Source organism: Streptomyces griseiscabiei (assembly GCF_020010925.1).
Taxonomy (GTDB): Bacteria; Actinomycetota; Actinomycetes; order Streptomycetales; family Streptomycetaceae; genus Streptomyces; species Streptomyces griseiscabiei.
On record NZ_JAGJBZ010000001.1, the window covers coordinates 2,348,991 to 2,406,661 of the forward strand.

Consider the following 57,671-nt stretch of genomic DNA (forward strand, 5'->3'; position numbering starts at 1 on the left):
GCGGACGCGGACTGCTGACCGCGTACATGGTCAACCACTACGGCGCGGGCTGGGCCATCGACAACGCGCCCACGCTCCCCGAGGCGGAGGCCGCCGCGCTCAAGCTGTTCCGGGGGCTGAGCAAGGTCGCGCTCACCCGGAACGTGCTGCTGCCGGTCGGCGGCGACTACGCCCCGCCGTGCCGCTGGGTGATGGGCATCCACCGGGACTGGAACGAGCGGTACGTCTGGCCCCGGTTCATCAGCGGTGTCCCCCGGGACTTCTTCGCCGCCGTACGGGCCGAGCTGGAGCGGGAGGGGCGCACGGCGTCCCCGCAGACCCGGGACATGAACCCGGTGTACACCGGCAAGGACGTCTCCTACATCGACACCAAGCAGGCCCAGCGGTACGGGGAGGCACTGCTCGCCGACGCCGAGGCCTGGGCGACCCTGGCCTCGCTCACCACCGGGCAGCCCTATCCGGACGCGGCCCTCGACAAGGCCTGGCGGCAGCTGATCTACGGCGCCCACCACGACGCCATCACCGGCTCCGAGTCGGACCAGGTGTACATCGACCTGCTCACCGGCTGGCGGGAGTTGCACGACCTGGCAGGGGCCGTGCACGCCGACGCCACCCAGGCGCTCGCCGACCGGGTCGTCCCGCTGCCGGGCGACGGCGCCGACCTGGTCGTCTTCAACTCCGCGACCTGGCAGCGCGAGGACGTGCTCACCGTCGCCGACCCCGGCCGGGTCCCGCTGGACCACACCGGGCTGCCGCTGCCGGCCGTGTCCGAGGACGGCGAACTGACGGTCGTCGTGCCCGAGGTGCCCGGCATGGGCCTCAAGGCGCTCTCGCTGGCCGAGGGTTCGGTGCCCGGCTGGACGGCCGGCGAGGGGACGACGATCCGCAACGAGTTCTACGAGGTGACCGTCGACCCCGCGCGAGGAGGCGGCGTCCGTGGTCTGCGGGCCCTCACCGGGCCCGAGGGCGGCCGGGAGCTGCTGCGCGCCGGGGACATCGGCAACGAACTGGTGGTGCAGGAGGAGTACCCGAGGCACCCGCGCTTCGGCGAAGGGCCCTGGCACCTCACGCCGACCGGTGTCACCGCCGCGCGCAGCCGTGATGTCGCGGCCGACATCGATGTCGAGCACTCGCCCGCCGGTTCCCGTATCACCGTCCGCGGCGATCTGGGCCTGTTCCGCTACACCCAGCGGCTCACGCTCTGGACGGGCGTCGACCGGCTGGACGTGACGACGACGATCGACGGGTACGACGGCGCCGACCGGCTGATCCGGGTGCGCTGGCCCTCGGACGTGCGCGGCGGGCTGCCGGTGCACGAGGTCGCGGACGCGGTGATCGGGCGCGGCTTCGGGTTCGTCGAGGTGGACAGCGAGCGCTTCCCGTGGACGCTGGACAACCCGGCCAACACCTGGTTCGGGCTCGGCTCCACGGCCCGGGTCGCCGTCCACGACGGCACCGGGACGCTGCTCGGCCACCGCTCGATCGGTGTCGCCGAGCTGATCTTCAGCGACTGGGACACCGCCGGGGAGCTGGGCACCCCGCTCGCGGCGGCCCTGGTGCGCACGGGCGTCACGGCCACCTCGACGATCGCGGGCGGTCCCCGCTACGGCGATCTGGAGGTCGACTCCAATCTGCCGGACATCCGGATCGCGGTCGGCGGCCCGGAGCGCAACTCCCTGGTCGCCGAGGCCCTCGGCTGGGACCCGGCGGCCGCCCGCGAACTGCGCCGCCGGCTCGCCGAGGACGGTCTCGCGGCGGTGTGGGTGGCGCCGCGTGCCTCGCTGCGCGAGGAGTGGGTGCCCGGCGCCGATCTGCGCGACCTGGAGCGGCTGCCGCTGCTCGTGGTGGCGGGGGCCCGCCCCGAGGACGACGCGAAGGCCGTGGACACGCTGATCGCCGACCTGGACGACGCGACCGTACGGGCCACCGCGGCCGGGGGCGGCGAGGCGCTGCCGCCGGGGGACGCCTGGGACGGGCGGGGCTTCGCGATCCTCAACCGGGGCACGCCGGGCTGTGTCGTGACCTCCTTTGGCGACCTGTACATGTCGTTGATGCGGTCCTGCACCGGCTGGCCCTCCGGTGTCTGGGTCGACCCGCCCCGGCGCACCGCCCCCGACGGCTCCGGCTTCCAGCTGCAGCGCTGGTCGCACACCTTCGCGTACGCGGTCGTCGCGGGCGAGGGCGACTGGCGCGACCTGGGGTGGCCGCGCGCCGGGCACGCGTTCAACCATCCGCTGACGGGGCGGCTCCGGGAGCCCGACCATCCGCTCACGGCGCGGCTGCGGGAGCCCGCCGGGACACCGGCCGGGCTGCCGAGGACCGTGACGCTGCTGGGCCTCGAACCCGAGGGCCGGGTGCTGCTGGACGCGCTGAAGCCGGCCGGGTCGCCGCTGGCCAGAGGTGGCACGGCGGCGGCGGATCCGGCGCGCGGAGTCGTCGTCCGGGCGCACGAGGTGGACGGACGGCCGGTACGGGCGCGGGTGACGGGCCCCTCGGCGTGGGCAAAGGGCGGTCGGGCGGACGTCCTGGAGCGGCCCGGTGAGGCGCTGACGCCCGGCGCGGACGGGGCGCTGGAGCTGGAGCTGACGGGGTTCGAGGTGGCCACCGTGCTGGCCTCGCCGGTGACCGCCGCCTCACCGGTCGTGCGCACCGGAGGGCTCGCCGCCGACACCCCGGCGCCGGGCGCCTGCCCCGGAGACCCCACGGCTCCGGGGGACATCACGGACCCCGGTGTCGCCGCGCACGAACCCGCCCAGCCCGTGCACACCCGGTACTGGCTCCACAACTCCGGTCCGGCGCCCCGGGGGAACATGCCCCTGGCCGTGTATCTCTCGCCGACCGCGCTGACCGCCGACGGCCCGGTCAGCGCGACGGTCCGGGTCTCCTCCGAGCTGACCGACGCGCCCGTGTCGGGCACGGTGGCCCTGGAGGTGCCGCCCGGCTGGCGCGCCGAGCCCGCCGAACTGCCGTACGCGCTCGGCCCCGCCGGCTTCTCGCTCGGCGAGGTCACGGTGACGCCACCGCCGGACCCGGTGCCCGGCCGCTACGCGCTGGCCGCGCGGCTGACGTACGGCGGGCAGACGTTCGAGGACGTGGTCGCCCTCGACGTGCCCGGCGAGGCGGCGGAGGGCGGGCCCGACGGGCGGACCGGGCCGAGCCTCGTGACGGAACTGGGTGTCGACCGGGTCGAGGTGTGCCGGGGCGAACGGGTCCGGGTGCCGGTACGTGTGCGGAACACGACGCGGGGGCCGGTGACCGGGCAGCTCTGGGCGCTGTCGTCCTGGGGGACCTGGGCGGGCGTCGGGCCCGGTCTCCAGGGGTTCGCGCTGGCCGCCGGGGAGAGCGCGGAGTGCTCGGTCGAGGTGGACGGCTCGGCGGTGCCGCCGGGGTCGTACTGGCTGATGGCGAAGGCCGGCTGGCACGGCTGTGTGGCGTACACGGAGGCGGTCGTCCTGGAGGTGAGGCCATGAGCGAGGCCCCGGAGACCGGGTACGCGCACCCGGCCCACGACAGCCACGGGGTGCCGCACGACGACCACGGATTGCCGCACGACCACGGCGCGCCGCACCCGCACGCGCCCCCCACCGGTCCCGCCGACCCCGCCGCGCTCGTCGGCGGTGAACCCGTGCCCCGTGGGCGGGTGGACGCCGTGCTGGACGCCGTGCCGGCCCGGGACCGGGAGGCGCGGCCCGAGGGGCAGGCGCGGGCCGAGCGGCAGCGGCGGCGGTGGGCGACCCAGGTGGTGGTCGCCGACGAGCTGGCGCGACGGGCCTGCGCCGCGCGCGGGCTGGCGCCACAGGCCGGGGCGGCGCCGGCGCGGGCGCTCGCGGTGTCCGGGACGGAGGTCGCCGACCTGGGCAGCATCATCGCCGTGGCGCTCGCCCACTCTCCCGCCGCGCGCACTCTGCTGGCGGCGCTGGAGGCCGAGCAGCGGGTGCCGGAGAAGGCCGTACGCGGCTACTACGACCGCAATCCGGACCGCTTCCTCACCCCGGAGGCGCTGCGGCGCGGCGTCGACCCCTACGGCGGGGCGGCGCCGGGTGACTTCGTGCCGTACGACGAGGCCCACGAGGACGTCGTGCGGGAGCTGCGGCGGGCGATGGGCCGGCAGGCCTTCTTCGACTGGCTGGACCGGGCCCGTGCCGACGTGGAGTACACACCGGGGCACGAGCACCCGGGCGACCCCTCGCACCCCGACCACGAGCACCGGCACTGAGTGTCCGGCAAACCTCTCGGAACCGAAAAGCAACGCGGCCAGGCATTGACCTCCGATGAATTCTGGTCCACCTTTTCATCAATCGAAGTCCAAGTTGGTGATTTGAACCAGCGACTCGATCCAGCAGCTGACTGATCGCAGGAGGCGACATGCGCGCGAGACGACTGACCGGATGTGTGGTGGGCGTCATCGCCCTCACCCTGACCGCCGCGGGCTGCGGCCTGTCGGGCGGGGGCTCCGACAGCGGGGACGCCACCGCCGGCGGCTGCGAGGTCGACAAGGGCAACGTCGGCTCCGGGAAGCTCACCGGCGACGTCAACGGCACGATCACCTTCCAGACGACCAACCTGAAGAAGGACTTCGGGAACTACTTCAACGGCGTCATCAAGGCCTTCGAGAAGGCCCACCCGGACACCACCGTGAAGTGGGTCGACGACCCGGGCGACGCCACCTTCACCCAGCGCCTGGTCGCGGACGCGCAGGGCTGCACGCTGCCGGACGTGGTGAACATCAACGTCAACACGGCGATCGCGCTCACCAAGAACGGCTACCTCCTCGACCTGGACAAGAAAGCCCCGGACGCGGGCGGGCCGTTCGTGCCGAACCTGTGGAAGTCGAGCATGTACGCGGACGCGTCCGGCGCCAAGGTGCACAGCGTCCTGCCCTGGTACTCGGGCGGCATCGTGCAGACCTTCAACACCGAGCTGATGGAGAAGGCGGGTCTCGATCCGGCCAGACCTCCGACGACCGTGCTCGGTCTGTTCGAGGACGCGCAGAAGATCGCCGAGGTCTCGGACGGCAAGTACTACGCCTTCCTCGCCAACCCGCAGCTGCGCATCCCCGCCGACTGGCAGCAGATGGGCATCGAGGTGCTCTCCTCCGACGGCAAGAAGTTCACCTTCGCCGACGACCCGAAGACCGCGCGGTGGGTCGAGGCCATGACCAAGCTCTACAAGGCCGGCGGCATGCCGAGGGACTCGCTCTCCTCCACCCAGGACCCGGCCAACGTCTACGGCCAGGGCAAGCTGGTCTACGGCCCGACCAACCCCAACTTCCTGCGCTTCATCCAGCAGAACAACCCCAGCGTCTACAAGGAGACCGGCGTCGCCCGCTTCATGCTGGACGACCTCGGCCACACCGTCGGCGCCCCGCAGTACATCGGTGTCGCGTCCACCAGCAAGAACGCGGCGACCGCGCTGTCGTTCGCGCGGTTCCTGACCGACGCGAAGAACCAGCTGGAGTGGGCGAAGGACCCGAACGTCGTCATCTTCCCCTCCACCACGGCCTCCCTGGACGACCCGTTCTTCCAGTCGGTCAAGGGCGACGACCCGTTCGCCGAGGCCCGCAAGATCGTCGCGAGCGACCGCAAGACCTCGACCGCCGACGAGATCGCCCTCACGCCCGGCGAGCTGAACGCCATCACGGCCCAGATACAGCTGGCCATGCAGGGCAAGAAGAGCGCCCAGGACGCGCTGGACGAGGCCCAGAAGAAGGCCGACGCGCTGATCGAGCAGGGCAGCTGAGTATGACCACCCTCTCTCCCCCCACCAAGGGATCGGGGGTCGCGGTCTCCTCCCGCGACCCCCGCCCCGGGGAACCGGGCGGCGGGCGCCGCCTGCTGCGGGCCCTCAAGCCGGGCCCCAGCGCCGACGCGGGTGGCGCCGCGCTGTACCGCCGCTGGTGGCTGCCGTGGCTGTGGATGTCGCCGGCGATCATCGGTATCAGCGTCTTCGGCCTGTACCCGTTCCTGAACACGCTCCTGTTGTCCTTCACCGACGCCAAACCGCTCGGCGGCGCCGCCTCGTTCGTGGGCCTGGACAACTACACCCGGATGCTGGGCGACTCCGACTTCTGGCTCGCCACCCGCAACAGCGTGCTGTACGCGGTGATCGTGGTCCCGCTGATGGTGCTGCTGCCGCTGATGCTGGCCGTGCTGGTGGAGAAGAACCTGCCGGGCATCGGCTTCTTCCGCTCCGCCTTCTACACCCCGGTCCTCGCCTCCAGCGTGGTCGTGGGGCTCAGCTGGCAGTGGCTGCTCAGCGATCAGGGACTGGTCAACACCTGGCTGGAGAAGGCCCACATCATCCGGTCGGCGATCCCGTTCCTCTCCGACTCCTGGCTGATCCTGCTGTGCGCGATGGGGCTCACCCTGTGGAAGGGCCTCGGCTGGTACATGATCTTCTATCTGGCCGCGCTGGGGAACGTGCCCAAGGAACTGCACGAGGCCGCCGCCGTGGACGGCGCGGGCGCGATCCGCCGCTTCTGGCACGTCACCATGCCGGGTGTGCGCACCTCGATGATGCTGGTCGGCACCCTCACCGGCATCGGCTCGCTGCGGGTGTTCACCGAGATCTACATGCTCGGCGGCGCGACCGGCGGCCCCGGCGGCGCCGACCGCACGCTCCCCTTCTACATCCGGGACATCGCCCTCGACCCCCTCACCGGCAACGCCGGTTACGGCTCCGCGGTCAGCGTCGCCCTCTTCGTACTCACCCTGGGCCTCACGCTGCTCGCACAGCGACTGACGAAGGAGGACGAGTCATGACCGCGGCCGTGACGTCCCCGGGCACCGTGGAGAAGCGGCGGCGGCTGATGCCGCGCTGGCGGGACTACGGCCGGCCGCGCGAACTGATCGTCCGCTACCTGCTGTTGCTGTTCGTGCTCGGGATCACCGTCGGCCCGCTGCTGTGGCAGCTGCTGTCGTCGCTGAAGGGCGTCGGCGAGGACGTGTTCGGCTCGAACGCCTCGCTCTTCCCGCGCGATCCGACGCTGCGCGCCTACCGCGAGGTGTTCGCCCAGGTCCCGGTGTGGTCGTACATCCGCAACAGCATGGTGGTCGTCGCCCTGTCGGTCACCAGTCAGCTCGTCTTCTCCACGCTCGCCGGCTACATGCTCTCCAAGCCCGGCTGGAAGGGGAAGAAGCTGGTGTGGGTGCTGCTGATGGCGTCCATGATGTTCCCCTTCGAATCGATCATGGTCTCGCTGTTCCTCAGCGTCCGTGACCTCGGTCTGGTCGACAACCTGGCCGGGGTCTGGCTGCCCGGCTTCGTCGCCGCCATCAACATCCTCATCATGCGGGCCGCGTTCCTCGCCGTGCCGCGCGAGATCGAGGACGCGGCGATGCTGGACGGGGCGGGCGAGTGGAAGCGGTTCCGGTATCTGTATCTGCCGTCCGCGTGGGGTGCCATCCTCGTCGTCACCATCAACACCTTCATCAGCGCCTGGGACGACTTCCTCTGGCCCCTGATCGTGCTGCGCACCGAGGACCACTTCACCCTGACGCTGGGCCTCGCCCGCCTCCAGTCCTCCTCCTTCGGCTACGACCAGCGGATGGTGATGGCGGGCTCGGTGATCTCCGTGATCCCGGTACTGGTGCTGTTCGTGATCACTCAGCGGTGGTTCTACAAGGGCGTCTCGTCCGGAGCCGTCAAGCTCTGAGGTCAGCCGTCATCCCCTCAGGTCCAGCCGTCATGCCCTGAGGTCCCGTACGACGGGTACGGCGTCGAGCGCCTCCCGCGCCGACTCGGCGACACGGAGCTCGACGGCGCCGACGCCGGGGGGCACCTCGAAGGACAGGGAGACCATACGGCGTTCACCGGGCGCCAGGCCGACACCCTCGAACGCGCACAGTTCGAGGGTGCGCGGCCATACCGGCGTGATCAGCCGTCGCAGATAGACCTGGACGACCGTACGAGCGTGCCGTTCCCCGGTGTTGGTGACGTCGACCTCGACGGCGGTCCCCGCGAGGCGCGGTGTGCCGTACGCGAAGCTCGTGTACGACAGGCCGTGCCCGAAGGAGTACGCCGGTTCGGCGCTCTCGTCCGCGTAGGCGCCGTACTCGGTGTCCTTGTGGTTGTAGTAGACCGGGAGTTGGGCCGCCGAGCGCGGGATCGAGACGGGCAGTCGGCCTGTGGGTTCCGTGAGTCCGAGCAGGACCTCGGCGATCGCGGTGCCGCCCCACGGGCCCGGGTACCAAGCGGTGAGCAGGGCGTCCGCCGTGTCGGGGACCGTGTGCGGGCGGCCCTGGATCAGGACGACCGCCGTGGGCGTCCCCGTCGCGACGACCGCGTCCAGCAGCGCGTGCTGGGCCTCCCCCAGCCGCAGCCCCGCCAGGTCGACGCCCTCGCCGCAGGTCATCTCCGACACGACGGTCCGCGCCGCGCCGTTGGCGTCGAACTCCGTGTCGGGGGTGCGGGCGCTGCTGCCGCCCAGCACGAGCACGGCCAGGTCGGCCGCCGCCGCCTCGGCGGTCGCGGCCGGGACGCCGGTACGGTCGGCGCCGGTGAGGGCCGCGCCCCCGGCGTGGCGGACGTCCGTGCCGGGCGGTGCCAGCTCGCGCAGGGCGTCGAGGACACTCACTCCGGTGCCGGGGCGCTGCGGGGCGGTGTAGTCGCCGAGTTGGTGGGCGGTGGTCGCGGCATGCGGGCCGAGCACGGCGATCCGGCGTACCGAGGGGGCGATGGGCAGGGTGCCGGCCCGGTTGCGCAGGAGGGTGACGCAGGCGCGGGCCAGGTCGGTGCTGAGGGCGCGGCCGGTGGGTCCGGGGGGCTGCGCGCGGCGTGTGCGGGGGTGTTCGAACAGGCCGAGGCGGAACTTCAGACGCAGGACGCGGGCGACGGCCGCGTCCAGGGCGGCTTCGCTCACGAGACCGCGTTCGACGGCCGCCTCCAGATGCGTGAAGCCCTCGTCCCAGAGGCTGAGGTCGATCCCGGCGTCCAGGGCGAGGGCGCCCGCGGAGACCTTGTCGCCGGTGATACGGGCGAGGCGGTCCACGGCGAGGCCGTCGGCCATGACCAGGCCCTGGAAGCCCCAGGTGTCGCGCAGCAGTTCGGTGAGCAGGGCGCGGTTGCCGGAACAGGGGACGCCGTCGACCTCGTTGTAGGCGGCCATCACGGCGGCGGCGCCCGCGCGGACTCCGGCGAGGGCGGCCGGGAGGTGGATCTCGTGGAGTTCGCGGAGGCCGAGTTCGGACTCGGCGGAGTTGCGGCCGCCGACCGTGGCGCCCTGGCCGGCGAAGTGCTTGAGGACGACGGGGGCGCGGTCGGGGGCGAAGGCCGCCTCCGCGTCCGGGGTTCCCTGCATGCCCCGCACCAGCGCCTCCGTCAGGCGGGCCGCGAGGTAGGGGTCCTCGCCGAAGCACTCCTCGGTACGGCCCCAGCGCGGGTCCCGGGCGATGTCCAGCGCGGAGACCAGGGCCAGGTGGCCGCCCCGGGCGCGGAGTTCGGCGGCGGCGTGCCCGGCGGCCCGCTCGTACAGGGCGGGGTCCCAGCCGGCGCCGACGGCCAGGTTGACGGGGAGGACCGTGCCGTCGAGGGCCATGTGGCCGTGCGGCACCTCCTCGACGAACAGGGCGGGGATGCGCAGACGGCTGCGCTCCAGGACATGGCACTGGACCAGGTCGGCGAGGTCCGCGCTGTCGGCGGCACCGGGTCCGTGGCCGTGGTCGACGCCGGACCAGGCGTCGGCGCGCATCAGGCCGTAGAGGGCGCCGAGGCCCGCGAAGCGCTCGGTCTCGGCGTACAGGGCCTCGGTGAGTTCGAACTCCCCGTCCGGGGTGCGGCGGTAGGCGTCCCAGCCGTACATCCGCTGGTTGAGCTGGCCCGCCTTCTCCCGGAGGGTCATCCGGGAGAGGAGGTCGGCGACGCGGGTGCCGAGGGGGGCGGCCGGGTCGAGGTACGGGGGCTGCGCGGGTGCGGCGGGTGCGGCGGGTGTGGTGGCCGGAGCGACCGGCTGGTCCTGCGGGGGCATGGGTCGTCCTTGTCGGCCGGAGTGGTGCTGAGCGGGAGGCAGGGCTTTACCGGGGCAGGGGCTCCGGTCGGGTCAGGCGGTGGTGGTGTGGGCGAGGCGGGCCAGGGCGACGGCTCCCGGGGAGCCGTCCGAGACCGGGGTGAGGGCCAGGTGGTGCGGGGCCAGGCGTTCGGACAGCGGGGGCAGCAGGGGGCCGTGCGGGGCGAGCAGGCCGCCGGTGGCGACGAGGGGTTCACCGGTGCGGGGGGCGAGGGCGGCGACGGTCTCGGCCAGGCGACGGGCCGCTTCCTGGAGGATCTGCACGGCCACGGGGTCCTTCTCCTCGGCGGTCCGCACCACAGCGGGCGCGTGGTCCGCCAGCCGCACGGGCGCCCGGTCCATGACGGCGGGCAGCAGCCGGGCACGGTAGGCGGTCCGCCGCTCGGCACTCCACGCGACCGCGCCGAAGCCGGGCCCCCTGCTCGTGCCGGACCCCGTGCTCGTGCCGGTGCCGGTGAGGCCGTATCCCTCCGGGGGCAGGATCTCCTCGGGCAGGCCGAGGTCGCGGGCGACGGAGCGGACGAGCGCGGTGGGTACGCCGCGGCCGTCCGCCGCGCGCAGGGCCGCCCGTACGGCCGCGCGGCCGATCCAGAAGCCGCCGCCGTCGTCCCCGAGGAGCCAGCCGTCACCGCCGGAGGTCGCGGTCGGCACCCGGCCGGCGATCCGGGCCGCGACGGCGCCGGTCCCGGCCACCAGGACCAGCCCGTCGGAGGGATGGCCGGGGGCCGCGGCGAACGTGGTCTCGATGTCGCTGTGCACCCCGACCGTGGACGCCTCGATGCCGAGCCGGTCGAGCGCGGCGGTCAGGGCGGCCCGCGCCCGCAGCCGGCCGGGCTCGTCGGCGCCCTGGGCCTGGTGCCCGGCCCCCGCGAAGCCGCCCGCCACCGCGACCACCCGTCCGCGCAGTCCCTCGGGCACGGCCCGCGCGACGGCTTCGGCCAGGTGGTCGGCGAGGGCCGGACCGGGGACGGTGAGCGCGTTGCCGGGCCCGGCCGTCCCCTCGCCCCGGGTGCCGCCGCCGGCCAGGTCGGCGAGAACGGCACGGGTGCGGGTGCCACCCGCGTCGATGCCGACGACATATGCGGGGGCCGGTGGGGAAATCCGGGACGAAGCTTGGTTCAAATCACTATTCATTGCCGTCCATGGTGGTTGATACATTCGCCGGAGACAAGGTCCGTCTCTTGAGGAGGACGCCATCAGCACGCCGCCCTCGCCCGCACCCGCACTCCGCTTCGGCGTCAACTACACCCCACGCCGGGGCTGGTTCCACGCCTGGCACGACTTCGATCCCGGGCTCGCGCGGGAGGACCTGGCACAGATCGCCGGACTGGGCCTGGACCACGTCCGGGTCTTCCACCTCTGGCCGCTGCTCCAGCCCAACCGCACACTGGTCCGGGCGTCGGCCGTGGACCAGCTGGTCCGGCTGGTCGACCTGGCCGCCGAGTGCGGGCTCGACGTGCTGGTGGACGGCGTCCAGGGCCATCTGTCGAGCTTCGACTTCTACCCGGAGTGGACCCGCAGCTGGCACCACCGCAACGTCTTCACCGACCCCGAGGCGATCGAGGCCCAGGCACTGCTGCTGCGCACGCTCGGCCGCGCCCTCTCCGGCCATCCCGCCCTCATCGGCCTCCAGCTCGGCAACGAGCTGAACAACCTGGTCGAGCACAACCCGGTCGCCGTGGCCGAGGTCGACCACTACCTCGACACCCTGCTGGCCGCCGCGCGGGCCAGGCTCGGCGAGGGGCGGGGCCTGGTCACGCACTCGGCGTACGACGCCGCCTGGTACGGCGACGACCACCCCTTCACCCCCGAGGCCTCGGCGCGCAAGGGCGACCTGACCACCGTCCACCCCTGGGTCTTCTCGGCGAACTGCGCCGGGCGCTACGGCCCGCGCTCCCCCCAGGTGCACCACCTCGCGGAGTACGGCACCGAACTGGCCACCGCCTACGCCACCGACCCGGCCCGCCCGGTCTGGGTCCAGGAGACCGGTGCCCCCGAGCCCCACATCCCGGCCGCCGACGCCCCCGACTTCGCCCGCGCGACCCTGCTGAACGCGGCCGGCTGTGCCCGGCTGTGGGGCGTCACCTGGTGGTGCTCCCACGACGTCGACCGCTCCCTGGCCGACTTCCCCGAACTGGAGTACACGCTCGGCCTGTTCGACTCCGCGGGCCGCGCCAAGCCCATCGCGGAGGCCCTCTCCACGACAGTCACCGAGATCCGTGGCGCCGCCGCCCCGCCCGCTCCCCGTACGACGGCGCTGGTCCTGGACTGCACCCCGGCCACGCGGTCGGTGTCGGGCCCGGGAGGCACCTTCTTCGACACCTGGATGGCGCTGCGCCAGGAGGGCGCCCGCCCGGCGGTGGTCCTGGCGGAGCGCGCGCAGGACGCGGCGCACTTGGCGGCACGGGGAATCACCGAGGTGATCGAAGCGAAGTGAGCGGGCGGGGCAGGGGCGCCGGACAGCGATGGGCCCGCGCGCCCCTGAGACGCAGGGGGCGCAGCCCCTGCGTCTCAGGGGCGCGGGGAACTGCGCGAGAAGCCCCACCGGCCGGAGGCCCACCCACAGCGGAGACCACCCCACCGGGGACCGGCCCCGCTCAGAGCCTCCGCCCCGCCAAGACCTCGGCGAGGGCCCGCAAGTTCACCCGCCCCCTCCCGTGCGCGGCAAGCGCATCCCCCGCTTCCGGCAGCCCGGTCGAGACGACCAGCGTGTCCGGCCGTACGACCAACAGGGCGTCCCGGAGGCGCCCCTGCCAGGCGTACAGCTCCGCGTCGCACAGGGCGAGGACCAGCGGGCGCCCCTCCGCGGCCCGCAGCACCTCCGCCACGACCGCCCCGATGTCGTCCGGCTCCCCGGCGACGGCCGTCCCCGTGGCGGTGGGGTCGAGGGCGCGGATCTCGGTCAGGAGGTCCTCGCCGCCCCAGTTGAGGGCGGGGTGCGGGGGCGGGAAGCAGTCGACGACATGGGCGCCGGGCACCGGCCCCGGCAGCGGCCCCCCGCTCCGTACGGCCCGGCGCGCCGCCGTCAGCCCGGCGCCGGCGTCCCACGCGGCCACGGCACCCGGCCGGTACGGCACCGCGTACCGCAGCGCGAGCCGCCGTACCCGCTCGGCGGCCTCGGCCACCCGCTCCTCGGCGAGGTCGCCCGCGAGCAGCGCGTCGAGCACGGCGTCCCGGCAGGCGAGGGTGACCTCCAGGTCCGGTACGGCGACGACGACCTGGTCCGCCCCGGCGGCGAGCGCGAGCCGGGCGCCCGCCGCCTCGCCGTAGCGGTCGGCGATGGCCCTCATCTCCAGCGCGTCGCTGACGAGGACGCCGTCGAAGCCGAGTTCGCCGCGCAGCAGGCCGGACAGGACGCGTGGGCTGAGGGTGGCGGGCAGGCCGGGGTCGAGGGCCGGGAAGACGACATGGGCGCTCATCAGCATGGGCACGCCCGCATCGACGGCCGCCCGGAAGGGCGCGAGGTCGAGTTCGTCGTACGGCCGTGGATCGACCGCCAGTTCGTGGTGGCTGTCGGTGACGGTGCCGCCGTGGCCGGGGAAGTGCTTGGCGCAGGAGGCGACGCCGCGCGCGTCGGTGGCCCCGATCCAGGCCCGCAGATGCCGGGAGACCAGTTCGGGGTCGCCGCCGAAGGCGCGGGTGCGCACGATCGGGTTCTCGGGGCGGCTCTGGACGTCGGCGACGGGGGCGTAGGAGACGGTGATGCCGAGCGTGAGCAGATGTGCGGCGAGGGCGTCGGCACACGCGGCGGTGAGGCCCAGGTCGTCGGCGGCGCCGAGTGCCCAGGAGCCGGGCACCTCGGGGGCGCCCGCGGCGACCAGGTGGCCGATGCCGCCGCCCTCGTTGTCGATGGCGACCAGCAGGTCGGGGCGCAGTGTCCGCAGGGTGCCGGTGAGTTCACGGACCTGGTCGGCGTCGCGGATGTTGCGGGTGAACAGGATGACCCCGCCCAGACCGCGGTCGATCAGCCGTTTCAGGGTGTCGGGGACGGTCGTCGTACCGTCGAAGCCCGCGACGAGGCAGCGGTGGGCTGCCTCGTCGAGGGCCGCGGGGAGGACCGGGCCGAGCGGCCCGGCGGCGGAGTGTGTCACCTCCGAAATCCTCTGGCTGGCCAAGCCGAAAGTCAACAGCTCGGTGGATGATTGATTCACCAAGGATCGGTGGGGCCCCGGGTGCGCGCCCGCCGTCGTGCGCGCACCCAGCCGAGCAGCACCACCGAGCAGACGGCGGCGAAGGCGCACCAGGTCGAGATGAACTCCAGTCGCCACAGGGTCCAGCAGATCGCGGCGCCCACGCCGGCCAGGACGCCGAGCACCAGGAGCCGCCGGTCGCCGGAGAGGAGCAGGGAGCCGACGGTGGCGAGGAGATAGCCGGCGACGAGGAGGGCCGGGTGGGAGAGGTCGACCGTGTAGCCGACGGTACGGCCGCGGATCTCGGCCGTCACCGGGCCGGTGACCAGACCGTGGGCGAGCGCGGCGGCGGTCACGGCGCCGACCGCGAGGAGCACGGCGAGCCGGGTCCGGGCGGATCGCGGAGCCGCGCACCACACGCCCGCCGGCACCCACACGGCCAGCAGCGGCAGGGCGATGACGGCCCAGGTGACGGTCGCGGGCCCGCTGCCGCCGTGCGAGGACCAGACCGCCGCCTCCACGATCTGATGCGCGCCAAGCAGCAACGGCAGCGCGGCGAGCGGCAGATCACGCCGGTCGCGCACCAGCGCCACACAGGCCACCCCGACGGCCGCGACACCGGCACCCGCCACGAGATCGGCCGTCGCACTCCAGCACATCGCACCACCCCGGGATCGGCCGTCGTCTGCGCGGGCCACGCTATGTCGCGCCCGGCGCCCCTTCGCGGGGCGACACGGGGCCGTCGGCGCCTGGGGCCGCTTCGGCGGAGCGGGTGTGCGCCGCGCCCGGACGGGCCGCGCGACCAGGGCGGCCGGCGTGCCCGGCTCAGGCCTTGGGTGCCGGTCCCGGTGCGTCGGGGGGCATGTTGCAGGGTGTGACGACCTGGATCGTCGACGGCGGGGGCGGGCCGTCGTCCGGCAGGGCCCCGTGCGCGCGCATCACGGTCTGGCAGGCACGGCGTACGTCCTGGCGGAGGTCGTGGTGGAGGACGGCGGAGAGCCGGCGCTCGCGCAGCAGCCCGGTGTTGTCGTGGTCGAGGTCGTGCGCGACGAACACCGCGCAGTTCCGGCCCAGTTCGTCGAAGGCGTCCAGCGTGGCGAGGTTGCCGCCGCCCATGGAGTAGACGGCGACGATGTCCTCGTCGCGCCGGAGCGCCGCGAGGACGAGGTCGCGCTGGGTGGCGTCGAGGCCGTCGCTGTCGGTGACCTCCACCAGGGAGCGGGCCGGGTGGGCGAGCCGCATGGCGCTGCGGAAGCCCATCTCGCGCTCCTCCTCGCCCCGGAAGGAGGCGCGGCTGATGGTCGTCAGCACATGGCCCGGCCGGTCACCGAGCCACTGGCCGACGAGGTACGCGGCCGTGCACCCGGCCGCCCGGTTGTCGATCCCGACGTACGCCACGCGCGCGCTGCCGGGCAGGTCGGTGACGAGGGTGACGACGGGGATCCCGGCCGCGGCCAGCCGTCCGACGGCGGCGGAGATCTCCGGCAGGTCCGGCGCCTTGAGGAGCACGCCCTGCGACCCCCGCCTGGCGATCCGGTCGAGGCCGGCGACCAGTTCGGCCGCGGGTCCGGTCTCGCGGAAGTGGAAGCGGGAACGTACGACGGCGGGGTGCAGGGAGGGAAGTTCGGCTTCGAGGGCGGCGCGCACGGCGGTCGTGAAGCGTTCCGGGGCCTGCATCACGATGTCGATCATGAAGGTGCGGCCGCCGATGCGGACCTGGCCGCGCTGGCGGTCGAGGTCCTCGACCGCCTGCCGCACCTCACGGACCGTGCTCTCCCGCACATTGCCCCGGTGGTTGAGGACGCGGTCGACGGTGGCCGTGCTCAGCCCCGACTGACGGGCGATCTCCCTGATCGTGTACGGGTGCCGGTGTCGCGTCACAGTGGTGCCGGGTCCTTCGGTGAGGTGTCGTGGACGAGGTGTCGTGGGCGAGGGGTCGTCGTGATGCGTTTTTGATGTGTTGTCGCGCATTGAATGAGGGGTTTCCGGTCCTCAGACTGACAGAGACACGAGGCCTGCGAAAGGAGCCGCGATGACCCGCGTCGCTGCGATGACACGAACCTGGCTGACCGAGGCGGACTGCGATCTCGACACCTTCCGCGCGCTCGTCGAGGTGCGCACCGACCCCGCCGACCATCCCTCGGCCGAGCGGGTCGAACAGAACGTGCCCCTCTACGACAGCGAGCGGCTCCGCTCCCTGGCTGCCACCCCCGAGGGCCGCCGGGCCGTGCGGACCGAGCTGGTCCGGACCCTGTCGGACGGCCCCGGCATCGTGGTGCTCAAGGGCGCGTTCACCGAACCGGCGGTCGTGGACCGCGCGTCCGCCGCGTTCCGTGAGCTGATCGAGGAGGAGCGTGCCGCCGGTACGGCCCGGGGCGACCACTTCGCGAAGCCCGGCGCCAACGACCGTGTCTGGAACGCCCTGGACAAGATGGCCGTACGGGCTCCGGACGTGTTCGCCGACTACTACGCCAACGACCTGCTGGCGCTGATCGCCGAGGCCTGGCTGGGCCCCGCGTACCAGATGACCTCCCAGGTCAACGTGGTCAACCCCGGTGGCGCGGCGCAGAGTCCGCACCGGGACTACCACCTGGGTTTCCTGTCCCGGGAGCAGGCCGCCGCCTACCCCGCGCACGTGCACCGTCTCTCCCCCGTGCTCACCCTGCAGGGCGCGGTCGCCCACTGCGACATGCCCGTCGAGTCCGGCCCGACCCTCTATCTGCCGCACTCGCAGAAGTACGAGCCCGGCTACCTCGCCTGGCGGCTCCCCGGGTTCGTCGCGTACTTCGACGCCCACCACGTCCAACTCCCCCTGGACAAGGGCGACGCGGTCTTCTTCAACCCCGCGCTCTTCCACGCGGCCGGGCACAACCGCTCCTCGGACATCCGGCGCATGGCCAACCTGCTGCAGATCTCCTCCGCGTTCGGCCGCGCCATGGAGACGGTGGACCGCGAGGCCATGGCGAACGCGCTGTTCCCCGTCCTGTCGCGCCGCCGGTCCGAGGGCGCCGCGGAGGAGTGGCTGCGCCGTGTCGTCGCCGCCACCGCCGAGGGCTACCCCTTCCCCACGAATCTGGACCTCGACCCGCCGGTCGACGGTCTCGCCCCGCCCTCCCAGGCCGATCTGCTCTGGCGGGCCGTCGGCGAGGAGTGGACCCCGGAGCGGCTGCGTGACGAACTGCGGGCGGGAGCCCGGCGCAGAGGGCGCTGAACCGGCCGGGGAAGCCCCCGACCCCGGCCGCCCGACGCGTTGTCAGTGGCCCCCTCTACTGTGGTGATCGTCGCTGGGCCTGGCGTTTTCGCGCCGGTCGGTGGCTGAATCCGCGTGGGGTGGGCCGGGGAGCCGGCAGGGTCGGAAGGGGTGGGCGCGTGCGCCGCTGGGAGTATGCCGAAGGGACCTCCTCGAAGTTCTGGGAGGCCGAGGCGGACGGGAGCGCGGTCACCGTCCGGTACGGGCGCTGCGGCACGGACGGGCGCACCCAGGTCAAGGAGTGCGCTTCCCCCCAGGAGGCCGCCGAGTATCTGCGGAAGACCGCCGCGGCCAAGGAGCGCAAGGGGTATCGGGAGGTCGGCGGGACGGGCGACGGCGTGGGGGACGGTCCGCGGGACTGCGGCACCGTCCCGGACGCCGCCGTTCCGGACGACGCAGGTCCCGGCACCTCCGTTCCGGACGTCCCGGCCGCCGACGAGGACACCGCCGTACCACCGGACGAGGACACCGCCGTACCACTGGACGAGGACGCCTTCGTCCTGCCCGCCGCCTGGCACCGTCATCTCCACCCGAGGCGGGGCGGTGTCCACCGCAGGCCGACGCCCCTGCGCAAGGGAGCGGCGGAGCAGGCCGAGCGGCGGCTGCGCGGCGCCGAGACCTGGGTGCGGCAGTACCTGGACGACCCCCGCAGCGACCCGGACCTGGTGCGGGCCGCCGAGGACCAACTCGCGGGTACGACGACTCCGTCGGGTGCGGCGGTGCTGGCCGTCACCTCCGACATCGCCTGGTCGGGCGCGGCCTGTACCGATGCCTGGGTCGAGGCCCACGGAGCGGTCTTCGCCGCCCGCGCGGCCATCGAACTCTGCGGCGTCCAGGTGTACTTCACACAGAGCGGGACCCACCGCTCGAACGCGCGCGTCGAGCGCCCGCAGAACCACTACGCGGGCCATGTGGCCCGGGTGCGCGGTGTGATGGACCGGCTGCGGGCACTGCTCGCCGACACCGACGAGGAGACGTACCGCGCCGTGGTCGCGGCGCTCGCGGAGGTACGGGGCGGTGTGCGCGAACGCATCGTCGTCTCGTACCTCGTCCCCGGTGAGACGGAATGGGTCGACGAGTGCGTGGACGCCCCCGAGGCCGACCACCCCCGTGACCAGGTGCTGCGCTCGATGCTGTTGTGTTCGCTGAACGACCCGGAACAGGTCCGGCGGTTGGGCGCCACCGCCTCGCTGGGGTACAACGGCTGGCCGATGTCGACGGTCGCCACCGTCGCCGAGGGCGTCGGCACGGCGGTGGCACCCCTGGTGGCGGAGACGCTCAAGGGGTTCTACGTCACGGCGGACCTCTTCAAGAAGGTCAACACGATCCTGGTCGAGCTGCCGTCCGACGAGGCGTTCGCCCTGCTGCTGGGGCAGCTCGACGACAAGCGGGCGCAGCCCTACGTGGCGAAGGCCGCCCGTCGCTTTCCGCGGCGTGGCCTGCGCATGCTCGCCGAGGCGGTGGCGGCGGGCGGACCGGACGCGGACGCCCTGCGGTACGCGCTGCGGGTCCATGTCTCGGGCCACCCGGACCTGGCCGAGGAGGTCCTCGGCTCCCTCTCGCCTGAGGCGGCGGATGCCGTCGCACCACTGCTGAGCCCGAAGGACCGGGTGCCGGACGCCCCGGCCGCCTCGCTGCCCGAGGTGCTGACCGCTCCGCCGTGGCTCCGGCCGCGCGAGCCCGTCAAGGTCCGCACCGTCGCCGGGCTGGTCGCCGAGGACGCGCCCGGGATCGTCTGGCTGCCCGGTGAGCGGCAGGAGTGGGCGGACGCGCAGTCGTGGGAGCGGGACTGGGCCGCGCGGACCGAGTGGCCCGACGATCCGGACGCCCTGCCGGTCGCGGTCCGCGCCGACAGGGCCGGGGTACTGGGGATCTTCCTCGGCAAACCCGAGGAGCTGGCCCGGCCGCTGCTGGACGAGTGGAATCCGAAGAGCCTGGACGACGACTCCGCGCTCAAGCCGGTCGTCGCCCGGTTCGGCACGGACGCCCTCGGGGTGGTGCTGCGGACCGTCCCGAAGTGGCCGGCTTCGCTCGCGCCCCTGATCCTGCCGTATGCGAGCGTGGGGACGGCCCGGCTGGCCGCCGAGTGGGCGGTGCGGCTGAAGTCGGTGCGGGACACGGCCCGTTCCTGGTTCCGGCGGCACGGCGAGGCCGCCGCGCCGCTGCTGGTGCCGGACGCCCTGGGCCGGTCGGGCACCGCCCGCCGGTACGCCGAGCAGGCGCTGCACACCATCGTGGCCCTGCACGGGGAGCAGGTCGTGCGGTCGGCCGCCGAGCGGTACGGCGCCGAGGCGGTGGCGGCGATCCGGGAGCTGCTGTCGGCCGATCCGCTGGTGACGGCCCTGCCGGCGAAGCTGCCCGAGCCCGTCGAGTGGGCGGAGCCGTTGCTGCTGCCGCAGATCCTGGTGCGCTCCGGTGGCGCGCTGCCCGCCGAAGCCACCCGGCATGTCGTGACGATGCTCGCGATGTCCCGGCCGGGCGAGCCGTATCCGGGGCTGGCCGTGGTCCGGGAGGTGTGCGCCGCGGAGTCGCTCGCCGAGTTCGCCTGGGCGCTGTTCGAGCAGTGGCGGCTCGCCGGGATGCCGAGCGAGGCGGGCTGGGCGCTGACCGCGCTGGGGCTGCTGGGCGACGACGGGACGGTACGCCGGCTCACCCCGCTGGTGCGGGCCTGGCCCGGCGAGGGCGGCCACCAGCGCGCGGTGGACGGGCTCGGGGTGCTGGCCGCGATCGGCACCGATGTGGCGCTGATGCATCTGCACGGTGTGGCGCAGCGGGTGAAGTTCAAGGCGCTCAAGGCCCGCGCCCAGGAGAAGATCGCCGAGCTGGCGCAGGATCTGGGGCTGACCGGTGAGCAGCTCGCCGACCGGCTGGTGCCCGACTTCGGTCTGGACGCACGGGGCACCACGGTCATCGACTACGGCAGCCGTACGTTCACGGTCGGCTTCGACGAACAGCTGCGCCCGTTCGTCCAGGACCCCGACGGCCACCGCCGCAAGGACCTGCCCCAGCCGGGCGCTCGGGACGACGCCGAGCTGGCGCCCGCCGAGCGCAAGCGGTTCATGGCCCTGAAGAAGGATGTCCGGACCATCGCCGCCGACCAGGTGCGACGGCTGGAGTCGGCCATGGTCGAGGGCCGTTCGTGGTCGGCGGCCGAGTTCCGCGAGCTGTTCGTCGGGCATCCGCTGCTGTGGCATCTCGTCCGGCGGCTGGTGTGGCTGAGCGACGCGGACGGCACGACGACGGCCTTCCGGGTGGCGGAGGACCGTACGTTCGCGGATGCCGAGGACAGCCTGTTCACACTGCCCGACAAGGCGATCGTACGGATCGCGCACCCGCTGCGGCTGCCGGGTGAACTCGACACCTGGGCGGAGCTGTTCGCGGACTACGAGATCCTCCAGCCGTTCCCGCAGCTGGGACGGCAGGTGTTCGAGCTGACGGCGGAGGAGGCCGCGGGGTGGCGGCTGGAGCGCTTCGAGGGGCTGACGGTGACGACGGGCCGGCTCGTCGGTCTGGAGCGGCGCGGATGGCGGCGCGGGCAGCCGCTGGACAACGGCATCGAGCGCTGGATCTCCAAGCTGCTCGCCCCGAACCGCTACGCGGTGCTGATCCCCGACGACGGCATCGCCGTCGGCTACTTCGATCCCGCCGAGCGGCAGGAGGTGGAGCACCTCTGGCTCGCCACCCGGCCCGGTGACTACTGGCCGAGCGACCCCCACAGCGTCAGTTTCGAGGAGATCGACCCGGTGGCGGTGTCGGAACTGCTCGCGGATCTGACGGAGTTGACGGCACCGTGACGACGACGGGCACACCGCGGGAGGGCGCCCGGGGAGCGGACGGGCCGGGGGTGGGCATGGGTGGCGCGGGCGGGCAGCGGGCGGGCACGGGCGGCGCGGACGAACAGCGGGCGTGGACCGGGGAGGCGGACGAGCTGCAGCGGCCGCCCGCCGAGGTGCGGTACGCCGGGGAGCTGGCCGTGCTGCGGGACGGGGACAGCGGTCCGAGGCCGCCCGGCTGGGAGCTGAGCCTGCGGGCGGCGCGCCGTTTCGTGGTCGGCGACGAAGGGGCGGGCATCAGCCGGAAGTTCGTGGGGAACCCCTCGCTGGTCGAGCGGGCCCTGGTGACACTGGCGACCAATCGCGGGCTGATGCTCGTCGGGGAGCCGGGCACCGCCAAGTCCCTGCTGTCGGAGCTGATCGCCGCCGCGGTCAGCGGTACGTCGACGCTGACCGTGCAGGGCGGCGCCGCCACCACCGAGGACCAGATCAAGTACGGCTGGAACTACGCGCTGCTCGTCGCCGAGGGCCCCTCCCGTCGCTCCCTGGTGCCGGCGCCGATGCTCCGGGGCATGGCGGAGGGCCGGATCGTACGCTTCGAGGAGATCACCCGCTGCCCGCTCGAAGTGCAGGACTCGCTGCTGTCGCTGCTCTCCGAACGCGTGCTGGCCGTCCCGGAGCTGGACGGCCCCGACGCCATGGTCTTCGCCCGCAAGGGTTTCAACGTCATCGCGACGGCCAACACCCGCGACCGGGGCGTCAACGAGATGAGCGCGGCCCTCAAACGCCGCTTCAACTTCGAGACGGTGTTCCCGGTGCCCGACCTGGACACCGAACTGGCCCTGGTCGAGGCGGAGGCGGCCGAGCTGCTGCGGCAGTCCGGGGTGACGGCCGCGCCCGACCGCGAGGTGCTGGAGGTGCTGGTCACCACCTTCCGTGAGCTGCGCTCCGGCCGGACGCGCGAGGGCGACGGGGTGGACCGGCCCTCGGCGGTGATGAGCACCGCCGAGGCCGTGTCGGTGGCCCACGCGGTGGGGGTGCGCGGCTGGTTCCTGCGCGGGGAACCGGGCAGCGCGGCCGACGTGGTGGCCTGTCTCGCGGGCACGGTGGCCAAGGACAGCCCCGAGGACCTGGCCCGGCTGCGCCGCCATCTGGAGCAGCGAGTTTCGCGCCGCCGGGGTGCGCAGTGGCAGGCCCTGTACGACGCGCGCCATCTGCTGGACGGCTGAGATGCCCGCCGTGTTCCTGGGGGTGCGCCACCACTCCCCCGCCTGCGCCCGGCTGGTCGCCTCGACGATCGAGCGGCTGCGGCCGTCGTACGTCCTGGTCGAGGGCCCGTGCGACATGAACGACCGGCTGGACGAACTGCTCCTCGGACACGAGCTGCCGGTCGCGGTGTTCAGCCACTACCGGGACGGCGAGCGCGCCGCCACGTCCTGGACGCCGCTGTGCGACTACTCCCCGGAGTGGGTGGCCCTGCGGGCGGGGCGGGCGGCGGGCGCGGAGGTCCGGTTCATCGACCTGCCGGCCTGGCACCCGGCGTTCGCGGAACGCGTCAACCGGTACGCCGACGCCGAGGCCCGCTATGCCGAGGCGACGGCCCGGCTGTGCGCCCGCTTCGACGTCGACGGTGTGGACGCACTGTGGGACCGGCTCTTCGAGGTGGCCGACGACGCTGACCTGCGCGAGCGCCTCGACACCTACTTCGCCCTGGTCCGCGGCGACACCCGAGCCGACGACGGCGACCGCGCGCGTGAGGCGTACATGGCCTCCTGGGTCCGGGCGGCACTGTCCGCGCCCGGCGATCCCACGGTCCTGGTGGTCACCGGGGGCTTCCACCAGCCGGCCCTGCGGGGGCTGGTGGGGGCGGCGGGCATCGGGGGGACGGACGTCGAGGTGACGGACGTTCGGGGGCCCGGCGAGGGGGTGGTGGGCAACCGGGCGGGAAGCGTGGGCGCGGCGCGGGACCGGACGCCGGACGAGGGCACGGCGGACGGTTCACCGCCGCGTGGCGGGAGTGTGACGACAGAACCGTCGCGGCCAGGCGGCAGCCCGCCGGACGACCCGACACCCGGCAACTCGGCGCCGGGCGACCGGACTCCGGGCGGAACCACACCGGACGACCCGACGTCCGGCGGCCCGACACCGGACGACGCGACGCCGGACGGGCCGACTCCCGGCGGGAGGGTGACGACAGGACCGTCGCGGCCGGGCGACAGCACGCCGGACAACCCGACACCCGGCAACTCGGCACCCGGCGGCCCGACACCGGACGACACGACGCCGGACGGGCCGACTCCCGGCGGGAGCACGGCGGACGACGAGGGGCGGGACGACCGGGCCGTCGGCGCGGACGGGCCGGTGCTCGGCGCGGACGGGACGCCGGTGTGGCCCGGGGTGCCCGATGCGGTCGAGGGGGCGCTCAAGGGCAGTTTTCTTGTGCCGTACTCCTTCCGGCAGTTGGACTCGTTCGCCGGGTACGAGTCGGGGATGCCGTCGCCCGGGTACTACCAGCGGGTCTGGGACGAAGGGGTGAGGGCGGCGGCGGACGGGCTGGTCCGTGCGGTGGTCTCGCGGCTGCGGGCCCGCAACCACCCCGTGTCCACGGCCGATCTGATCGCGGCCCGCGCGCTCACCCAGGGCCTGACCGCGCTGCGCGACCACCCGCGCCCGGCCAGGACCGATGTCCTCGACGGGATGGCGGGCGCCCTGATCGGCGAGGATCTGGACCAGCCCCTGCCGTGGACGACGCGGGGAACGCTCACCGCCGGAGCCCATCCGGTGGTGGAGGAGATGATCGCGGCGAGCGGCGGCGACCGGGTGGGCACCCTGCACCCCGACACACCACGGCCACCGCTCGTCGCGGATGTCGCCGGGCGGCTCGCGGCCCTCGGGCTGACCGGCGACGGCCCGTTCACGCTCGACCTGACCCGCCCCGGCGACCTGGAGCGCAGCCGGGTGCTGCACCGGCTGAGGGTGCTCGGCGTTCCGGGACACGAACGCACCGAGGGCCCACGGGGCGGCGCCGACCCACGGTTCGACGAACGCTGGGAGACCCGCCCGGCGCCCGCGCGCGACGCGGCCCTGATCGAGGCGGGGGCGTACGGGGCGAGCCTGGACGAGGCGGCGGAGGCGGTGCTCACCGAGCGGGCGCGGGGTCTGACGGGCGTGCCCGGCGGGGCCACCGCGCGCCCCGGAGGTCCGGGGTCTGCCCCTGCGTCCCCTGCCGGGGTGGACCACGGTCCGGACGCGGACGGGCTCGCGCGCACACTGTTCGACGTCGTCCTGTGCGGTGTGGAGCGGCTGTCCGAACCGCTGCTGGGCGCGCTGGCAGGGCGGGTGCGGCGGTTGCGGGAGGCGGGTCCGTTGGGGGACGTGCTGGCCACGGCGCTCGGGCTGTGGCGGCACGACCGGGTCTTCGGGACGGCACGGAGCCCCTTGCTCGTATCGGTGCTGGACGGGGCGGTCGAGCGGCTGCTGTGGCTGTTCGAGGGAGCACACACGCCCGGGACCACGGCCCCCCGCCCGGCATCGGCGCCCCGGCCGGGTGCGCCGGGCGGGCCGGGCGTGGATCTCGCGCGGCTGGCCGCCGTGGCGGCGGTGCGCGACACGCTGTGGCACGCGTCCGGCGTGCTGTCCGTGACCCGCGAGACGGTCACCGCGGTCGCCTGCCGCGTCAGCGGCGACGACGCGGCCCCGCCCGACCTGCGCGGCGCGGCCTTCGGCCTCCACCGCTGTCTGACCGGGACGCACGACCCCGCCGCCGTGGGCGCCACGGTACGGGCGCTGCCCGGGGTCTCGGTGCTGGGCGACTGGCTGGCGGGGCTGTTCGCCGTGGCGCGCGACGAGTTGACGACGGACCAGGGGTCCGGGGGCGACGGGCCGAAACCCCTGATCGGGGTGGTGGACGGCATGATCGGGGCGATGTCCGACGAGGAGTTCCTGATCGGCCTGCCCGCCCTGCGCCAGGCCTTCGCCTTCTTCCCGCCCCGTGAGCGCGAACGGATCGCCGAGCGGCTGCTGGAGCGGCGCGGCGTCCGGGGATCGGCCCGCTCCCTGCTCCGCACCACCGCGGACCCCGTGCTCCTGGCCAGGGCCGCGGCCCTGGAGGACGACGTCAGCCGACAGCTCGACCGCTACGGACTCGGAACCGCCCCATGACCGACGACAACAACCGCGCCACGGACCGGAACAGCCGCGCGCCGGGCGGCGACGGCGGCTCCGCCGACCGGCGGACCACCGCCGCAGTCCCTGCTCCGGACCCCGTGCTGGAACGCTGGCGGCTCGTCCTCGGTGCCCCGGCCGAGCACCGCACGGGCCCGTTGGACGGGGAGGCAGCGGCCCGCGACGCCGCGCTGGACTGGCTCTACGGCCGGGACCCGGACCTCGCCGCACGCGGCGTGCGCGGCACGGAGCACCAGGAGCGTACGGCCGGACTGGGCCCGTCCGTCGTGACGGCCGTCGACTGGCTGGACGACATCCACCGGCTGTTCCCCAAGGAGACGATCGAGCGCCTGGAACGGGACGCGGTGGAGCAGTACGGCATCCAGGAGATCGTGACGGACCCCGCCGTGCTGGAGCGGGTCGAGCCCAGCGCGGCCCTGCTGCGTGCCGTGCTGCGCACCAGGCATCTGATGAACCCCGAGGTGCTGCGGCAGGCCCGGCGCATCGTGGAGAGCGTGGTGCGGCAGCTGATGGAACGGCTGAACCCGGAGATCCGTACGGCCTTCTCCGGCACCCGCTCGCGTCGGCCCAGCCAGCGGCCGGTGGCCCGGAACTTCGACTTCCGGACCACCGTGCGCGCCAACCTCGCGCACTACCAGCCCGCCGAGCGCCGCCTGCTCATCGAACGGCCGCACTTCCACTCCCGCACCCGGCGTCACATCGAGCAATGGCAACTGGTGCTGCTGGTCGACCAGTCCGGCTCGATGGCCGGGTCGGTCATCCACTCCGCCGTGACGGCGGCGTGTCTGTGGGGGCTGCCCGGGCTGAAGACCCATCTGCTGGCCTTCGACACCTCGGTCGTCGACCTGACGTCCGACGTGACCGATCCGGTGGAGCTGCTGATGCGGGTCCAGCTCGGCGGCGGCACGGACATCGCGCGGGCCGTGGACCACGGCGCGACCCTGATCGAGAACCCCCGGCGGTGCGTGTTCGTGGTGATCTCCGACTTCTTCGAGGGCGGCGACCCGTACCGGCTCGTACGAACGGTACGGGCGCTGGTGGAGCAGGGCGCCACCGTGCTGGGGCTGGCCGCGCTCGACGAGGAGGCGAACCCGAGCTACGACCGCGAGGTCGCCGGCCGGCTCGCGCGAGCCGGGGCGCAGGTGGGCGCGATGACACCGGGCGAGCTGGCGGCGTTCGTGGCGGAGAAGCTGGGAGGCTGACGTGACGACACCAGCGCGTGCCGATCTCCTGGCGCTCACCCCCGACGTTCTCGCGGCGATCGCCAACCGGGGGCTGGTGCGACGGGCGGCCAGGGAACTCGACGCCGGGGCGTTCCCGGAACTGTCCGTCACGCCGGACGGCGGTGTGGTGGCCCGTTTCGCGGACGGTGCCGAGGCCGTGATGCCCCCGGGGGCGTCCCTGGACGGCGGGGTCTGCGGTTGCGACGCGCCCGGGGTCTGCCGCCACCTGGTCGGACTGGTCCTCGCCCACCAGCGGGCGGCGGCCGTGGCACGGGCCGAGGCGAAGACCTCCGCGGTCGGTCCGGCCGAAGAGGGTCCACCCACGGTGACCGCGTCCGAGGCCGGCGTGTCCCACGTGGCCACGTCCGACGTCGGCGCGTCCGACCTGGCCGCGTCCGACGCGAGCGCGCTCGGCACCGATGCGCCCGACTGGTCGCCGGGGGACATGGACGACGAGGCGCTCGGGGCCGCCGTGGGCCCCCGGGCACTGACCGCCGCGCGGCGTATCGCGGAGCGCGGCGCCGCGGTCCGCGTCCATCGCCCCACACCGCGGCAACCGTATCCGTGGGTCGAACTGCCCACCTGCACCCTGCGTTTCCCCGTGCCGGGGCAGGCCGCCCACGCGCTGACGGACGCGGCCGACGCCTTGCGCGGGGAGATGCTGGCCCTCGCGGTGTGGGCGTTCCGCGCGGCCGACGCGACGGACCCCCGGGCGGACCTCGTCCTGGTGTCCCTCCGGGCCCCGGCCGCCGGGGGCGGCGCCCGTCCCGCACCGGCCGTCCGCCCCTCACTCGTCGCCCATCCCTCACCCGGCGCGTCCCCCGCACCGGACACCTCCCCCACCCCCGGCCGGCCCGAGGACCGAAGCGCCGGGACGCCCCGCCGCCGCCCCGTGTCACCCGCCCCACTGCGACAAGTGGTCGAGTTGGCCGACGAGTTGCTCCGGGAGGGAGTGGCCCACGCCGACGCGATGCAGACGGCCGCGTTGCGTACGGCGGGCCGGCGGCTCACCGCGGCCTCGTCGCACTGGCCGGCCGCGGCGGCGGTCGAACTGGCGGACCAGCTCGACGCCTACGCGGACCGCAGCGCGCTGCACCGGCCGGAGACGGCCGCGTCGCTCCTCGCCGAACTGCACGCCCGGCACCGGGCCGCCGGTCACCCCGAGGTGCTCGGCACCGGGGAGTCGGCGGAGACACCGCTGCGCCGGGTGCGGCTCACGGCGCTCGGCTGCCGGGTCTCCGGCAGCGCCGAACGCCCGGTGACCGAGGTGTACTTCGCGCACGCGGCGGCGGGAGTCGTCCTCGTCCTCCGCAAGGACCGGCCGGTGGCCGGGCGAGGGGGCGGGCCCCCGGCCCCGGGGTCGGCCGGCCCCACGGCCCCGCCTCCCACCGGCCACACCCTGGGGGCCGGACGCCTGGCGGGCACCACCCTGTCCGCGCTGGCCACGGGTAATTTGGTCAGCGAAAGCGCCCGCCGCACCCCCAGCCGACGGCTGGTCCTGGCCCGTGGGCGGCTGGCGGCCACCACCGTGTCACCGGTCGGCCGCTCCTGGTCAGGCCTTCCCGAGCCGCTGCTCGTCCGCGACGTCACGACACTCGCCGAGGCGGCCGACGCACGCCCGCCGCGTCTGATCCGGGCCCGGGTCGAGGCGGAGTCGGTACGGGTCGTCGAGGTGTCGGAGGTCCTGAAGGTGGGCTACGACCCGGCCGAGCAGGTTCTGAAGGCGACCGTCCGGGATGCCTCGGGACACCCCGTGCTGGTCCACGCACCGCACAATCCGCTGTGCCCGGCCGCCCTGGACGCGCTCGCGTCAGCCCTCGTCGAAGGCCAGGTCACCCATCTGAGCGGGGCCGTGCGCCACTCGGGCGGCCAGGTCCTCCTCACGCCGCTCGCCCTGCTCGGCCCGGGTGGCGTGCTCGTCCCCGACCTCGCCCCGCCGACGGTCCCGCCGCCCCTGCCGCTCGCCGACCGCACCCCGCCCGATCCGCTCTCGACGGCCGTCGACACGGCGCTGACCGCTCTCGCCGACGCCGCGCACCACGGGCTGCGCCATCTCCCGCGTTCGGCCGTCGACCGGCTCCGCGAGGCCGCCGACCGGCTGACCCGCACCGGTCTGTCCACCTCGGCGAACCTGCTGAGAAGGCTCCTCGACACACTCGACCACGACCACGCCTCTGCCCATGCCCATGCCCATGCCGTCGACCGTCACCACCCCCGTCATCACGACCGTCATCACGACCGTCCCCACGACCGTCCCCACGAGCGGCATCACGATCGGACGGCCACTGCGGTCTGGACCGACGCCTGCATACGTCTGCACGCCACGGCCGACCTCGGTCACCACGCCCCGAGGGGTTGACGGCGGCGCCCGCGGCGGTCACCGTCGATGACGCGCACCTCTTGGGAGCGCTCCCACCACTCCTGTGCCGCACCCCTGTGCCGCACCCCCTGTGCCGCACTCCTGTGTACCGAAGGGACGTCGTATGCACACGCCCAGCCGGTTATCCCGACGCACGGTGGTCGCCGCCGCTGCCGCGGGGCTCGTCACCACCGTCGTACCCCCCTCGCAGGCCGCCGAGGCACGGCCGGCCACCCGTTTCCACACGGTGGGCCGGGTCAGGAGGGCCGCCGACGGGACCGTCCGGTACAGCTGGCCCGGTGTCTCGTTCGAGGGGAGGTTCCACGGGACCGGGATCGGGGTGGTGCTCGACGACGCGGACAACGACTACGACGTCCAGGTCGACGGTACGACCGTGGCCACCCTCGTCACCCCGGGCCGGACCGTCTCCTGGATCGACGGCCTCGCCGACCGCGCGCACCGTGTGCGCGTGGTGAAGCGGACGGAGAGCCCGTGGGCGGCCGGGCGGTTCGGCGGCTTCGTCGCGGCGCCCGGCGGCGCGATCCTCCCGAGACCCCGGGCGCGGGAGAGGCAGATCGAGTTCATCGGCGACTCGTACACCGCCGGGTACGGCAATGTCTCCGGCACCCGGGACTGCTCGGCCATCGGCGGGGTCAACCGCAACAGCAACGCCGACCTCTCCTTCGGCGCGCTCACGGCCCGGCGGCTGGACGCCGACTGCCAGATCAACGCCTTCTCCGGCCGGGGCATGGTCCGCAACTACAACGGCGGCGAGCCCGGCACCGACTTCCGTACCTACTACGACCGGGCCCTGCTGAACGTCGAGGGCGATGTCTGGCGCCAGCCGGCCGGCTGGCGGCCGCGGGTCGTCGTGATCGGGCTCGGCATCAACGACTTCTCGACGCCCCTCAACCCCGGTGAGGCCTGGAGCACGACGGCCGAGCTGGTCGCCGCCTACGAGAGCGCCTACCACGGGTTCCTCGACAAGCTGCGCGCCCGGTACGGGCCGAGGACGTTCCTGGTGGTGTCCGCCGCCCGCCTGTGGAACACCACCGCGTTCGAGGAGGCCACCCGGCGGATCGTGGCGGAGCGGGTCGGGCGGGGCGACGGCCGGGTCAGCCACTGGTACTACGACGACCCCGGGCTCGACCACCTGGGCTGCGACTGGCATCCCTCGCTGCACGACCACCGGATCATCTCCGGACTGCTCGACACCCATCTCGCGGCACTTCCGCTGCGCTGGTAGGCGGGGCCTCGCCCCTTGATCCACTCGGGCCGGGCGCCCACGGCAGCGGCTTCCGGCTCAGGCCGAGAGGGCCCGGCCCGGCCCCAGCGCGTCGAGCAGTCCGGCTTCGTGCAGGGAGGAGACGGGGGCGAGGAGGTCGGGGTGGCGCAGGAGGGCGGCGGCCCGTCGGTCGCCTTCGTCCGGGGTGAGGAGGCGGCGGAAGGCGGCGGGGGAACCGGCCGTGTGCGGGGAGTCGTCGAGCGCGGCCACGGCGGTGCGGGCCAGCCCGGGATCGGCGAGCAGGCAGGCCGCCCAGCTGGCCACGACCTCGTCCACCCAGGTCCGCCAGGCGTACTCGTCCGGTGTCAGGTCCTCGTCGAAGCCGGTGATCCAGTCGAGCCGGATGGTGCCGCCCGGCCCCGCCATCCCGACGAGCGCGGCGTCCACCGGCGTCGGGTAGCGGAGCCAGGCGGCGACGGTGACCGCCTGCCGGGCCTGCGCCTCGCAGAGCGCGCCGTCCAGCGCACCGCCGCCCGCCGGAAAGGCGCGCGTCAGCCACTGGGTGGTCGCCGCTATGAGCGGGGAGAGATCTGCGAGCACACCGAGCCGTCCATGGGTACGGGGGGACGCGGCACAACGTAGTCGAGCGCCGCCGACCCGGAAATGGCCCAGGCCACGGACCTCACGTGGCCTGGGCCACACGTCGGTGCGGCGCCGGGGAAGGGGAAACGGCGTGGTGCGGTGGCGAGGTCAGGGCGCGGTGCGGGCGAGCGGGGTCAGTGTGCGGGGTGGGCGAGCGTGGCCAGGGCCTCGATCGCGCGGTCGAGTTCGGCCTCGGTGTTGTAGTAGTGCGGGGAGAGCCGGACCAGGGGGTGGACACCTCGGTGTTCGGTGTCGAACTGGGTGTGTTCGGGGACGGTGGTGGTGACGTTGATCCCCTGCCGGGCAAGGGCGGCGGCGACCTCGGTGGCGGGCAGGCCGTCGACGGCGGCGGTCACGACGGCGCAGCGGTGCTCGCCCAGGTCGTGGGTGGTGACGCCGGGCAGCGCGTCGAGCCGGTCGCGCAGATACGCGCCCAGGGCGACGGCCCGTTCGCCGATGCGGTCCAGGCCCAGGTCGAGGGCCTGGCGTACGGCCGCGTCGAGGCCGAGGACATTGGCGTAGCCGGACTCCCAGGTCTCGAAGCGGCGGGCACCGGGCTGCCAGGTGAAGCCGCGTCCGCCGTCCCAGGTCGCCGAGTGGATCTCGATGACGTGCGGCTCCAGCCAGGTCAGCGCCTCGGAGCGCACCCAGAGGAAGCCGGTGCCGCGCGGGCCGCGCAGGAACTTGCGGCCGGTGGAGGTGAGCATGTCGCAGCCGATGGCCTCGACGTCCACGGGGAACTGGCCCACGGACTGCGTGGCGTCGAGGAGGAACGGGACGCCGGCGGCGCGGGTGATCCGGCCGATCTCGGCCGCCGGGTTGATCAGGCCGCCGCTGGTGGGGATGTGGCTCACCCCGACCAGCCGGGTGCGCTCGTCGATGAGACCGGCGAGGGCCGTGGTGTCCAGTTGTCCGGATGCGTCGTCGGGGACGACCACGATCTCCGCGCCGGTGCGCGCGGCGACCTGGAGATAGGCGAGGACGTTGCTGCCGTACTCGGCGCGGCCGGTGAGGATGCGGTCGCCCGGCTTGAAGGTGAGCGCGTAGAACGCGGCGTTCCAGGCGTGGGTGGAGTTGTCGAACAGGGCGATCTCGTCGGGCCGTCCGCCGACGAGGCGGGCGAGGCCGGTGTAGGTGGCGTCGATCCGGTCGCGTTCCCGGGCGGCCGCCTCGTAGCCGCCGATGGTGGCTTCGAGTTCCAGGTGGGAGGTGACGGCGTCCAGGGTCCGGCGGGAGAGCAGGCCCGCTCCGGCGTTGTTGAGGTGCACACGGTGGGCGGTGCCGGGGGTGTCCCGGCGCAGGGCCTCGATGTCCAGGTCGGTGTCCAGGTCGGTGTCCATGCCCTCACTCTTCCCATGTGTCAGCGTCGGGTGAACTGGGCGCGGCCCGGCTGGTCGGTGTTCGGGTTGAGGGTGATGCCGGTGTCGGTGAGGGTCTGCCCGTGGATGTCGGTGACGCGGAGGTCGGAGCCGCAGCCGGTGCCGTCCGCCGAGACGAAGTAGTTGTATTCCTGGCGGGGCAGTGGGCGCCAGGTCGAGCCGGTGCGGACCTCCAGGCGTGCGACGGGGTTGCGGTGGTTGCGGACCTGGATGCCGCACCACCACTGGGTGGACCCCTCCTTGTAGCGGTAGGAGACCGGGCCGGCGATGTCAGGGCTGACCAGCGTCCAGGTGATCGGCACCCGTCCGGCCACGGGGTCGGCGATCCGGGCGAAGGCCTGCCGGCCGAGGTCGACGTCGCCGGGGGCGCACTCCGGGCAGCGGTCGACGATCCGTACGGTCAGTTCGCCCCGTGGGCCCTTGACCCGGATGAAGGCGCCGCACATACGGGAGCCCTCGTAGTCGGTGTGGTTCAGGGCCGCGACGGCGATGTCGGTGGTGGCGTCGTAGAGACAGTTCCCGGCGCCGGTCGCTCCGTAGAAGGTGCCCTCGCCGGAGTAGGTGACGCCGGGCTGGACGCCGGCGAACGCCGGTGACGGGGCCATGGTCAGGAGGGCCGTGGCGGTGACGGTGACGGTGGCGAGGAGGGTGGGTCGGCGGCGCATGTCGATGCCTTTCGAGGACGGTGGGGCGTGCTCGGGCGCCGAGATCCTGGCATCGTTGAAAGCTCAAGTGAAGCGTCATTACGGCCATCCGTCCGGAACGCTCCGGTCGCAGCGGGCCCTTGTCACCCAAGGAGCAACCCCGGCCTCCCGGGACTCAACTCCCGCACAGAGAGAGCCGATCGCGCCGGTCCGCCCCTCCTTCGCTGCCATATTCGAAAGCCACTTCGGAGGTGGCTGTGACGCTAGAGGTGACGACATCCCGGGCGCGGCAGGTGGCGGAGCGTACGACGAACCGGGCGCCCGTGCCCGAGCCGGTTCGCGAGGAACCTGCCGACCGGACCACGGACCGACCCGGTGACCGGACCCCGGACCGCATCGGTGACCGGACCGCCGACCGTATCGCCGAGTTGGAGGGCCGCCGGACGCGGGCGGTCGCGACCGGCGGGCCCCGGCGCCGTGGCGAGTACGGCGCCCGGGAGCGGATCGATCTGCTGCTGGACGCGGGCTCGTTCACGGAGACGGGCCTGTTCGTGCGGGCCCGGCCCACCGGGGACACCGCCCGGCGCCCGTACGGCGACGGCGTGGTCACCGGGCACGGCACGGTCGACGGCCGTCAGGTCTGTGTCTTCGCGCAGGACTCCACGGTGTTCGGCGGCAGCATGGGCGAGGCCTTCGGCGAGAAGACGATCGCGCTGATGGACCTCGCCCTGAAGACGGGCTGCCCGGTCGTCGGGCTCAACGACGGCGGTGGCGCCCGCATCCAGGAGGGCGTCGCCTCGCTCGCCCTCTACGCCGAGCTGGTGCGCCGCAATGTGCGGGCGTCGGGGGTGATCCCGCAGATCTCGGTGGTCCTGGGCCCCTGCGCGGGCGGGGCCGCGTACTCCCCGGCCATCACCGACTTCACCGTGATGGTGGACGGCGCCTCGCACATGTTCGTCACCGGCCCCGATGTCATCGAGACGGTCACCGGGGAGCGCACCAGCGCCGAGGAGCTGGGCGGCGCCCGCACCAGCAACACCGTCAACGGCAACGCCCACTTCCTCGCCGCCGACGAGGTGGACGCCCTCGACACCGTACGCGACCTGCTGTCGTACCTCCCCGCCAACAACCTGGAGCGGGCCCCGCGTTACACACCCGGGGCCGCGCCCGCGGGGCGGTGCCTGGACTCGGTGGTGCCGGACCGGCTCGGGCAGGTCTACGACATGCGGGACGTGCTGCGCGCGGTGGTCGACGACGGTGAACTGCTGGAGGTGCAGGAGCTGTTCGCGCCGAACATCATCTGCGCGTTCGCGCTGGTCGAGGGCGCCTCCGTCGGGGTCGTCGCCAACCAGCCGCTGCACGCCGCCGGGGTGCTCGACATCGACGCCTCCGAGAAGGCGGCGCGGTTCGTGCGGTTCTGCGACGCGTTCGGCATTCCGCTGCTGACCTTCGCCGACGTCCCCGGCTATCTCTCCGGCGTCCGCCAGGAGCAGGCCGGCATCATCCGGCGCGGCGCGAAACTCCTGTACGCGTACGCCGAGGCGACCGTTCCCAAGGTCACGGTGGTGGTGCGCAAGGCGTACGGCGGCGGCTACGCGGTGATGGGCTCCAAGCATCTCGGCGCCGACATCAATCTGGCCTGGCCCACCGCCCGGATCGCCGTCATGGGCGCCGAGGGCGCGGTGGGGGTCCTGCACCGCCGGGAACTCGCCGCCGCGGCCGACCCCGAGGCGCTGCGGGCCAGTCTCGTCACCGCGTACGAGGGGACCCACGGCACCCCGTATCTCGCGGCGGAGCGCGGCTATGTCGACGCCGTCGTCGCCCCGCGCGACACCCGCGCCCACCTCTGCCGTGCCCTGCGCGCCCTGCGCGGCAAGCGCGCCCCGATGCCGGAACGCCGCCACGGCAACATCCCCCTCTGACCGGGCCCGCCACAGCTGTCACCGCTCTGCCCGCAAGCCGTCCCCCGCGACGTGAGGAGCCATGCCCCATGGACAACCGCCGCCCCCCGCTCGCGCCCGCGTTCCGCAGTCTGCCGGAGTATGTGCGGCACTGGGCCGAGACCGTGCCCGACCGCCGGGCGTTCACCTTCGTCGACCATCCCGCGCCGCACTCGCGGGGCGTCCACCGCACGCTGACCTGGCGCAGGCTGCACCTGCGGACGCGGGCCGTGGCCGCCCGGCTGGCGGCGGAGGCCGAGCCGGGGGAACGGGTCGCGGTGCTGTGCCCGCAGGGGACGGAGTACGTCACCGCGTTCCTCGGGGCGCTGGCCGCGGGGCTGGTGGCCGTGCCGCTGTATCCGCCGGGTCTGCCGGGGCAGGGCGACCGGCTGGCGGCGGTCCTGGACGACGCGGGCCCGGCGGTCGTGGTGACGACGGGGCACGTCCTCGCCGAGGTGCGGGAGTTGTGCGCGGACCGGGCGGTACGGGTCGTCGCCGTGGACCACATCCCCGACGCCGCCGCCGACGACTACGGGGGCCGGCCGTCCGCCGCCGGGGCCGGGCAACGGACGTCCGCCGCCGACGACACGGCCGCCGTCGCGTACCTCCAGTACACCTCCGGCTCGACCCGCACCCCGGCGGGCGTGGAGATCACGCACGCCAACGTCGTCGCCAACGCCCGCCAGGCGCTGTCCGCCTACGGCGCGGACACCCATCCGGTGACCTGTGTGGGCTGGCTGCCGCTGTACCACGACATGGGGCTGGTGCTGAGCGTCGCGGCGCCGGTGGTGCGGGGGGTGCTGTCGGTGCTCATGGACCCGGTGGCGTTCCTGCGCGAGCCCGCGCGCTGGCTGCGGCTGCTGGCCGCGCATCCGCGGGCGCTGAGCGCGGCGCCCAACTTCGCCTACGACTACTGCGCCTCGACGGTCACCGAGGAGCAGAAGGCCGGGCTGCGGCTGGACGGTGTCGCCGCGCTGATCAACGGCAGCGAGCCGGTCCGCCCCGGCACGGCCGACCGTTTCCACGCCGCGTTCGCCGCACAGGGTCTGGCCCCGGAGACGCACTGCCCGTCGTACGGATTGGCGGAGGCGACCGTCTTCGTCAGCGCGGCCCGTCCCGGGCGGCCGATGCGCGGGTTCGCGCTCGACCGTGACGCGCTGACCGCCGGCAAGGCGCTGCCCGCCCGGCCCGACGATCCACGGGCCGTGCTGCTGGCCGGCTGCGGCGCGCCCGCGGGCCAGCGGGTACGGATCGCCGATCCGGTGTCGAGGGTCGCGCTCGCGGAGGGCGAGGTCGGCGAGATCTGGGTGCAGGGCCCCAACGTGGGACGCGGCTACCGGAACCAGGACCGGTCGACCCGGCGGGTCTTCGGCGCCGTCCTCGCGGAGGTCACGACGGGTCCGGGCGAGTGGCTGCGCACCGGTGACCTCGGGACGGTCCTGGAGGGGCAGTTGATCGTCACCGGCCGGCTGAAGGACCTCATCGTCGTCGACGGGCGCAACCACTACCCGCAGGACGTGGAGGGCACGGTCCAGGACGCGCATCCGGCCGTACGGCGGGACCGGCTGGCCGCGTTCGGGGTGCCGGGCGGCGGCGGGGAGCGGGTGGTGGTCGTCGCGGAGCACCCGCGGAACGTGCCGCTCGCCGACATCGACGTACCGGGTCTCGTGCGGACGGCGCGGGCGGCCGTCTCCGCCCGGCACGGGCTGCGGCTGTCCGACGTGGTCCTCGTGCCGCCGGGCACGGTGCCCCGGACGTCCAGCGGAAAGGTCGCGCGGGCGCTGACCCGTGAGCGGTATCTGGCGGGCGCCTACGCGGTGGGGGTCGTGGGATGAGAGTCGTGGGGGACGGCGAGGGTGCCCCGGCGCGGCCGGTGGCCGTCGAGGAGGGCGCGCTGCGGCGGCTGATCGCCGAGCGGGTGGCGGGGTGGAGCGGGACGGCCGCCGAGGACGTGCCCATGGACCGGCCGTTCACGGATCTCGGGATGTCCTCGCGGGACGCGGTCGTGCTGGCCGGGGAGCTGTCGCGGGCGACGGGCCGTGAGCTGCCGCTGACCCTGCTGTGGGAGGCGCCGACCGGGGACGCGCTGGTGGCGTGTCTGCGCGGGGCGGAGGCGGGCGGCGTCCCGGTCGCGGTGCCGTCCTCGAACGGGCCCACGGAGGCCAGGGCGTCCACGGCACCCGTGACCTCGGACAGGCCCGTGGCGCCCGGTGAGCCGGTCGCGGTCGTCGGGATCGGCTGCCGCCTGCCCGGGGGTGTGCACGGCCCGGCCGACTACTGGCGGTCGCTGCTGGACGGCGTGGACGCGATCCGGCGGGTCCCGGAGGACCGGTGGCGGGACTTCACGCCGTATCCGCCCACCGACGCGCTGCCGTACGGCGGCTATCTGGACGATGTCGCCGGGTTCGACGCGGACTTCTTCCGGATCACCCCGCGCGAGGCCGCGGTGATGGACCCGCAGCAGCGGATCCTCCTGGAGGTGGTGCGGGAGACCCTGGACCACGCCGCCGTCCCGGCCGGGTCCCTGGCGGGCAGCGCCACCGGTGTCTTCGTCGGGATCTCCGCGCCCGAGTACGGGCAGCTCACCGGTGCCGACCCGGCGGCCGTCGATCCCTGGGCGCCGGCCGGCGGGGCGCTGAGCGTGGCGGCGGGCCGGCTGGCGTACGTCCTGGACACCCGGGGGCCGAGCATGGCCGTCGACACGGCGTGTTCGTCGTCCCTGGTGGCGGTGCACCAGGCGTGTGTCAGTCTGCGCACGGGCGAGAGCGATCTCGCGATCGCCGCCGGGGTCAATCTGCTGCTCTCCCCGACCGTCACCGTGGCGTTCCGGCGGGCGGGCGCGCTCGCGCCGGACGGCCGGTGCAAGCCGTTCTCGGCGGCGGCCGACGGTATGGGCCGGGGCGAGGGCTGCGCGGCGGTCCTGCTGAAGCGGCTGTCCGACGCGGAACGGGACGGCGACCGGATCCTCGCCGTCGTCCGGGCCACCGCCGTCAACTCCGACGGCCGCTCCAACGGTCTGCTGGCGCCCAACCCGGCCGCCCAGCAGGCCCTGTTGAGCACCGCCTACGCACGGGCCGGTCTCTCCCCGGCCCGCGTCGACCACGTCGAGGCGCACGGCACCGGCACCCCGCTCGGCGACCCGATCGAGGCGGGCGCGCTCGGCGCCGTCCTCGGTACGGGCCGCGACCCCGACCAGCCGCTGCTGCTGGGCTCCGTCAAGGGCAACCTGGGCCATCTGGAGTCCGCCGCGGGCATCGCAGGCCTGGTGAAGACGGTCCTCGCCCTCCACCACGACCTGATCCCGCCCTCGCTGCACTGCGCCGAGGGCAGTTCCCTGGAGGGCGACGCACGACTGCGGGTCGTGACGGAGGCCGAACCCTGGCCCCGGTACGGCGGGACGGCCACCGCCGGGGTCTCCGGGTTCGGGTTCGGCGGCACCAACGCCCACGCGGTCCTGGAGGAATGGCGGCCGGGCGCCCTGCTGCCGCCCCCGGCCGAGGAGCCCCCGGCCCGCCTCCATCTCCTCTCCGACGCCGACACCGCCCGGGTCCGCGACACCGCCGGCCGGCTCGCCGACTGGCTGGACACCCCCGAGGGGAGCGCCGCGCACCCGGCCGACGTGACCCGCACGCTCGCCGGGCGGGCGGGGCGGGGGCCGGCACGTGCCGCGGTCCTGGCCGGTGACCGTGCCGAACTCACGGACGGGCTGCGCGCGTTGGCGGCGGCGCGGCCCCACGCACGGGTCATGGTCGAGGACCGGGATCTCGTCGGGCGGGGCCCGGTGTGGGTCTTCTCCGGGTACGGCAGCCAGTGGGCCGGCATGGGACGGCGGCTGCTCACCGAGGAGCCGGCCTTCGCCGCGGCCGTGGAGAAGCTGGACGCGCTGCTGGCCCCCGAGTGCGGGGTCTCCCTCTACGACCAACTGTCCTCCGGTGCCTCGTCGGACCGCCTGGAGGTCGCCCAACCCGTGCTCCTCGGCATGCAGTTGGCGCTCGCGGAGCTGTGGCGCGCGCACGGGGTCGAGCCCGTCGCGGTCATCGGCCACTCCCTGGGCGAGGTGGCCGCCGCGGTGTGCGCGGGCGCGCTGGAGGTGCCGGACGCCGCCCGTGTGGTCGCCGTCCGGGCCCGGCTGCTCAGCGGGCTGCGGGGTGGCGCGATGGCGGTGGTGGACCTCGACGACCGCGAACTCGACGCCCTGGAGCGGGACTTCCCGGGCGTCCAGGTCGCCGTGCACTCCTCGCCCCGCCAGAAGGTGGTCACCGGGGACGAGAAGGCGGTGGCCCGGCTGGTGCGCCGGCTGGAGGCGGAGGGGCGGGCAGCTCGGGCGATGCGGGTGGCCGGGGCGGGGCACTCCCCCCAAGTGGAGCCGCTCCTCGCGGAGTTGACAGCGGAGCTGGCCGACATCCGGGGCGGGCGCCCCGAGGTCCCCGTCTACTCCACCGTGCTGGACGACCCGCGCGGCGACTGCGTGTTCGACGCCGGGCACTGGGCGGCCAATCTGCGGCGGCCCGTGCGTCTGGACCGGGCCGTCGCCGCGGCGGTCGCCGACGGTCACCGCGCCTTCGTCGAGATCTCGCCCCACCCGGTGCTGACCCGGGCGGTCACGGACACCGCCCCGGGCGCCCTCGCCCTCGGCACCCTCCACCGCGACGCCGGCACCTCCGCCGACTTCCTGACGCGGCTGGGCGCCCTGCACACCGCCGGTCTGCGGCTCCCGACACCGCCGGGCCGTGTCATCGACCTGCCCGGACCGCGCTGGCGGCATGTGCGGCACTGGTGGACGGACGGGCGGGCGGGGGCGGCGAGGGAGGGAAGGGAGGAGAGGGCCGCGATCACGGAGAAGGGTCGCCCGGCCGGCGCCCCCACGGCCCACGGACCCCATGGACCTCACGGACCCCACGAACCTCACGGACCGGGTGAGGCTCCCGTGACCGACGAGGGCCGGACCCCGCACCACACCTCGGTCTCCGCCCGCCTCTGCCACCACATCGCCGCCGTCACCGGCCACCCACCGGCCCGCGTCACCCCGGCCACCGCCCTCGCCGAACTGGGCCTCGACTCCCTGATGGCCGTCCGCATCCGCAGCGGTCTCGAACGCGAGCTCGGCATCGACCTCCCCCTGCGCGACCTGCTGGGCGCCGCCACGGTCGGGGACGCCGCCTCCCGCATCCGGCCGACGGCCCGGCGGGCGCTGCCGGGCGGGTCGGTGGACTCCGGTGACGCGGGGCGCACGGCACCGGCCCGCGCCGACGCCGGCGCCGGCTCCCCGAGGCTCACCCCGTCCGGTCCCCACCCCTTCCTCCGCCCCCTCCGTCCCACCGGCCCGCTCCCCCCGCTCTTCCTCGTCCACGCCGCAGGCGGGACCACCGACGTGTACCGCGCCCTCGTCGAACAGCTCGGCGGGCAGCGGCCGGTGTACGGGCTGGAGCGGATCGACGAGGCCCGCACGGTCGTCGAGAAGGCACGGCGTTACGCCGAGGCGGTGACGGCCGCGTACCCCGACGGGCCCTGTCTGCTGGGCGGTTGGTCGTTCGGCGGCTTCGTCGCGCAGGAGGCGGCACGGCAGCTCACGGCCGCCGGACGGGACGTGCGCCTGGTGGCGCTCATCGATTCCGTACGACCGCTCCCCCACCCCGAGAGCACACCGGCCGACCGGATCCGCGCCCACTTCACCGGCTTCGCCCGTCATGTCCTGGACGCGTACGGGGTCGAACTGGCCTTGCCGTACGACGAGTTGGCCGCGACGGAGGACGACGGCGAGCGGGTCGACACCGTGCTGCGGGCGCTGCGCGAGGCGGTGGACGTGCCGCGGGCGGCCCTCGACCACCAGCGGTCCTCCTATCTGGACCTGCGGATCGGAGAGGCCCACCGGCCGGGCCGGTACGAGGGGCGGGTGGTGCTGTACCGGGCCGCGGAGCCCGCCCCGCACACCGTGCGCGACCCGGCGTACGAGCGGGACGACGAGGGGCTCGGCTGGGACGAGGTGTGCCCGGCTCTGAGCGTCGTCCGGGTCCCGGGGCACCATCTGTCGCTGCTCGACCCGCCGTACGTCGACGCGATCGCCACCAGTCTGCGGCGGGAGTCCGTCCAGGACCGTCGCTGAACCGAGCCGAGGAGAGCCGCCATGTCCGTCCCCGACGAGCGCACCGTCCGCATCGACCGCGCCCCCGCGCCGTCCCGTCGTGCCGTCACCAGAGCCGCCGCCGTCACGGGCCTGGCCGCCCTCCTCGGCGCCACGGCCACGGGCGTCGCGTCGGCGACCGCGCGATCCGTCACCCCCGGGTCCGTCGCCCCCGGGTCCGTCACCCGCCTCGGCCCCCGCACCCTCGACGTCGCCGTCCCCTCCGCCGCCCTGGGCCGCAGCGCCCCGGTCCGGCTGATCCTCCCGTCGTCCTACGACACCCACCCCACCCGGACGTACCCCGTGCTGTATCTGCTGCACGGGGCGCACGACGACCACACGTCCTGGACCCGGGAGACCGACATCGAGGCGTTCACGGCGGGCCGGGAGCTGATCGTGGCGATGCCGGACGGGGGGCCGACCGGCATCCCGAGCGCCTGGCGCAGCGGCCCGGACTACGAGACGTTCCAGGTCGACGAGGTGCCGGCGCTGCTGGCCCGCGCCTACCGGGCGTCCGGGGTCCGGGTCGTCGCCGGGGTCTCGACCGGCGGCTACGGCGCGATGGCGCACGCGGCACGGCACCCGGGGCGGTTCGCGGCGGCGGCCTCGTACAGCGGCATCCTCGACACGACCGCGCCCGGTGTGCCGACCCTGGTGGACGCCATCGTGGCCCGGGAGAACCTGGCGCCCCTGTCGCTGTGGGGCAACCCGGTCCTGAACGTGCTCACCTGGCGGGACTTCAACCCGCGTTCGCGCGCGGCGGGGCTGCGCGGCACCGCCCTGTACGTGTCGAGCGGCAGCGGGGTGTTCGGCGGTATCGGCGACTGGCTGCCGGAGGCGCTGGAGAGCGCGCTGTGGCCGTCCGCCCACGCCTTCACCGACACACTGGCGCTGCTGCGGGTACCGGTGACGACCCACTTCTACGCGGGCGGAGGGCACGGCTGGGCCTACTGGAAGCGGGAGTTCGGCGCGTCGTGGCCGATGCTCGCCGGTGCGCTGGGGGTGCCGGCGTGAGGGCGGTACCGGCGGGGAACGGAACGGAGCGCGGAGGTCGTACGTCCTACCCAGGACCTGCCCCGCGCCCCACGGGCACCGGCCCGCGGGTGAGCCGCTTCCGGGTGAAAGGAGGGCCGGCCGTGGCTGCCCCCACCCCGCCGCACGGTGTACCGGACGGGCCCGGCGCCACCTCCGTACCGCCCGAACTGGCCAAGCTGTTGCGCGACCAGTTGGAGGTCGTCGCCGACCAGGTGGAGGAGGAGGTGTGCAGGCAGGTCCCGGAGTACGCCGCCCGGTCGGCCGACGGGGCGAGCCGCGCCCTCCTCAGATCCGGGGTCGTACAGGCGCTCACCCTGTTCGTCGACCACATCGCCGATCCGCACGCCCGGGGAGACTCGATCACCGCGATCTACCGCGAGCTGGGACGCGGCGAGGCGCTGGAGGGCCACAGCCTCGAAACACTGCAGTCCGCGCTGCGGGTCGGCGGGCTGCACGCCTGGCAGCAGTTGAGCCGCACGACGGAGGAGCTCGGGCTGGACTCCGCGGTCATGGCCGGACTGGGTGAACTGGCGTTCCGGACGGTGCACGAGGTGGCCGAGGCCGCGGCGGCGGGGTACGCGGAGGGGCAGTTGCGCGGCACGGACGAGCTGGAACGGCGCCGGGGGCGGCTGCTCGCCCTGTTGCTGGGTGAGGGGCCGGTGCTGCCGGAGGCGGTGCGTGACCTGGCGCACGGCGCCCGGTGGTCCGTGCCGACGCATGTCGCGGTCGTCGTCCTCGCGGCCTCCCCCGACCAGTGGGGGGAGCGGCCGTTGGCCGCCGCCGGGGCGCTGGTGGACATGGGGTCCCGGCCACCACGGATGCTCGTGCCCGACCCGGGCGGCTCGGGTGGCTTCGGCGGCCGGGCGTTCACCCTCGCGCTGCGGGGGCGGCCGGCGGCGATCGGGCCCTCTGTTCCGCTCACGGAGGCCGCCAGATCGCTGCGCTGGGCCACCCGTGCGCTCGGGTTGATGGGGCGCGGCATCCTGCCCCGGCACGGTGTGGTGCGCTGCGCCGACCATCTGTCGACCTTGTTGCTGCACAGCGACGAACCGATGCTCGCCCGGCTCCGGTCACAGGCGCTGGCCCCGCTGGACACGGTCGCGGAGGGGCCTCGCGGCAGGCTCGCCGAGACCCTGCTGGCGTGGCTGCTCGGCGGCAGCAATGTGCCCGATGTCGCCGCCCGCCTCCATATCCACCCGCAGACGGTCCGCTACCGCCTGCGTCAGCTGGAGAAACTCTTCGGTGACGCCCTGCACGACCCCGGCACCCGGCTGGACCTCATTCTCGCGCTGCGCGCGGAGGCCCTGCGGAACGACGACACGTTCACCGGATAAAAAGCCCCGCACCCCGCCGGACTCACCTGGGCACAAAAAGAAACTCCATTCCTGAATTCCTGTCCATAACAGTCGGCGTGACACAGCGAATATCTTCGGGACGTCCTTTCCACAGGCGCACTGAGCGCCCCACCCTCAAAGGATCCCCATGCGTATCCGCTTGTGTCTCGCCGCGCTCTCGCTGGTCGGCGGGGCCGGACTGGCCACTGTCTCGGCACCCGCGGCCACGGCCGCCGCCTGCACGGACATCGACGTCGTCGCGGCTCGCGGCACGTTCGAGCCGGGCACGCTCGGCTTCATCGTCGGCGACCCCGTGTATTCCGCGCTGCAGAAGAAAATCACCGGCAAATCGCTGTCCAGCTACCGCGTGAACTATCCCGCGGACCTGTCGCCCACCTCGGCCGCGCAGGGCAACGCGGACCTGGTGAACCATGTCCGGAGCCAGGCCGCTTCCTGTCCGAACCAGCGTTTCGTTCTGGTCGGCTATTCGCAGGGCGCGAACGTCGTCGACAACTCCATCGGTATCAGCAGCGCGGGCGCGGTGGTCGGCAGCCCCATCGTGGCGACCATTCCGGCCGCGCTCGAACCGAGGGTGTCGGCGGTGCTGCTGTTCGGCAACCCGATCCGGGCCATCGGCAAGAGCGTCACCGGCGTCTACCAGAGCCGCACCATCGACTTCTGCGCGGCCGGTGACCCCGTCTGCGAGAACGGCGGCGGTGACGTGGGCGCGCACCTCGGCTACAGCGCGAACGCCGACGCGGCGGCGGCCTTCGCCGCGACGAAGGTCTGAGCCCGACCCCACCGCCGGTGGACGCGAGGTGAAGGGCCCGGGAGGAGAGATCCTCCCGGGCCCTTCTTCCCTGGGGTGATGAGGACACCCGCTACGCGGGGTCCCGCGCGAACTCCGTCAGGCTCGTCGAGACGGGCTCGGGACGGCCGTTGTTCTGGATGGGCGCGGCGGTCAGCACGTCCAGGTGCTGGTAACCGTCGGCGATCACCGGGTCCAGGTCGGCCGGGACCCGGCCCGCGAGCAGTCCGTCGCCCGCGAGCACGGTGAGCGTCGGGTCGGCGGTGAGCCCGTCCGGGTGGACGACGAGCCGCTTCACCTGCGGCGAGCCGGCGAACTGCAGATCGGTGACGAGCTTGGTCGGGAAGTACTGCTCGGTGAAGTCCAGCGGCTGCCGGGCCATGCTGCGGGCCAGCTCCTGGATGTCGGTGACCTCCTTGCCCGCGTCGGTGAACGGGGTCCCGTCGGCCGACCGGTACCCGGGGTCGTCGGCGTCGCCCACCCGGTCGTAGTTCCGCCAGGTGTAGAGCGGGCCGCCCGGCCGGTCGGGGATGGCCTTGTACTCGCTGCCGAACAGCGCCGGTCGCTCCTCGCCCCCGTTGGCGACGGGGAAGTTCTTGTCGGCGACCGGTCCGCCGTCGAAGAAGCCCACGCTGCTCTGGAGGAACGCCAGCGGTACGGAGTGGTCGTCCATCAGGGCGCCGAGGATCGCCTCGTTGGTGAGCCGGAAGTCGCGGACCGCCGGGGTGCCGGAGAGGAAGGTGGCGGTGTCCTCGGAGAACAGGAAGCGGTTGGTGACCTCGATGTTGGTGTTCAGGGGGAGTTGGTCCGGCAGGGTGGCCTCGCCGTCCGGGTCCTGCAGCGCGCCCAGGCCGGCGATGGCGAGCAGCGTCATCATCTCCGGGTTGAGGAGGACCGGGGCGGAGAGGGTGCGCGAGAGCAGTCCGCTGTCGAGCCCGGCCTGCACGGCTCCGTAACCGAGTCCGATGTCGGGCAGGTTGGTGTCGTCCGGGATGCTGCCGCTCAGATCGGCGAGCGAGGTGGAGACGGTGGTGTCGAGGGCGAAGTACCCGGCGCACTGGTGGTGTCCGGCGTCCGCCGTGGTGGCCGGGTTCCCGTCGAAGTCGGCGGTGGCGAAGTAGCCGGTGATCACCCCGCCCAGCGAGTGCCCGCCGCACAGCACCTTCTCCTCGCGCACCCGCCGGTCGGGCAGTTCGGCGGTGAGCAGGTCGTACTGGTCGCGGACGGTCCGCTCGATCCCGAGCTTCGCCATCCAGCCCAGGTCGGCGTTGCCGACGTACCCGTCGAAGGTTCGGCCGGCGACCTGCTTGTCCCGGTAGTAGTAGTCGACGGCCGTGCGCTGGTCGCCGGAGGCCACTCCGGTGCGGTCCTCCAGGCAGTTGGAGCGCCGGTCCAGGGCCCAGAACTCCACGTGCCGCCCCTGTGCGGCGGCGCGGGCGACGGTGTTGCGGGCGACGCTGTCGAAGGCTCCGGCGCCCTCCAGGATGCCGGGCTGGGCGACGAGGATCCGGTCGGCGTCGGCCGAGGCCGCCGGTCCGTCGGCGGACCGGTAGCGCAGGTACGACAGCCAGTCGCACGCCGCCGGCCGCGCCCCGAAGGACGCCGGCAGCGGCGCTCGCACACGTACCAGCGTCTCGGTCACGCCGCCGACCGGACTCGTCGAGGCCACGGCCGTCTCGGTCCGCGCGTCGTCGCCCCGGGCGTCCGGCGCGGCTCCGGTCAGGGCCGCGACGGTCAGCAGCGCCGACAGCGCGGCACCGCGCAGCGCTCTCAGGTTCTCTCCCTTGCTGCGACTCGTGTTCATGCTGGGACGGTAGGACCGCGTGCGCGACCCCACCGCCCCATGCTCACAACAACGCAGCCACCGCTGACCCCTTTGTCACCAGGCACCAACCACCGCTGCCGCCATGCGACTTGGACGGGCCTACAGTCCGTCCGCCACCATCGCGGAGACGATCCGCACATGCCGGTCGGCCGCCGTGCCGGAGAACTCGTTGTCGTAGTTCAGTCCGTACGGCCAGAAGTGGCCTCCCCCGGTGGAGATCTTCGCGCCGGCCCCGTCGTACTGCCGGACCAGCGTCGTGGCCCGCGACCCGGTCCAGGTGCCGCTGCCGCCCAGCCGCGACCAGCCCGCGCTGGTGCCCACGCCGAGGGTGTGCGCGATCTCGTGCAGCGCGGTCCGCTCCTTCATATAGCTGCGGTTGGAGCCGAAGCGGATGGTTCCGTTGATGTTGCCGTCGGCGGTGGGGACGCCCGGCTCGTAGCGGACGGTGATGGTCTTGCCGAGGTCGCTGAGGTTGTTGTAGCGGGAGACGGCCGCGTTCATGGCGGCCGTGATGGCGGTGTACGCCGACTGCTGGTCCGCCGTCGGGTTGCTCGCCCGGACGAGGGTCCAGGTGATGGTGGCCGCGGCGGCCCGCGGCGCGGGCACGGGCGGGGGCTGCGGGGCCGCCTGGGCGACGCCGGGGCCGGCGAGCAGTGCGGCGGCCAGCGCCGCGGTGACCAGTTTTCCGCGCGGTGAGTTCATGGGAATGCCTCCAGCGTTCGTGGGGGGGGAGGAGGTTGGGGGGAATTCCTGCACACCAGGGCTAGAAAGCGCTTTCAGTTTCCTGAATGCTAAGCACGTGTTTTGGGCATGTCAACGAAATCGCGCCGCCTCAGTGGTGTGGAAAGGAGTGTCGTGACCCCACGACATCGCATCGTCCGGTCTCTGGCGTCCATGGCCCCGTTGGTCCTCGGCGCGAGCCTGATGGCCGCGCCCACCGCGAGCGCGGACACGACGGACACGGCCACGGCCGCCGCGGCGGCGAACGCGGTCACCGTCCGGATCGACCCGTCGTACCAGCAGCAGAAGTTCGAGGGCTGGGGCACCAGCCTGGTCTGGTTCGCCAACGCCACGGGGAACTACCCCGAGCCCATCCGAAGACAGCTTGTCGACATGCTGTTCGGCGAGGACGGGCTCGGCCTGAACATCGCGCGCTACAACATCGGCGGCGGCAACGCCCCCGACGTCCGCAAGGACTACATGAAGGCCGGCGCGACGATGGACGGCTTCTGGAAGGCGCCGGAGGGCACCACCCGGCAGGACATGGAGTGGTGGGACCCGGACGACCCGGACCACTGGAACTGGGACGCCGACGCGGGCCAGCGCTGGTGGGTGGACCAGATCAAGGACAAGGTCGACACCTGGGAGGCGTTCAGCAACTCGCCGCCCTGGTTCCAGACCGTCAGCGGCTATGTCTCCGGCGGCTTCGACGCGAACACGGACCAGATCCGCGCGGACCGCGTGGACGAGTTCGCCACGTACCTGGTGAAGGTAGCCGAGCGCCTCGAGCAGAAGCACGGCATCGACTTCGACACCATCGCCCCGCTGAACGAGCCCAACACCAACTACTGGGGCACCCAGATCGGCGCGAACGGCCAGCCCACCGGCGGCCGTCAGGAGGGCGCGCACGCGGGCCCGGCGCTCCAGCAGAAGGTGCTCCTCGCCCTCGACAAGGCGCTCGAAGGCGCGAGGACCGACGCCGAGATCTCGGCGATGGACGAGACCAACCCGACGATCTTCACCCAGAACTGGAACGCCTACGACGCCTCCGCGCGGGCCGCGGTCCCCCAGCTCAACGTGCACACCTACGGCACCGGTATGCGCACCAGCGCCCGGGACATCGCCAAGGGCGCCGGCAAGAAGCTCTGGATGAGCGAGGTCGAGGGCACCTGGGGCACCGGCAGCGACTTCACGAGCATGGAACCGGGCCTCGGCATCGCCACCCGCATGGTCGACGACATGCGGGAACTGGAGCCCTCCGCCTGGGTGTTCTGGCAGCCGATCGAGGACTCGATCCCGCAGGCCGCGGCCGGCAAGAACTGGGGCAGCATCCACGTCCCGTTCAACTGCACGGCCACGGACACCCTGGAGACCTGCCCGATCCGGGCCAACTCCAAGTTCCACACCATCAGGAACTTCACCCACCACATCCGGCCCGGCGACCACTTCGTGAAGGTCGACGACCCCTCCAGCGTCGCCGCCGTCCGGAAGTCCGGCCGCTCGGCCACCGTGGTCCACGTGAACGGCGGCACGACCGCCCGATCCGTCACCCTGGACCTCTCGCGCTTCCGCAAGATCGACGCGGGCGCCACCGTCACCCCCGTCGTGACGAGCGCGGGCGGGGCCCTGGTCAAGGGCGCCCCGGTCCCGGTGACCGACCGCTCGGCCACTCTCGACGTCCCCGCCAAGTCCGTCACCACGTTCCTGGTCGATGGCGTCCGGGGCGCGGACAAGGACGCCGCCCTCGTCCAGCCCGGTCACGTCTACCGCCTCCAGGGCGCGCAGAGCGGCAAGGCGTTCGCCCCGTCGCAGGACGGCACCGGTGTCGTCCTGCGCACCACCGACGCCGCGAGCGCCCGGCAGCTGTGGTCGATCGAGCAGCTGACCTCCGGCACCGGCAACCGCGAGCGCTACGCCCTGACCAACGCGGAGACCCGCCGGCGGCTCGCCGTGCGCGACAACCAGGCCGTGCTCGAAGAGGCCACCGGCGGTGAGGTGCCCGAGGCGGCGCAGTGGCTCATGTCGACCACCGGCGACGGCAGTTGGACGTTGGTGAACGCCGCCACCGGCCGCCTCCTGGACGTCACCGGACAGTCGTCGGCCGACGGCGCCAAGGTGTCCACGTACACCCCGACGTCGGCGGACAACCAGCGCTGGGCCGTGAGCGACGAGACCGTGCTGAGCACCGAGCGGGCGGAGGCGTTCACCGTCCCGGGTCTGCGGCCGAAGCTGCCCGAGACGGTGACCCCGGTGGTGCGCGACGGTGCCAGGGGCTCCCTGCCCGTGGTGTGGGAGCTGCCGGCGGACCGCAAGTGGCGCAAGTCCGGGACCGTACGCGTCAAGGGTGAGGCCACCGACGTCCTCGGCCGGAAGGTCCCGGCGGAGGCCCTGGTCACCGTCGACACGATCGCCTCGACGGTCCCCGGCCGCGCCAAGACGTACCAGGGGGGCGAGCCGGAGCTTCCGCGCTCGGTCGTCGGCGTCGGCCGGGACGGCGGTCGGACCGCCCTCCCTGTGACCTGGGACCAGGCACCCGACGGGGCGTTCGACGAGAAGGGCGTCGTGACCGTGACCGGAAGGGCGGAGGTCGTCGACGGCTCCACGGTCGACGCGACCGTACGCGTCCAGGTCACCGGGGCCTCGGAGACCAACATCGCGCCCGACACGGGCGTGACCGTCGCCGCCACCTACACCGAGAGCGGCTACTCCGCCGAGCGGCTGCGCAACGGGAACACCGCCGAGAAGGCCTGGTCCAACTGGAGGTCGGGCACCAAGAACCCGTCCGACACGATCACCTTCGGTCTGCCGAAGGCCCGCGACCTGAGCCGGATCGTCGCCCACTTCCACCGTGACGGCACCAACGTCTCCTTCCCACAGAGCCTGAAGGTGCAGGTCAGGGCGGTGGCGGACGGCCCGTGGACCGACGCGGGCGACTCCGTCGCGGTCGGCACGGAGGGCACCCCGGTCGTCGAGGTCCCGCTCGACGCGGGCCCGGTGACCGGTGTGCGGGTGGTCATGACGGCACGTCAGGGCGGCTACATCACCATGGGTGAGGTCGAGGTGTTCGCCAAGTCCCCCGGTGTCTCCTCGGACGCCGCGGCCACCGCGATCGAGGTGGCCGGGAAGGGGATCGAGTCCTTCGACCCCGACACCACCGCCTACCGGGTGGCCACGGCCGACCCGAGCCGGGCGGAGGTCACGGCGACGGCCCGCGACCCGTACGCGACCGTCGAGGTGGACCGCGTCGGCGACACCTCGGCCGTCGTCACCGTGACGAGCGAGGACGGCTCACGGACCCGGGAGTACCGGATCACGCTCGTACGACCCTGAGGTGAGCGGCAGCCTCGTACGACGCTGACCCGACCGGCGGGGGCCATGAGCGGGCCCCCGCCGGTCACTTGCCCCCCGGGGGTTGGTCAACTGCTCGCGCAGGCCGCCCCGTCGAGGGTGAAGGCGGCCGGTGCGGGGTTGGTCGCGCCCTTGCTCCCGATGAACCCGACCGTCACGGAACCCGCGGCCGGGATGGTGTTGGTGTAGGCGACGGGCTTCACGCTCACCGCGCTTCCGCTCTGGGTGGCGGTCCCGCCCCACATGTTGGTGACGGTCTGGCCGCCGGCGAACGTGAAGGCCAGGGTCCAGCCGCTGACGGCGGTGGTGCCGGTGTTGCGGACGACGATCTCGCCCTGGAAGCCGCCCGGCCACTCGTTGGTGGCCCGGTAGGTGACCGCGCAGTTCCCGGTGGGCGTGGAGCCGCCCTCGTCCGTGGTGACGTTCACCGTGGCCGAGCGGTTCGACCGGTTCCCTGCGGCGTCGCGGGCGTAGACGGCGAAGGTGTAGGCCGTGTCGGCGGTGAGGCCGGTCAGGGTGACGGTGGGGGTGGTGGAGGCGGCGAGCTTGGTCTCGGTGGAGCCGGAGACCCGGACGACGTCGTAGCCGGTGACGCCGACGTTGTCGGTGGCGGCGGTCCAGGAGAGCGTGGCCGAGGTCGCCGTCACCGCCGAGGCGGTGGGGGTGCCGGGGGTGCTCGGCGCCTGGGTGTCGCCGGGGGTGCCGCCGCCGAAGACCGTGGCCTCCTCGGCGGTCTGCGCGATGCCGTTGACGCCGTTGAAGATCCGCTGGCCCCAGGCGCTGAGCCGTGTGGGGTCGAAGCCGATCGACAGATCGAGGACCGGGTCGGTGTTGCCGCTCCACGACCAGGCGAGATAGCCGAGGTCGAGCTGCTCGGCGGCGGCCATCATGGTGTCCTCGTCCGGGTCGCCCCACTGGTCGGCGGGGCCGCCGAACTCGCCGATGAGCAGGGGCAGTCCGGCGTTCACGAAGGCGTTCAGATAGTCGGTGATCTCCGCGGCGGTGTCGAAGACGCTGTACATGTGGATGGAGAAGATCAGGTTGCCGGTGGTGTCGGCCTCGTACACGGACCGGGCGTTGGCGCGCATGACGCCCTGCCAGTCCTGGCCCCAGTTGGGCGCGTCCACCATGATCGTGTGCTGGAAGCCGGCGTTCCGCAGCTTCTGCACGGCGGCCTTGGTGGGCGCGGTCCAGCCCTCGGGGTTGGTGTTGCCCCAGGGCTCGTTGCCGATGTTGACGATGACGTAGTTCTCCTCGCCGGCGAGGACGTCCTTGAGGCTGATCCAGTAGTCGGCGGCGTGGTCCAGTGTCCCGGCCGCCGCCTCCTCGCCGTATCCGGTGGTGTCGTGCACCTCCAGGACGCAGATGAGCCGGTTGGCCTTGCACTGGGCGACGACGTTCGCCACGTCGGCGGGGCTGTTCCTCGTCCAGCGGTGCCCGTCGGAGAGGACGACACGGACGGTGTTGGCGCCCAGCGCCTTGATGTCGGCCAGCGACCGGGTCTGACCCGGGTACCAGGTGTGGGCGTGGTTGACGCCGCGCATCACGAAGTCGTTGCCGTTGGCCTCCCGCAGCCGGCCGTCGTCGATGTGCAGGCCGGTGGCCCGGACGTCGGGCGCGGACTGGGCGAGGGCGACGGCCGGGGCGAGGACGCCGAGGAGCGTGAGCGTGATCAGGCCCGCGAGCGCGGTCAGGAGGGTGCGCGGGAGACTCCCGCGTGGTGTGCTTCTTCCGGTTCTCATCGCGACTCCAGGTGGGGGTGGGCGCCGAGAAGTTCAGGCATCGAAACGGTGTGGGGGGTGGGATGGGTTCATGGGAGCGCTCCCATGAACCCATCTCGCCCCGTACACGTCAACCCTGCGCGCGTGCTCAGCGCCTGAGATTCGCACGCACCGCCGCCGCGACCACCGCGTCCCGCTCGGCGCCGGTGAACCGCCCCTCGGCCACCCACGCCTCGGCGAGGGCGCGCACCGCCCGGACGAAGGCCTCGGACGTCGCGAAGGGCGCCTGCGCCCAGAGCACGTCGAGGAAGGTCGCACCGTCGCCCCGGGCCCGGTTGGGAACCCCGGAGGCGGCCGTGCCGAACACCACGACGGGCTCGGAACGCCTGAAGTACGCGTGGTAACGGAGGTCGTTCCCGGCGAAGAACGGCGCGAGGGTCAGCCCGTGCGTGGTGAAGTGCAGCGGCCTGCCCTCGGGGCGGAGCACGTCCGCGAGATCGCCGCGCAGGGTGAAGTCCTTGTAGAAGGAGAAGTTCCGGAACCCGGTCTCCGCGCTCTGCGCGACCAGCAGCAGCGGGCCGAGGAACACCGACTGGACCGTGGGATCGTCCGGCGCCCGCTCCACCCGCAGCCGGTAGGGCGCGGAGATCCCGACCCGGTCGCCGCGCCGCCAGGTCCGGCTGAGCGTGAGGTACGACCCGGGCACGGCGTCGACCCGCTGCCGGACCCCGTTGACCGTCACGGTGAAGCCGCCCGTGGCCCAGGACGGCACCCGCAGCCGCAGGTCGAACGTGCCCCCGCCCTCCCGGAACGTCAGCGTGCGCACGCCCTCGGCCGGATAGGCGCTCGACTGGTCCAGCACGAGCCCCCGCTCCGGCCAGCGCAGCGTCGAGGCGAGGTAGAGGTTCACGTAGAGCGCGTCGCCGTCGGCGGAGCGGAAGTACACCGAGTCCTGGTACTTGGTGTGGTTCTCCATCCCGGTGCCGCCGCAGCAGGTGCCGGTGTTGCCGTACTCGCGCACCACCCCCGGGCCCATCCCCACGAAGTAGGTGACCTCCGGGCTGCCCGTGCTCGCCGCGTCCCGGCGGGAGGCGAGGATGTGGTTGGTCAGCCCCCGCTCGTAGTAGTCCATGTGCGCCGCGTCCGGCTCCCGGAAGAACAGCTGCCGGCTGAGCTTGAGCATGTTGTACGTCGCGCAGGTCTCGGCGTTCTTGTCGTCCAGGGTGGCCGCGATCGCGCCCCGCGCCTTGAACATCTCGCCCTGCCCGGTGCCGCCCAGGCTGTAGGTCCGGGGCCCGACGACCATGCCCCAGAAGTTCCGCGCGGCCTCGGCGTACCGCTCCTCGCCCGTCTCGTCGGACATCCGCAGATACCCGGTGAACTGCGGGATGTGCTGGTTGGCGTGGCGCCCGTCGAGGATGTCCCGGCCCTGGGCGCAGGCGTCGAGCAGCGCGGTGTTGTCGAAGCAGCGGGCGGCGGCGAGATGGGCCGCCCTGCCGGTGAGGGCGTACAGGTCGGCCATCACCTCGTTCATCCCGCCGTACTCACCGGCGATGTAGATGGACCACATACGGTCCAGCTGGGCCTTGGGCAGCCCGCCGAGCCTGCTGTGGACCCAGTCGCCCATCTTCGAGGCGATGGTGAGGGCCTGGGCGTTGCCCGCCAGGGTGTGCGCGTCGAGCAGACCCCGCATGATCTTGTGGCAGGTGTAGTAGGGCGCCCAGATCGTCGGGTACGTCGTGTAGCTCTCCAGCAGGACGAACTGCGTCTCCGGGTAGGCCGCCAGGAAGCCGGGGTGACTGGGTCTCGGGTTGCCGCGCTCGGCCAGCGCGGTCTGGCACTCGCCCAACGCGCCGACCAGATAGTCGAGTTTGGTCTTGAGGGCGGCCTCGCGGGTGTCCGCGTACGCCTGGGCGACGAGGGTGAGGAAGTGGCCGCCGTAGTGGCCGCGCAGATTGCCGTCGGCGGTCTCCCAGCCGCCGGGCGGCCGGGCGCCACGGGTGTCGAGGCCGGCGTTGGCGCGGAAGACCGCCAGGATGCGGTCGGCCGGGTAGGAGCGGGCGTAGTTCAGCATCAGATCGCGCTTGGCCCGGAACACTCCGTCGCCGAGGGTGACCTGGTCCAGGGGGAAGGGGCGGACCGACCAGGTGGCGGGGGTGGGCAAGGAGGCCGCGGCGGCGGGCCGGGCGGCGGCCTGTCCGGCGGGGGCGGCGTGCGCGGGCGAGACGGCCTGGGCGAGCGGGCCGACAGCCGCGGCGCCCGCGGCGAGGCTCAACAGCCGTCGCCTGGTGGGGGGTTGGGACATGCTCTCTCCTCCGATCTGCGGTGGTGCGGGGTGTGGGGGCTGGAGAAGCGGTCACGGCGGCCCTGTCACGGTGACCGTGCCGGGGCCGGTGGTGGTGCCGTCGGTTCTGTCACGGTGACCGTGGCGGTGGCCCGGTACGTCGTGCCCGCCACGGTTCCCGTCACCTCGAAGGTGCCGGGTTCGGCGTACCGCTCCGGCTCCACCGGGTCCCAGGTGACCTCGGCGCGGCTGTCCTTGGAGCCGTCGTTGTACGTGGCGACCACCGTGGAGGGAAGAGCGGGCGCCCGGCCGGTCCGGGTGGCGACGCGTTCCTCGGCGATGCTCGTGATCTCGACCGCGTCGGTCCGCCGCACCCACACGGTCGCGGTGACGGGCCGCGCGGCCCGCTCGGCGATCCCGGTGACCCGCACGCTCGTACCGCCCTCGGCGACCTGCTCGTCGGTGAGGGCGGGCCAGACGACGGGTGAGCGGGCCGTGGTGCCGTCCCCGTACACGAGCGTCACCTCGCCGGGGAGTTCCGGGACCGTGCCGCGCGGGGTCGGGACATGCACCTCGCGCACGGCCTCCGGGGTCTCCGCGTACACCTTCCACTCCTGGACGCCGAGCGCCAGGTTCGGATGCCCGGTGAGCCGGGCCCGCACGGCGGTCGTGGTGACGGGGGTGAAGGTGGTCCGGTTGTAGCCGTCCTCGGCGGTGCCGTAGCCGCTGGGCGAGGCGACCTCGCGCCAGGTGTCGCCGTCCCGGTACTCGACGACCCAGGACGCCGGGACCCCGACGCCGTCGCCCGCGCCGGGCTGGGCGTCGCGGAAGAAGTACAGGTCGGAGCCGTCCACCCGGACCGGGTCCGCCCAGGTGTACTGCACCCACTGGGTGCCCTTCTGCGGCCAGCTCCCCCAGCGCGGGGCGTCGGAGGACGAGGCGGGTTCGCGGCCGTCGTTGATCGCGGCCACGGACTCCCAGCCGGAGGTGTGGGAGGCGGTCGGTGTCGCGAAGGGCGCCACGTTCACCTGCCCGCCGGACAGCCCCTCCGCCTCGACGACGACCTTCTTCGACGTGGTCGACGTGCCGTCGGTGGCGGTGAGTTCGAGGGTGTAGGTACCGGCCGCCGTGAACCGGGCGACGGTCGTCGGGGCGGTCGGGTCGTCGAGGATGACCGTCCCGCCGTCCGGGCCGTCCGTCGCCCTCCACCCCGCGGACAGCTTCCCCTCCGGGAGGCCGTCGTCCTCGACGATGCCCGTCAGCCGCACCTGGCCGGGACGGCTGTACGTGGTGTCCCGCCATGCCTCGACGTACGGCGCGTGGTTGCGGGACGCCGGGGGCCAGACACCCGTGTCGAAGGCCTGGAACTCCTTCAGACCGCTGGTGTGGCCGTCCCGGTGCCGCATCAGCACCCGGAGTTTGCGCGTCGTCACCTTCTTGAAACGCACCTCGTTGAGATTGGCCCGGGGGTTGACGGGGGTCTTGGCGGGCCGGGACACGTCCCTCCACCGCCCGTCGCCGTCCTCGTACCGCACGGTGTAGAGCGCCGGTTCGGTGTAGCCGCCCGGCCGTTTGTCGGCGGCGAAGTACAGCCGTACGTCGTCGACGTCCCGCGCCCGCCCGAAGTCGACCTCGTACCAGTCCTCGTCGTTCCCCGAGCCGCGCGCGCCCCAGTGGGGTTCGTTGACGGTGAAGCCGTCGACCGCTCCGGCCACGCCCCGTCCCTCGGCCGCGTGGGAGGCGCGGGCGTCGGCCCCGGCGGCGAGGTTGTCCGTGGCCGTGCCGGTCAGGTCCCGCCCGGCCTTGGCGAACAGATCGGTGACCCGGTCCTTCCGGCCGTACGCGACGTCCTGCGGGGCGGCGACGGTCGTGCGCAGGCCCGTGGTGCGGGCCTTGGCCCCGCCCCCGTCCGGGAAGGTCACCCTGCGGGTGACGGGGTCGTAGACGAGACGGGTCAGCCGGTCGGCGGTGAGGGCGAGCCGGCCGTCCAGGTAGAGGGAGTAGCCCTCGGGGACCTGCCGACCGTACGGCCGTTTCCCGTCCCCCGGCTCGTCCCAGATCACCGCCACGTCCGTGCCCCGGTAGTTGATGTCGGTGACGGCGAAGTGCGGCCAGTCGACGTCGATCGGGGACAGCTCGATCCTCCGGTCGTCGCGTGGCCGGAAGCCCATCGCGTCCTCGATCACGGTCCAGTTGGTGGTGCCGAGGATGGTGTGGTGGATCCAGGAGCGGTAGCCGATCTTCTGCGGGTCGGCGCTGCCGTCGGCCCAGAACTCGTTCTGGTCGGGCCACCGGTTGTCGCCGTCGACGTAGTGGGCCCAGGCGTTCCAGGAGAGCAGCTTCTTGTACCAGGTGCGGTCGATGTACCGGTTGGGGTACTTCCGCAGCACCGAGGAGAGGAAGCGGAAGGTGACGGTGGAGTTGATGACCGAGAAGTTGTTGCTCCCCGGATGCCCCTGCTCGGCCGCCTCCGCCTTGTCGGCCTGGTTGGCGGTGAAGAAGGGGAAGACCGGGTACTGCTTCGCGTCCGCCCACAGCCGCAGGGCCTCGACGTACTGCGGGTCCTCGTCGGGCGTGGGCATCAGGCCCACGCTGTACGGGTAGTAGTTGTTGATCTCCTTCCAGGGCACCAGGCTGTCGCTCGCCACATGGCGGTGCTTGAGCAGCTTGTCGTCCGGGTCCCAGAGGTGTTCGAGGACCGCGTCCTTCACGCGCTGCGCGATGCCGCGCAGTTCCCCGGCCTTGGCGTCCTCGCCGAGCAGGTCGTAGGCGCGGGCCGCCGCCAGGGCGTTGCTGTACACGTACGCCGACTCGGCGCGGTCCAGGTTCCCCGGTTTCCAGTCGAACGACACCGCGTCGGCGTCGTTGCCGGTCATGGCGCCCCAGTCGTACTCGATCAGCCCGTTGCCGTCGTGGTCGTAGGCCGCCAGCTGGCCTTTGACGTCCTTCTCCGCGTACCGGGCGAGGTTGCGCGGGATGCCGTCCGGACCGCCGTGCACCTGGTAGGAGCGCCAGGCGGCCTCGGAGATGTACTGGGTGTAGCTGTTGGACCAGTTCTCGGGATCGCCGGGGTTGTCGGAGTACTTGCCGCTCTTCGACACCTCTCCGGCGGACACCCACGGCCCGTACGAGTAGCTCGGATCGCGCAGGTACTTGAGGTCGTCCACGAACATGCCGACGGTCAGCGCGATGGCGTTGTTGTAGCCGAGCACGCCCTCCATGGAGGTGGGGAACTGGTAGTCGCCGCCCGGGATGTCGGCGTCGAGGTAGTTGTACCGCAGCAGCCACCAGCGGTAGTAGAGCGTCTTCTCGATGTTGTCGTCCGGGAGGTCCATGAACGGCAGGTTCTCGGCCCACCAGCGGTTGTAGGCCTGCACGTGTGTACGGAAGGCCGCCTTCGGCGAGGCCTCGCGCACGGCGTCGTACGCGGGCCGGGAGTCGGTGATCTCCTCGGTGACGAAGCCGAGTTGGACCTTGGCGGTGACGGTGCGGCCCGCCCGGACCGTGAGGGTGCGGGTGAGTGTCCCGCCCTCGGGGGCGAAGCCGTCACCGCTCAGCCGGGGGAACACGGTCGTGAGGTTGTTCCTCGCGGCCACCGTGCCGGTGAGTTCGCGTCCCTCCGGGGTCGCGGTGTACGGGGAGGAGGCGCGCAGGGTGAGCGCACGGCTCCCGGTCCCGGTGTGGGAGAGGGCGAGGTTCGTCACGGCCACATTGGCGTCGGT

At 73.6% G+C, this 57,671-nt stretch carries 33 protein-coding genes (2 of these 33 cut by a window edge); 20 read left to right on the top strand and 13 right to left on the bottom strand.

The window, feature by feature from the left end:
- From J8M51_RS10160 to J8M51_RS10180, 5 genes are all read left to right on the top strand, one after another.
- Positions 1 to 3,470, top strand: partial view of a glycoside hydrolase family 38 N-terminal domain-containing protein gene (locus tag J8M51_RS10160; RefSeq protein WP_086759006.1) — the 3' portion only. 916 nt of this gene lie to the left of the window's left edge; only the last 3,470 of its 4,386 coding nucleotides appear in the window; its start codon lies beyond the left edge, outside the window; the stop codon is at positions 3,468 to 3,470.
- The gene (locus tag J8M51_RS10165) at positions 3,467 to 4,216 is read left to right on the top strand and encodes a peptidyl-prolyl cis-trans isomerase (protein ID WP_256965535.1); all 750 of its coding nucleotides are present in this window, start codon (positions 3,467 to 3,469) and stop codon (positions 4,214 to 4,216) included. The genes J8M51_RS10160 and J8M51_RS10165 overlap by 4 nt, the downstream gene beginning before the upstream one ends.
- A 149-nt stretch (positions 4,217 to 4,365) precedes the next feature.
- The gene (locus tag J8M51_RS10170; protein ID WP_179203261.1) at positions 4,366 to 5,739 is read left to right on the top strand and encodes an extracellular solute-binding protein; all 1,374 of its coding nucleotides are present in this window, start codon (positions 4,366 to 4,368) and stop codon (positions 5,737 to 5,739) included.
- 2 nt (positions 5,740 to 5,741) lie between these two features.
- Positions 5,742 to 6,761 carry a carbohydrate ABC transporter permease gene (locus J8M51_RS10175; protein ID WP_086759002.1) on the top strand — a complete coding sequence of 340 codons (1,020 nt, stop codon included), beginning with the start codon at positions 5,742 to 5,744 and terminating at the stop codon, positions 6,759 to 6,761.
- Positions 6,758 to 7,654, top strand: coding sequence for a carbohydrate ABC transporter permease (locus J8M51_RS10180; protein ID WP_086759000.1), 897 nt, complete (start codon positions 6,758 to 6,760; stop codon positions 7,652 to 7,654). The genes J8M51_RS10175 and J8M51_RS10180 overlap by 4 nt, the downstream gene beginning before the upstream one ends.
- Before the next feature lie 30 nt (positions 7,655 to 7,684).
- Here J8M51_RS10180 and J8M51_RS10185 read toward each other — a convergent pair whose 3' ends face one another.
- Together J8M51_RS10185 and J8M51_RS10190 are read right to left on the bottom strand one after the other, a co-directional pair.
- Complete coding sequence (locus tag J8M51_RS10185) at positions 7,685 to 9,964, bottom strand: glycoside hydrolase family 3 N-terminal domain-containing protein (RefSeq protein ID WP_398855851.1); 2,280 nt, start codon at positions 9,962 to 9,964, stop codon at positions 7,685 to 7,687.
- A gap of 72 nt (positions 9,965 to 10,036) precedes the next feature.
- Positions 10,037 to 11,137: a BadF/BadG/BcrA/BcrD ATPase family protein gene (locus J8M51_RS10190; RefSeq protein ID WP_086764184.1), complete on the bottom strand. Its 1,101-nt coding sequence runs from the start codon at positions 11,135 to 11,137 to the stop codon at positions 10,037 to 10,039.
- A 22-nt stretch (positions 11,138 to 11,159) separates the two neighbouring features.
- Here J8M51_RS10190 and J8M51_RS10195 point away from each other — a divergent pair, with 22 nt between their 5' ends.
- Positions 11,160 to 12,440 carry a glycosyl hydrolase gene (locus J8M51_RS10195; protein ID WP_398856305.1) on the top strand — a complete coding sequence of 427 codons (1,281 nt, stop codon included), beginning with the start codon at positions 11,160 to 11,162 and terminating at the stop codon, positions 12,438 to 12,440.
- 160 nt (positions 12,441 to 12,600) lie between these two features.
- Here J8M51_RS10195 and J8M51_RS10200 read toward each other — a convergent pair whose 3' ends face one another.
- The 3 genes from J8M51_RS10200 to J8M51_RS10210 form a co-directional block, all read right to left on the bottom strand.
- Entirely contained in the window at positions 12,601 to 14,094 is a 1,494-nt protein-coding gene (locus J8M51_RS10200; RefSeq protein ID WP_086764188.1) for a glycoside hydrolase family 3 N-terminal domain-containing protein, read from the bottom strand.
- A 56-nt stretch (positions 14,095 to 14,150) separates the two neighbouring features.
- Positions 14,151 to 14,792, bottom strand: a complete 642-nt coding sequence (locus J8M51_RS10205) for a DUF6629 family protein (RefSeq protein ID WP_267299118.1) — start codon at positions 14,790 to 14,792, stop codon at positions 14,151 to 14,153.
- A 166-nt stretch (positions 14,793 to 14,958) separates the two neighbouring features.
- Positions 14,959 to 16,014, bottom strand: coding sequence for a LacI family DNA-binding transcriptional regulator (locus J8M51_RS10210; protein WP_256965850.1), 1,056 nt, complete (start codon positions 16,012 to 16,014; stop codon positions 14,959 to 14,961).
- 151 nt (positions 16,015 to 16,165) lie between these two features.
- Between J8M51_RS10210 and J8M51_RS10215 the strand changes: the two genes are divergently transcribed.
- From J8M51_RS10215 to J8M51_RS10245, 7 genes are all read left to right on the top strand, one after another.
- Positions 16,166 to 17,344, top strand: a complete 1,179-nt coding sequence (locus J8M51_RS10215; RefSeq protein WP_086760340.1) for a phytanoyl-CoA dioxygenase family protein — start codon at positions 16,166 to 16,168, stop codon at positions 17,342 to 17,344.
- A gap of 158 nt (positions 17,345 to 17,502) precedes the next feature.
- Positions 17,503 to 21,177 carry a WGR and DUF4132 domain-containing protein gene (locus tag J8M51_RS10220; RefSeq protein WP_267299119.1) on the top strand — a complete coding sequence of 1,225 codons (3,675 nt, stop codon included), beginning with the start codon at positions 17,503 to 17,505 and terminating at the stop codon, positions 21,175 to 21,177.
- Complete coding sequence (locus J8M51_RS10225) at positions 21,174 to 22,385, top strand: ATP-binding protein (RefSeq protein ID WP_267299120.1); 1,212 nt, start codon at positions 21,174 to 21,176, stop codon at positions 22,383 to 22,385. Before J8M51_RS10220 ends, J8M51_RS10225 begins: the two co-directional genes overlap by 4 nt.
- A 1-nt stretch (position 22,386) precedes the next feature.
- Positions 22,387 to 25,317, top strand: coding sequence for a DUF5682 family protein (locus J8M51_RS10230; protein WP_267299121.1), 2,931 nt, complete (start codon positions 22,387 to 22,389; stop codon positions 25,315 to 25,317).
- Positions 25,314 to 26,543, top strand: coding sequence for a VWA domain-containing protein (locus J8M51_RS10235; protein WP_267299122.1), 1,230 nt, complete (start codon positions 25,314 to 25,316; stop codon positions 26,541 to 26,543). The genes J8M51_RS10230 and J8M51_RS10235 overlap by 4 nt, the downstream gene beginning before the upstream one ends.
- A 1-nt stretch (position 26,544) precedes the next feature.
- The gene (locus J8M51_RS10240) at positions 26,545 to 28,923 is read left to right on the top strand and encodes a hypothetical protein (RefSeq protein WP_267299123.1); all 2,379 of its coding nucleotides are present in this window, start codon (positions 26,545 to 26,547) and stop codon (positions 28,921 to 28,923) included.
- Positions 28,924 to 29,047: 124 nt separating this feature from the next.
- Positions 29,048 to 30,169 (top strand): SGNH/GDSL hydrolase family protein, encoded by a 1,122-nt coding sequence (locus J8M51_RS10245; protein ID WP_179203354.1) that lies wholly within the window; start codon positions 29,048 to 29,050, stop codon positions 30,167 to 30,169.
- A 57-nt stretch (positions 30,170 to 30,226) separates the two neighbouring features.
- Here J8M51_RS10245 and J8M51_RS10250 read toward each other — a convergent pair whose 3' ends face one another.
- The 3 genes from J8M51_RS10250 to J8M51_RS10260 all read right to left on the bottom strand — a co-directional run bounded on the left by J8M51_RS10250 (position 30,227) and on the right by J8M51_RS10260 (position 32,834).
- Complete coding sequence (locus J8M51_RS10250; RefSeq protein ID WP_086760913.1) at positions 30,227 to 30,748, bottom strand: hypothetical protein; 522 nt, start codon at positions 30,746 to 30,748, stop codon at positions 30,227 to 30,229.
- A 176-nt stretch (positions 30,749 to 30,924) separates the two neighbouring features.
- Positions 30,925 to 32,130, bottom strand: a complete 1,206-nt coding sequence (locus J8M51_RS10255) for an aminotransferase class V-fold PLP-dependent enzyme (protein WP_086760911.1) — start codon at positions 32,128 to 32,130, stop codon at positions 30,925 to 30,927.
- 20 nt (positions 32,131 to 32,150) lie between these two features.
- Positions 32,151 to 32,834 (bottom strand): expansin EXLX1 family cellulose-binding protein, encoded by a 684-nt coding sequence (locus J8M51_RS10260; protein WP_179203353.1) that lies wholly within the window; start codon positions 32,832 to 32,834, stop codon positions 32,151 to 32,153.
- A gap of 374 nt (positions 32,835 to 33,208) precedes the next feature.
- On the opposite strand from J8M51_RS10260, the gene J8M51_RS10265 reads away from it, so the two are divergent.
- The 6 genes from J8M51_RS10265 (at position 33,209) to J8M51_RS10290 (ending at position 44,033) form a co-directional block, all read left to right on the top strand.
- The gene (locus J8M51_RS10265; RefSeq protein ID WP_086760917.1) at positions 33,209 to 34,735 is read left to right on the top strand and encodes an acyl-CoA carboxylase subunit beta; all 1,527 of its coding nucleotides are present in this window, start codon (positions 33,209 to 33,211) and stop codon (positions 34,733 to 34,735) included.
- A 68-nt stretch (positions 34,736 to 34,803) separates the two neighbouring features.
- A complete protein-coding gene (locus tag J8M51_RS10270; protein ID WP_086760909.1) occupies positions 34,804 to 36,588 on the top strand; it encodes a fatty acyl-AMP ligase in 1,785 nt (594 codons plus the stop codon).
- Positions 36,585 to 40,856: a type I polyketide synthase gene (locus J8M51_RS10275; protein ID WP_267299124.1), complete on the top strand. Its 4,272-nt coding sequence runs from the start codon at positions 36,585 to 36,587 to the stop codon at positions 40,854 to 40,856. The genes J8M51_RS10270 and J8M51_RS10275 overlap by 4 nt, the downstream gene beginning before the upstream one ends.
- 21 nt (positions 40,857 to 40,877) lie before the next feature.
- Positions 40,878 to 41,888, top strand: a complete 1,011-nt coding sequence (locus J8M51_RS10280; protein ID WP_267299125.1) for an alpha/beta hydrolase — start codon at positions 40,878 to 40,880, stop codon at positions 41,886 to 41,888.
- Positions 41,889 to 42,010: 122 nt separating this feature from the next.
- Positions 42,011 to 43,243 carry a PucR family transcriptional regulator gene (locus J8M51_RS10285; RefSeq protein WP_086756584.1) on the top strand — a complete coding sequence of 411 codons (1,233 nt, stop codon included), beginning with the start codon at positions 42,011 to 42,013 and terminating at the stop codon, positions 43,241 to 43,243.
- 148 nt (positions 43,244 to 43,391) lie between these two features.
- A complete protein-coding gene (locus tag J8M51_RS10290) occupies positions 43,392 to 44,033 on the top strand; it encodes a cutinase family protein (RefSeq protein WP_086756582.1) in 642 nt (213 codons plus the stop codon).
- 91 nt (positions 44,034 to 44,124) lie between these two features.
- Here J8M51_RS10290 and J8M51_RS10295 read toward each other — a convergent pair whose 3' ends face one another.
- Entirely contained in the window at positions 44,125 to 45,855 is a 1,731-nt protein-coding gene (locus J8M51_RS10295) for a hypothetical protein (protein WP_086756580.1), read from the bottom strand.
- A 120-nt stretch (positions 45,856 to 45,975) separates the two neighbouring features.
- On the bottom strand, positions 45,976 to 46,578 hold the full coding sequence (locus tag J8M51_RS10300; protein WP_086756578.1) for a hypothetical protein: 603 nt from the start codon (positions 46,576 to 46,578) through the stop codon (positions 45,976 to 45,978).
- Positions 46,579 to 46,770: 192 nt separating this feature from the next.
- Here J8M51_RS10300 and J8M51_RS10305 point away from each other — a divergent pair, with 192 nt between their 5' ends.
- Positions 46,771 to 49,926 carry a glycoside hydrolase gene (locus J8M51_RS10305; protein ID WP_086756576.1) on the top strand — a complete coding sequence of 1,052 codons (3,156 nt, stop codon included), beginning with the start codon at positions 46,771 to 46,773 and terminating at the stop codon, positions 49,924 to 49,926.
- Between the two features lie 86 nt (positions 49,927 to 50,012).
- Here the strand turns inward: J8M51_RS10305 and J8M51_RS10310 are convergent, their stop codons facing one another.
- The 3 genes from J8M51_RS10310 to J8M51_RS10320 all read right to left on the bottom strand — a co-directional run.
- Positions 50,013 to 51,686: a cellulase family glycosylhydrolase gene (locus J8M51_RS10310; protein WP_086756574.1), complete on the bottom strand. Its 1,674-nt coding sequence runs from the start codon at positions 51,684 to 51,686 to the stop codon at positions 50,013 to 50,015.
- Between the two features lie 127 nt (positions 51,687 to 51,813).
- Positions 51,814 to 53,970, bottom strand: coding sequence for a glycoside hydrolase family 127 protein (locus tag J8M51_RS10315; RefSeq protein WP_267299126.1), 2,157 nt, complete (start codon positions 53,968 to 53,970; stop codon positions 51,814 to 51,816).
- A 65-nt stretch (positions 53,971 to 54,035) separates the two neighbouring features.
- A protein-coding gene (locus tag J8M51_RS10320; protein ID WP_267299127.1) for an Ig-like domain-containing protein crosses the window boundary here: on the bottom strand, positions 54,036 to 57,671 show its 3' portion. 564 nt of this gene lie beyond the right edge of the window; 3,636 of the gene's 4,200 nt are visible here — the last part of the coding sequence; its start codon lies beyond the right edge, outside the window — the gene reads right to left on this strand; its stop codon occupies positions 54,036 to 54,038.

Excerpts from the sequence above, each read along its gene's own strand:
- J8M51_RS10310 (WP_086756574.1), bottom strand. The coding sequence starts at position 51,686 with ATGAGAACCGGAAGAAGCACACCACGCGGGAGTCTCCCGCGCACCCTC.
- J8M51_RS10235 (WP_267299122.1), top strand. The coding sequence starts at position 25,314 with ATGACCGACGACAACAACCGCGCCACGGACCGGAACAGCCGCGCGCCG.
- J8M51_RS10300 (WP_086756578.1), bottom strand. The coding sequence starts at position 46,578 with ATGAACTCACCGCGCGGAAAACTGGTCACCGCGGCGCTGGCCGCCGCA.
- J8M51_RS10260 (WP_179203353.1), bottom strand. The coding sequence starts at position 32,834 with ATGCGCCGCCGACCCACCCTCCTCGCCACCGTCACCGTCACCGCCACG.
- J8M51_RS10295 (WP_086756580.1), bottom strand. The coding sequence starts at position 45,855 with ATGAACACGAGTCGCAGCAAGGGAGAGAACCTGAGAGCGCTGCGCGGT.
- J8M51_RS10315 (WP_267299126.1), bottom strand. The coding sequence starts at position 53,970 with ATGTCCCAACCCCCCACCAGGCGACGGCTGTTGAGCCTCGCCGCGGGC.
- J8M51_RS10270 (WP_086760909.1), top strand. The coding sequence starts at position 34,804 with ATGGACAACCGCCGCCCCCCGCTCGCGCCCGCGTTCCGCAGTCTGCCG.
- J8M51_RS10180 (WP_086759000.1), top strand. The coding sequence starts at position 6,758 with ATGACCGCGGCCGTGACGTCCCCGGGCACCGTGGAGAAGCGGCGGCGG.
- J8M51_RS10230 (WP_267299121.1), top strand. The coding sequence starts at position 22,387 with ATGCCCGCCGTGTTCCTGGGGGTGCGCCACCACTCCCCCGCCTGCGCC.
- J8M51_RS10165 (WP_256965535.1), top strand. The coding sequence starts at position 3,467 with ATGAGCGAGGCCCCGGAGACCGGGTACGCGCACCCGGCCCACGACAGC.
- J8M51_RS10280 (WP_267299125.1), top strand. The coding sequence starts at position 40,878 with ATGTCCGTCCCCGACGAGCGCACCGTCCGCATCGACCGCGCCCCCGCG.
- J8M51_RS10305 (WP_086756576.1), top strand. The coding sequence starts at position 46,771 with ATGGCCCCGTTGGTCCTCGGCGCGAGCCTGATGGCCGCGCCCACCGCG.
- J8M51_RS10185 (WP_398855851.1), bottom strand. The coding sequence starts at position 9,964 with ATGCCCCCGCAGGACCAGCCGGTCGCTCCGGCCACCACACCCGCCGCA.
- J8M51_RS10290 (WP_086756582.1), top strand. The coding sequence starts at position 43,392 with ATGCGTATCCGCTTGTGTCTCGCCGCGCTCTCGCTGGTCGGCGGGGCC.
- J8M51_RS10170 (WP_179203261.1), top strand. The coding sequence starts at position 4,366 with ATGCGCGCGAGACGACTGACCGGATGTGTGGTGGGCGTCATCGCCCTC.
- J8M51_RS10255 (WP_086760911.1), bottom strand. The coding sequence starts at position 32,130 with ATGGACACCGACCTGGACACCGACCTGGACATCGAGGCCCTGCGCCGG.
- J8M51_RS10275 (WP_267299124.1), top strand. The coding sequence starts at position 36,585 with ATGAGAGTCGTGGGGGACGGCGAGGGTGCCCCGGCGCGGCCGGTGGCC.
- J8M51_RS10190 (WP_086764184.1), bottom strand. The coding sequence starts at position 11,137 with ATGAATAGTGATTTGAACCAAGCTTCGTCCCGGATTTCCCCACCGGCC.
- J8M51_RS10215 (WP_086760340.1), top strand. The coding sequence starts at position 16,166 with ATGACCCGCGTCGCTGCGATGACACGAACCTGGCTGACCGAGGCGGAC.
- J8M51_RS10245 (WP_179203354.1), top strand. The coding sequence starts at position 29,048 with ATGCACACGCCCAGCCGGTTATCCCGACGCACGGTGGTCGCCGCCGCT.
- J8M51_RS10175 (WP_086759002.1), top strand. The coding sequence starts at position 5,742 with ATGACCACCCTCTCTCCCCCCACCAAGGGATCGGGGGTCGCGGTCTCC.
- J8M51_RS10205 (WP_267299118.1), bottom strand. The coding sequence starts at position 14,792 with ATGTGCTGGAGTGCGACGGCCGATCTCGTGGCGGGTGCCGGTGTCGCG.